Source organism: Actinosynnema sp. NPDC053489 (genome assembly GCF_044544865.1).
GTDB lineage: Bacteria > Actinomycetota > Actinomycetes > Mycobacteriales > Pseudonocardiaceae > Actinosynnema.
Genome location: NZ_JBITXT010000010.1, coordinates 114,786 through 170,644, shown reverse-complemented (window position 1 = coordinate 170,644; position 55,859 = coordinate 114,786). Strand labels below are relative to the sequence as shown.

Sequence of the window (55,859 nt, the reverse complement as noted above, 5' to 3'; positions counted from 1 at the left end):
TGGTGCAGGTGCATCTTGTCGGCGGAGAACGGGCTCTCGCCGCGCCGGGTCCGCCGCACGACCGCCATCAGCAGGTCCAGCATCGGCACGAACAGCACCGCGGCCACCACGACCAGCGGCGACAGCAGGCCGAGGACGTCGGGGGCGCGCACCGACTCGTAGTTGATCTTGCCGGAGGCCGAGATCGTGGCCGCCGCGAGCATCAGGCCGATGAGCATCGACCCGGAGTCGCCCATGAAGATCCGGGCGGGGTTGAAGTTGTGCGGCAGGAAGCCGAGGCAGGCGCCCGCCAGCGTGGCCGCGATGAGGGCCGGCGGGTACGCGCCGACGTCGCCGCCGTTGTTGGCGAGCAGCCCGATGGAGAACACGCACGTGGCCGCCGCGGCGATGAGCCCGATGCCCGCGGCCAGGCCGTCCAGGCCGTCCACGAAGTTCATCGCGTTGACCATCGTCACGGCCAGCAGCACGCTGAGGATCGCGCCCTGGTTCTGGTCCAGCGACAGCAGCGAGCCGGTGCCCTCGCCGCCGTCGCCCCACGGCACCCAGAACGACATCCACTGCAGGCCGAACAGCACCAGGACGCCCGCCGACGTCACCTGGCCCGCGAGCTTCGTCAGCGAGTCCAGCTCGAAGCGGTCGTCGAGGACGCCGACGAGCACGATGATGCCGCCCGCCACGATCACCGCGTGCGGGTCGTAGGAGAAGTCGAAGGCCGAGCGCAGCACCGGGAGCTGGTGCGCCAGGAGCATGCCGCCGAGCACCCCGCCGTACATGGCGAGGCCGCCCATCCGCGGCATGGGTTGGACGTGCACGTCCCGCTGGCGCGGGTAGGCGACGGCCCCGATCCGGAACGCGAGGGCCCGCACGAGACCGACGAGCAGGAACGTCACGACCGCGGCGGTCAGGGCGACGAGCAGGTACTCCCGGACGGGGAGGACGTTGGACACGGCAGGCAACGGGCCCACAGCAGGCTAGCCCCTCGGCAATGGGGTATCGGGGGAAGGAACCACCACGCTACTCCGATCGGGAAGATCCACTAGCGGGCGACCTCGACTTCGACCCCGAGCACCTCGGACACCTCCGCCACCGCCACCGCGCCCTCCCGCAGCACCACGGGCTCGGGCCCGGTCAGGTCCACGATGGTGGAGCCGGTGCTGTCGGTCGCCGGACCGCCGTCGAGGTAGACGCCGACCTCCTCGCCGAGCTGGTCCCACGCCTCCTGGGCCGTGCTCGCCGGGGCGAAGCCCGCCTTGTTCGCGCTGGACACCGCCATCGGGCCGACGTCGCGCAGCAGCTCCAGCGCCACGGGGTGCAGCGGCATGCGCAGCATGACCGTGCCGCGGGTGTGACCGAGATCCCACGCCAGCGAGGGCGCGTGCGACAGCACGAGGGACAACCCACCGGGCCAGAACGCCTCGATCAACGCGCGAGCCTGCCGGGGAACCCCGAGGACGAGCCCGTCGACCGTCGTCCAGGACCCGACGAGCACGGGCACGGGCAGGTCGGGGCCACGCCCCTTGGCCGCCAGCAGCGCCCGCACCGCGGCCGCGTCGAACGCGTCGCATCCGATGCCGTAGAGCGTGTCGGTGGGCAGGACGACCAACCGCCCGGACCGCACCGCACCGGCGGCGGCCGCGAGCCCCGCCGCCCGATCGGCCGGAACACCACAATCGTAGATTGTGCTCACCCCGCTGATCCAAGCACAGCACCGGAATCCCCAGCGGCCCAGGTCACAACCACGCACCGCAACCTCGCCAGATCACGCAGAGCCACCACACCGGTCACCGCACGACCCGCCGATCACCAATGCCCGCGTGAATACGAAGCACTCGTAAACCAATGACCCACAACGGGCTCGCAATCGGCCCACGAGGCTCGATTTGAGATGGGTTCGGCCGGCCTGGGGCGCCGGTAAGGGCCCGGTGTCAAATCGAGCCGGACTCGACCACCGAACCCGCCTCCTGCACCCACTGCCGCTTGCGGTGCGCCATCACGAACCCGAACACCAACCCGGCCCCGACCACCACCCCGCCGGCCGCGACCACCGCGCTCCCGATCACCCCGCCCACGAACGGCAGGACGAGGACCGCCAACGCGACCACCCCGGTCGTCCACGGGTCGGGCTGGACCCACCGCCACCGCCGGGCCTCGTCCGCCCTCCGGCGGAGGTCCCCGGCGAACGCGATCATCGCGGGATCCGGGCTCAACGCCGCGATCTCGTCCGCCAGCGCCCGGCACTCGGCCCACTGGCGGGCGTTCGCCACGACCAGCGCCCCGTCGGACCTGAGCGCCCGCACCCCACCGCTCCGGGCCGCCAGCACGACCGCCAGGTGCGCCCGCAACACGTCATCCGCCCGCGCCGACCCGCCGCCCTCGAACCCACCGCCCTCAGACCCACCGCCCTCGGACCCCTTGGGCTCCAACTCCCCTCGCACGACCTCTGCCGCACTCGCGGCAGCCGCCGCGTCACCGTCCAATCCCGACAGCACCGCGGTCAGCGCACGCGCCAACCGCCCCCGGTCCCGGTCGTCGAAATCGGCGAGGTCCGCGTGGACGACCCGAGTCCTGAGCCATTCCACGAGTTCGCTCCACTCGTTCGGCCCAGTGACAGCCATCGCGAGTTCTCCGATTCGCTCGGCTTTGCTCGGCGGAGCGCCGGCGGCCAGAATATCCCGATGGCGAGGCGTCCAGCGGCCGCGAAGAACCAGATCGGCGCTCTCCCCCTGGCGCTGACCTCCGCCGCCGCCTACCTCCTCCTGGCAGGCGCAGCCGCCTACCTGTCCTACACCGCCAACGAACCGACCCTCGCCGCCGCAACCACCCCGGGGCCGACCACCCCAGGCCCGACCACCCCAGGTCCGACCACCCCGGGCGTCACCGCGCCCCCACCCACCTCACCGACCTCAGCCACACCACCCTCGGCACCCCCGCCCCCCGACACCCGGCGGATCACCGCCCCGGGCGGCCTCACCACCACCATCCCGGCCGACTGGACCGTCACCCCGGGCACCGTCGCCACCACCCTCGTCGCCACCGACCCGACCGCACCGGCCCGCGAACTGCGCCTGGGCGGAGCCCCCGTCACCGACCCGGCGACACCGCTGCTGGACCGCATCACCGCGGCCGCCACCGACCGGGAACGCGAACCGGGCCACCGCCGCCTCACCCTCACGGGCACGACGATCCGCGACCACCCGGCCGTCACCTGGGAGTTCGAGGAGAACGCGGGAGCACCCGACGCGAAGCGGGTCGCCACCGCCTTCTGGGAGGCGAACGGGGTCGAGTACGTCCTCTACTCCGCCGGCCCGCCGCGGGAGTGGGACCTGACGAAGGCGCGCCTCACCAGGATGGTCGACACCGCCACCCCCTGAAAGGGCTCCCCACCCGTCAGGGCACCCGGCTCAGGGCACCCGGCGCGCCGTCGCGAACCGCGGCCTCCACGCCAGGTCCCGGTGGTCCTCGATGTCGGTCAGCACCCGCCGCGTCCCCAGCAGCGCGGGCACGATGTTCCCGTGGCTGTCGTCGTGCTCGATCGCCACGTACCCGCCGGGCTTGAGCAACCGCGCCGCCACCGCCACGACGTGCCGGATCACCTCCAGCCCGTCCGGTCCGCCGAACACCGCCTCGCGCGGGTCGTGCTCGGCGACCTCCGGCTGCACCTCGGTCCCCTCCGGCACGTAGGGCGGGTTGCACAGCACCAGGTCGACCTGACCGTCCAGGTCCGCCAGCACGTCCGGCGACGTCACGTCACCGGCGTGCAGCGTGATCGGCGTGTCACCCGCCGCCGCACGGGCCTCCGCGTTGCGCCGCGCCCACGACAGCGCCGAGGGGTGGCGCTCCACCGCGTGCACGGACGCGTGCGGCAGCCGGTGCGCCGCCGCCAACGCCAACGCGCCCGACCCGGTGCACAGGTCCACCACCACCGGGGCGTCCGACTCCACAGTGGACAGCCCCCACTCCAGCATCAGCTCGGTCTCCGGGCGCGGGATGAACACGCCCGGACCGACCTCCACGTCGATCCCGCCCAGGTGCGCCCACCCGGTGATGTGCTGCAGCGGCACGCGCGTCGTGCGCCGCCGGACGGCCTGGTGCAGCGCCTCCACGACGGGCGGGTCGACCATCGGGATCAGCGCCAGCCGCGACCGCTCGACGCCGAGCACGTGCGCGGCCAGCAGCTCCGCGTCCGCGCGCGGACTGTCCACACCCGCCGCGGCCAGCATGCGTTCCGCTTCCATGATCGCCAGCCGCAGCGGGTGTCTGGTCATGCGCCAAGGGTAGGGGGATCAGAAGTTGATCATGTGGCCGGCCAGGCCGTGGACCGCTTCCTTGACCGCCTCGCCCAACGTGGGGTGCGCGTGCACGTTGCGCGCCACCTCGTGCACGGTCAGGTCCCACTGCTGGGCCAGCGTCAGCTCCGGAAGCAGCTCGGTGACGTCCGGTCCGATCAGGTGGCCGCCGAGCAGCTCGCCGTACTTGGCGTCGCTGATCAGCTTCACGAACCCGCCGGAGTCGCCGATGCCGTGCGCCTTGCCGTTCGCGGTGAACGGGAACTTCGCCACCTTCACGTCGAACCCGCGCTCGCGCGCCTGCGCCTCGGTCCACCCGAACGACGCGATCTGCGGCTGGCAGTAGGTGGCCCGCGGGATCATCACGAAGTCCAGCTCCATGGTCTCCGCGCCCGCGATCGTCTCCGCGGCGATGATGCCCATCGACTCGGCGGCGTGGGCCAGCATCAGCTTGGCCGTCACGTCGCCGATCGCGAAGATGTTCTCCACCGTGGTGCGCCCGCGGCCGTCGACCGCGATCGCGCCGCGCTCGGTGAGCCCGACGCCGGTGTTCTCCAGCCCGTAGCCCTCGACCCGCGGCTGGAACCCGATGGCCTGGAGCACCTTGTCGGCCTCCAGCACCTCCTCGACGCCGTCCTTGGAGACGGTGACCCGCACGCTCGGCCCGGAGTCGTCGATGGACTCGACCCTCGTGGACGTCCGCACGTCGATCCCGAGCCGCTTGTACCGCTTGGCCAGCTCGGCGGACACCTCGGCGTCCTCCAGCGGGACCACCCGGTCGAGGAACTCGACGATGGTGACCTTCACGCCGTAGTTGTGCAGCACGTAGGCGAACTCGACGCCGATGGCGCCGGCGCCCGCGATGACGATGCTCCCGGGCAGGTCCTGCGACAGGATCTGCTCCTCGTAGGTCACCACCCGGTCGGACAGCTTCGTACCCGGCAGGAGTCGGGTCGTGGCGCCGGCCGCGATGATCGCGTGCGAGAACGTGACGGTCTCGTCACCCACCTGGATGGTGTTGGCGTCGACGAACGTCCCCCGACCGTTGTACTCGGTGATGCCGTTCTTCTTCATCAGGAAGTGCACGCCCTTGACGCGCCCGTCCGCGACCTTCCGGCTGCGCTCGTAGGCGGCGCCGTAGTCGAACTTCACCGAGCCGTCGACCTGGATGCCGTAGGTCTTCTGCTCGTGGGTGAACAGGTGCGCGAGCTCCGCGTTGCGCAGGAGGGCCTTGGACGGGATGCAGCCCACGTTCAGGCACACCCCGCCCCAGTAACGCTCCTCGATGACCGCCGTCTTCAGCCCCAGCTGGGCGGCCCGGATCGCGGCGACGTACCCGCCTGGCCCCGCACCGAGGACCACGACGTCAAAGTGTGCGCTCATGAATCACACATTAGGTGCCCAGTTGGTCCGACAAGAACTCAACGGTCCGGCGCCAGGCGTCGGCGCGCGCGGCGGCCGTGGCGGCGGGTGAGCCGCCCGTCGAGAAGGCCACGCCCGGCCCGGGGACCACCAGTTCGGTCAGCGGCCGGTGCGGCGGGCCCGCGATCAGGTGTCCTGCCTCGGGGTACACCACGTGCTCGTGCCGGTGCCCGTGCCCGGCCGCGGTCAACCGGCGCCACGCGACCTCGCCCAGCTCCTCGGCCGGCCACGACTCGTCCCGACCGGGTGAGAGCAGCAACACACCGCCCTCGATGCGCTCGACCGGGATCTCGGTGTCCTCGGGGATGCCGTCGGACAGGTCGAACGCCGCCCTCAGCGCCACGGGCTCGCCCGCGACCACCTGCCGGCGCAGCTCCCCGGGCACGGAGTACGGCAGGTACGGCAGCGGCCTGCCCTGCCACGTCCACGACGCGCCCTCGTGCTCCAGCTTCTGCAGCAGCCGCGCGCCCGGTCCGACGCACTGCGTCACGACCCCGCTGCCCGCCACGCTCACCACGGCCTTGACCTGCGGGAACGTCGCACCGATCAGCAACGCCAGCTCACCGCCGCGCGACCCGCCGACCACACCGACCGCCACCGGGCCACCCTCCGCCGAGCCGCCCGGGCGCGAGGCGAGCAGGTCCAGCGCGGTCCCGAAGTACTCCAGCGGGACCTCGACCAGGTCGTCGGGCAGGTCGGGGAGTCCGAAGTAGGCCAGCGCCAGCGCCGCGAACCCGTGCCCGGCCAGCAGCGCCGCGTCCGGCTCGCGCAGGCCGCCCTCCGAGCCGCCCAGCACCAGCACGCCGGGGTGCGCCTCGCCGTCGTCGGGCTCGTACAGCACGCCGACCAGGCCGTTCTCGCGCACCTCGGTCCGCCGCACCCCCTCGGGCACGGTCCGCCGCTCCAGCTCCACCTTGCCGACCCCGACGACCTCGACCAGCGTGGGGCCGGCCGGTTCACCCGTGCGGGTCATCGACCAGAACAGGCCCATCGGGTCGACACCGGAGTAGTCGCCTTCGACCGGCGCGTGCCGCGCGAGGTCCACCACGCCCCGCTCGTCGGCCAGGAACACCGCCGAGGAGGCCCAGTCGCCCGTCGAGGCGCTCACCACGACCCGCTCGTCGGGTGGCAGGTCGACCACGCGGATCCCGAGCACGGCGTCGAGGGGGGCGCTGCGCGGGTTCACCAGGATTTCCGCCATCGCGAGCCCCCTACTCTCCGCCTCACCCGCCGGCGAGGCGCTCCGCGCGGTCCGCCGCCGCCAACGCGTCCAGCACCGCGTCGAGGTCGCCGTCGAGCACTTGGTCCAGGTTATGGGCTTTGTACCCAACGCGGTGATCGGAGATGCGCGATTCCGGGAAGTTGTAGGTCCGGACCCGCTCGGACCGGTCGACCGTGCGGATCTGCGAGCGGCGGGCGTCGGACGCCTCCTGCTGCTGCTTCTCCTCGGCCAACGCGGTCAGCCGCGCCTGGAGCACCTGCATCGCGCGCGCCTTGTTCTGGAGCTGGCTGCGCTCGTTCTGGCAGGAGACCACGATGCCGGTGGGCAGGTGCGTGATGCGGACCGCCGAGTCGGTCGTGTTGACGCTCTGCCCGCCCTTGCCGGACGAGCGGAACACGTCCACGCGCAGGTCGTTCTCGTCGATCTCGACCTCGACCTCGTCCAGCTCGGGGAACACCAGGACGCCCGCGGCGGAGGTGTGGATGCGGCCCTGCGACTCGGTCACGGGCACCCGCTGCACGCGGTGCACGCCGCCCTCGTACTTCAGCCGCGACCAGACGCCGTCCGGGGTGTCGGCGCGGCTCTTGATGGCCACCGTGACGTCCTTGAAGCCGCCCAGGTCGGAGTCGGTGCCGTCGAGCACTTCGGCCTTCCACCCGTGCCGTTCGGCGTACCGCAGGTACATGCGCAGCAGGTCGCCGGCGAACAGGGCCGACTCCTCGCCGCCCTCACCGGACTTGATCTCCAGCACCACGTCCGCGCCGTCGTGCGGGTCGCGCGGCAGGAGCAGCTCGGTCAGCTTGGACTCCAGCGCGGGGACGGCCCTGGCCAGCTCCTCGGCCTCCTCGGCGAACGACTGGTCCTCGGCGGCCAGCTCCCGCGCGGTCTCCAGGTCGGACTGCGCCTGCTCCAGCTCACGGGCGGCCTTCACGATCGGGGTCAGCTCCGCGTAGCGCTTGCCGAGCTTGCGCGCGCCCGCCTGGTCGGCGTGCACCGAGGGGTCGGCGAGCTTGGCTTCCAGCTCGGCGTGCTCGGCCAGCAGGGCGTCCAGCGTCACGGTCTCGCTCCGGTCTCAACGTCTGGCGGAAAGGGTGTGGAGACGACAACGGCGCCCACCCGCGGATTCGGGGTGGACGCCGTTCTGGCAACTACTTGGCGCGCTTGCCGTAGCGGGCCTCGAAGCGCGCGACCCGGCCACCGGTGTCCATGATCTTCTGCTTGCCCGTGTAGAACGGGTGGCAGTTCGAGCAGATCTCGACGTGGATGGCGCCGGACGACTGGGTGCTGCGCGTGCTGAAGGTGTTGCCGCAGTTGCAGGTGACCTGGGTCGTCACGTACTCGGGGTGAATGCCGGTCTTCAACGTCTTGTCCCTTTCCTAAGTGGCCGCCGGGTCCTCGTCGGGAATCCTCGAGGTGAACCGGAGCCGGACTCGACCCGACAGTGTGCCAGATCGGCTGACACCCGCTGCAACGCCAGGTGGACCGCCGTTGTTCCCGGTGTGCGGCGTCACAACCGCTCGCCGATGGTGGTCGACCATTTGGCGCACGAGGTAACCGCTGAACTACAGAGAGCAGCGCTCGGTGCGGTGTGGACGCCACACTGGCCGCGTGTTCTGCACCGTCGGGCGTCCCCTGCCGCTGACCACGTGGCTCGCCGTGCCGTTCGTGTTCGGCATCGCCGTCCTCGGCCTCACCGGGTTGGGCGGCCTGCTGCTCGGGGCACCCGGCCCCCTGGCGCTGTCCAGCCCGCTGTTCGGCGCGGGCGCCGCCGTCGCCCTGGCCACGTCGGGCGCGGTGCTGTGGAGCGCGCCGTGGCAGCGCCGGTGGCTGCGCCGGCCGTACCCGGCCGCCGTGGTGGTCCTCGGCGTGCTGGTGGACGGCGTGCGGGTGCCCGCGGTGGTCGTGGCGTGCCTCGGCGTGCCCGTCACCGCGCTGCTGGTCGCCCGGTACTTCCACGAGCGCCGCCGCACCGCCGAGCTGGCCGAGGCGGGCCTCGTCTCGCCCGCGCCACCCTGCTGAACGCGCCCGGACGAAGCCTCCCCGACCCCGCGGTCCCCCACCACGCCGAAGGCCCGCCCGGCGAGCACGCCGGACGGGCCTTCGGTGGGTCGAACGCGGTCAGTCGTTGTCCGCGCCCGGGGTGGTCTTCGCCACCTGCATCAGGAACTCGATGTTCGTGCGGCTCTTGCGCAGGCGGTCCAGCAGCAGGTCGATGGCCTGCTGGCTGTCCAGCGCGTGCAGCACCCGGCGCAGCTTGTGCATGACCGCCAGCTCGTCGGGCGAGAGCAGCAGGTCCTCCTTGCGGGTGCCGGACGAGTCCACGTCCACCGCCGGGAAGGTCCGCTTGTCCGCGATCTTGCGGTCGAGCTTGAGCTCGGCGTTGCCGGTGCCCTTGAACTCCTCGAAGATCACGCTGTCACCCGCGGACCCGGTCTCGACCAGGGCCGTCGCGATGACGGTCAGCGAGCCGCCGCCCTCGATGTTGCGGGCCGCGCCCAGGAACCGCTTGGGCGGGTACAGCGCGGTCGAGTCGACACCACCGGACAGGATCCGGCCGCTCGCGGGGGCCGCGAGGTTGTAGGCACGGCCCAGGCGGGTGATCGAGTCCAGCAGCACGACCACGTCGTGACCCATCTCGACGAGGCGCTTCGCCCGCTCGATGGCCAGCTCCGAGATCGTGGTGTGGTCCGACGGCGGGCGGTCGAAGGTGGAGGCGATGACCTCGCCCTTCACCGACCGCTGCATGTCGGTGACCTCTTCCGGGCGCTCGTCCACCAGCACCACCATCAGGTGGCACTCGGGGTTGTTCTTGGTGATCGCGTTGGCGATCGCCTGGAGCACCGAGGTCTTGCCCGCCTTCGGCGGCGACACGACCAGGGCGCGCTGGCCCTTGCCGATCGGCATCACCAGGTCGATGACGCGCGTGGTGAGGATGTGCGGCTCGGTCTCCAGCCGCAGTCGCTCGTTCGGGTACAGCGGGGTCAGCTTGGTGAAGTCCGGCCGGTTGCGGGACTCCTCCGGGTCGAGCCCGTTGATCTTGTCCACCCGGACGAGCGGGTTGAACTTCTGGCGCTGCTGCTCGCCGTCGCGCGGCTGCCGCACGGCGCCGATCAGGGCGTCGCCGCGGCGCAGCCCGTACTTGCGGACCAGCGACAACGACACGTAGACGTCGTTCGGCCCGGCCAGGTAGCCCGAGGTGCGGACGAACGCGTAGTTCTCCAGCACGTCGAGGATGCCCGCCACGGGCAGCAGGACGTCGTCCTCGCGCACCTCGGTGTCGGTGGTGGGGCCGCCGTCGTCACCGCGGCCACCGCGGCGGCGGCGGTCCCGGAAGCGGCGACCGCGACGGCCGCCCTCCTCGTCACCGTCGTCCGGCCCGCTCTGCTGGCGGTTGCGGTTCTGGTCGCGGCCACCCCGGTCGCCCCGGTCGTCCCGACCACCCCGGTCCTGCCGGTCGCCGCGGTCGGACCGGTCGCCCCGGTTGCCGCGCTCGCCCCGGTCCTGGCGCTGCTCGCGCTGCTCGGAGCGGTCCTGGCGGTCACCGCGGTCGGACCGGTCGCCCCGCTCGGGGCGGTCCTGCCGCTCGCCGCGCTCCGGCCGCTCGGACCGCTCGCCCTGGCGGCCGTCGCCCTGGGAGCGGTCGGACTGGGAGCGGTCACCCTGGGAGCGGTCGGACTGGGCGGGCCGGTCCGCCTGCGGCGGGGCCTGCCGGTCGTCCGCGGCCGGCGCCTCGGGGCTGCCCGCGGGCCGGTTGGCGGAACGGCGGCGGCGGTTGCCCCGACGACCGCCCTCCTCCTCCGCGGGCCGCTCGGCCACGTCGAGCTGCTGCTGGGTCGGCTTGTCCACCGCGGGAGCCTCGACGGCCTTCTCCGCGACGGGCGCCTTCTCGACGACCGCCTTGGGCGCCTCGGCCTTCTTCTCGGCCTTGGGCGGCGTCGCGGCACTGCCCCGACCGGAGGTGCCGCCCTGCCGCTCCTTGATGGCGGCGATCAGGTCGCCCTTGCGGAGGCCGGCCGTGCCGGTGATGCCCAGCTGACCCGCGAGTTCACGGAGTTCGGCCAGCACCATCCCGGAGAGGCCCGCGCGCTTGCGCGGCGTGGCGCTGCCGTTCGAAGTGGTGGTCAGAGCGTTCTCCTCGGCTCCGGAACTGGCAGCGGCGGGAGCAGCAGGAGCTTGGCTGCTCAGTACATCGGTGTTGGTCACACATGTCCTTCCTGACCGGGTCGCGCCTCCTACGCGACCCAGCGGACCTGCCGTCCGACGGAATGCGGCCCGGCAGTTTCGCCCCGGTGCAGGCGGACCTCGGACGGCGCGGAACGCGCACGAAAGCGGAGTCCTCCGGTACGGGACTTCGGTCACACGGCGAGCGGGTGCCTTCCAGCGTCGGCCCCGTCCGTACGGCACAGAGCCAAGTCACTGGAGGAATGCGATCCGGAACGAACGTCCGGGCACCACACCGGCGCCCGTGCGCGCGGTGACTGATGGCCCCGAGGGTAGACGCCGGTCCGGCCGGGTGCAACAACCGGGGCACGGCGCGTCGCGTCGCTCAGCCGAGTGGCGCAACCCGGACCCCGCCCAGGTCGACCGGCACCCGGCGGGTCTCGAACCCCGTCGTGTCCACCCGGGGCGGGAGCACCCCGTCCGGTGGCAGGGCCAGGACCGCCGGTCCCGCCCCGGACACCGCGGCGGCCACCCCGGCCTCCCGCAGCGACCGCACCAGGCGCGTCGTCGCAGGCCAGGCCGGTTCCCGGTACGGCTCGTGCAGCCGGTCGTCCAGCGCGTCGAGCAACAGCGACGGGTCCGCGGCCAGCGCGTGCACGGCCAGCGCGGACCGGCCGGCGGCGAACGCCGCGTCCTCGTGCGGCACCTTGGACGGCAGCAGCCCCCGGGTGGCGTGCGTGGAGGACTCCTCCTCCGGCACGAGCACGACCGGCGTCACACCGGGGTGCGGTTCCACACGAACAGCGCGGTAGCGGTCACCGTGCGTCCACGCGATCGCCACCCCGCCGAACATGGCCGCCGCCGCGTTGTCGGCGTGGCCCTCGAACTCCGCTGCGAGTTGCAACGCGCTCGTGTCCGACTCGCGACCGGCCAGGGCGAACCCGGCCGCCACGCCGGCCACCACCGCCGCCGCCGAGGAGCCGAGGCCCCTGGCGTGCGGGATGGCGTTGCGGCACGTCAGCCGCAGCCCCGGCACCTCGACGCCGACCAGCTCGCAGGCCGCGCGGAAGGCCCGCACGACCAGGTGCCGCTCGTCGGTCGGCACGGAGCCGGCGCCCTCACCGGATGCCTCCACCTCCAGGCCGCCGCCGGTCACGGCGAACTCCAGCTCGTCGTGCAGGCCCAGCGCCATGCCCAGCGCGTCGAAGCCGGAGCCGAGGTTCGCCGTGGACGCGGGCACGGTGACGCGGACACCACGCGTCACGCCAGCTCCAGGGCGGTCGCGACGGCCTCGGGGTCCACCGGCACCGGCGCCACCTCGGGCATGCCGAGCAGGGCCGTGTCGGGGTCCTTGAGGCCGTGGCCGGTGACCGTGCAGACGACCGTGGAGCCCCGGGGCAGCCTGCCGTCCGCGGCCGTGGCCAGCAGGCCCGCCACGCTGGTCGCGGACGCGGGCTCGACGAAGATGCCCTCGGTCGAGGCCAGCAGCCGGTACGCCTCCAGGATCTTCTCGTCCGTCACGGCCTCGAACAGGCCGCCGGACTCCTCCTTGGCGGCCACCGCGCCGGTCCACGACGCCGGGCTGCCCACCCGGATCGCGGTCGCGATGGTCTCCGGGTCCGCCACCGGCCTGCCCAGCACCAGCGGCGCGGAGCCCGCGGCCTGGAAGCCGAACATCCGGGGCGTGGACGACGTCACGCCGTCGGCCGCGTAGTCGGAGTAGCCGCGCCAGTACGCCGTGATGTTGCCCGCGTTGCCGACGGGCAGGCAGTGCACGTCGGGCGCGCGGCCCAGCACGTCGCAGATCTCCCACGCGGCGGTCTTCTGCCCGATCAGCCGCACCGGGTTGACCGAGTTGACCAACGTGATCGGGTACTCGGTCGAGGTCTTGGCCGCCAGTTCCAGGCAGTCGTCGAAGTTGCCGTCGATCTGCAGGATCCGGGCGCCGTGCGAGACGGCCTGGGCGAGCTTGCCCAGCGCGATCTTGCCGCGGGGCACGAGCACGGCGGCGGTGAGGCCCGCCTTGGCCGCGTACGCCGCGGCGCTCGCCGAGGTGTTGCCGGTCGACGCGCAGATCACCGCGCGGATGCCGCTGGCCAGGGCGTGCGTCATGGCCACGGTCATGCCGCGGTCCTTGAACGAGCCGGTCGGGTTCGCGCCCTCGACCTTGACGTAGACGTCGCAGCCGGTCAGCTCCGACAGGTGCCCGGCGGCCACCAGGGGCGTGCCGCCCTCGTGGAGGGTGACGACCCGCGCGCCCTCGGGGAGGTGGATCCGGTCCGCGTAGGCGCGGATGATGCCCGGCCACCCCGGCCGCGCGGTCGTCTGGTTGTCGGCTGCGCCGACGGTCGCTCGCGGCGTCAAATCTCTTCGCCTTCCACCCTCATCACGCTGACCACTTCCCGAACCACGGGCAGCCCGCCGATTTTGTCCACGGTCGACCGCAGTGCCGCGTCGGTCGCGGCGTGGGTGACGATCACCAGGCTGGCGTCGTCGACCCGCCCCTCCTGCCGCACCGCCGCGATGCTCACGTCGTGCTCGGCGAACACCGCCGCCACCTGCGACAACACGCCCGCCCGGTCGGCGACGTCGAGGCTGATGTGATAACGCGTGGGCGTCTGGCCCATCGGCCGCACGGGCAGGCCCGCGTAGGCCGACTCACGCGGGCCGCGCCCGCGGTGAACCCGGTTGCGGGCCACGGCGACGAGGTCGCCGAGCACCGCGCTGGCGGTCGGCGCGCCACCCGCGCCCTGACCGTAGAACATCATCTCGCCGGCCGCGTCGGCCTCCACGAACACCGCGTTGAACGCGCCGTGCACGCCCGCCAGCGGGTGGGAGGTCGGGATCATGGCCGGGTGCACCCGCACCGAGATGCCCTCGCCGTCGTCCTGCGCCACGCGCTCGCAGATGGCCAGCAGCTTGACCGTGCGGCCCAGCGCCTTGGCGGCGGCGATGTCGGCCGCGCTGACCGAGGCGATGCCCTCGCGGTGCACGTCGGCGGCCGTGACCCGGCTGTGGAAGGCCAGCGAGGCGAGGATGGCGGCCTTGGACGCGGCGTCGAACCCGTCCACGTCGGCGGTCGGGTCCGCCTCGGCGTACCCGAGCCGGGTCGCCTCCTCCAGGGTCTCGGCGTAGCTCGCGCCCGTCGAGTCCATGCCCGAGAGGATGAAGTTCGTGGTGCCGTTGACGATGCCCATCACCCGGGTGATGCGGTCGCCGGCCAGCGACTCGCGCAGCGGGCGCAGCAGCGGGATCGCGCCCGCCACGGCCGCCTCGAAGTACAGGTCGGCCCCGGAGGCGTCGGCGGCCTCGAACAGCTCGCCCGAGTGCTCGGCCAGCAGCGCCTTGTTCGCCGTCACCACCGACTTGCCCGCGCGCAGCGCGGTCAGCAGCAGCGTGCGGGCGGGCTCGATGCCGCCGATGACCTCGACGACCACGTCCACGTCGGCGGAGGAGACCAGGGCCTCGGCGTCCGTCGTCAGCAGCTCCGCGGGCACCTCGCGGTGCTTGTTCGGCTTGCGCACGGCGATGCCGGCCACCTCGACCGGCGCGCCGACGCGCGCGGTGAGGTCGGCCGCCTGGTCGGTGAGCAGCCGGACCACCTCGGTGCCGACGGTGCCGCACCCCAGCAGCGCGACCCGGATCGGTTGTCCCTCGTGGCTTGCCACTTCTCATACCTCCAGGCGGAACAGGTCTTCCTCGGTCTCCCGGCGCAGCAGCAACCGGGCCTCGCCGTCCTCGACCGCGACCAGCGCGGGCCGGAGCAGCCGGTTGTAGCCGCTGGCCATGGAGTAGCAGTACGCGCCGGTCGCGGCGACCGCGATGAGGTCGCCCGGCGCGAGGTCCTCGGGCAGCCAGCAGTCGCGCACGACCACGTCACCGGACTCGCAGTGCTTGCCCACGACCCGGCACAGCACCGCGCCCGCCGACTCGCCGGCGGGCCGGGAGACCAGCTTGCAGTCGTAGACCGCGTCGTAGAGCGCGGTGCGGATGTTGTCGCTCATCCCGCCGTCCACGCTCACGTACCGGCGGACCGCGCCCGCGTCGAGCTGGACGTCCTTGATGGTGCCCACCTCGTACAGCGTCACCGTGCCGGGGCCGACGATGGCGCGGCCGGGCTCGACCGCGATCGCCGGCACGGGCAGCCCGGCGTGCTCGCACTCCTTGGCCACGATGTTGTGCAGCTGCCTGGCCAGCTCGGCGGGCGGCGGCGGGTCGTCGTCGGGGGTGTAGGCGATGCCGAGGCCGCCGCCGAGGTCCACGGTCGTGACGTGGTCGAGGATGCCGTCGCCGTGCTCGTCGCGCAGCTGCGCGAGCAGCCCCACGACCCGGCGCGCGGCGACCTCGAAGCCGCTGGCGTCGAAGATCTGGGAGCCGATGTGGCTGTGCAGGCCGACCAGCCGCAGCCCCTCGGACTTCAGCACCCGGCGCGCCGCCTCGGCCGCGTCGCCGGAGGACAGCGAGAAGCCGAACTTCTGGTCCTCGTGGGCGGTGGCGATGAACTCGTGCGTGTGCGCCTCGACGCCCACCGTCACCCGGATCATCACCGGCTGCACCCGGCCGTGCTCGCGGGCGACCTGGTCGAGCCGGGCGATCTCGAAGAACGAGTCGAGCACGACCGCGCCGACCCCGGCCTCGACGGCGGCGGTCAGCTCGCCGACGGACTTGTTGTTCCCGTGCAGCGCGATCCGCTCCGGCGGGAACTGGGCGCGCAGCGCGACGGCCAGCTCGCCGCCGCTGGCCACGTCGATGCTCAGGCCCTCCTCGGCGACCCACCGGGCCACCGCCACGGACAGGAACGCCTTGGACGCGTAGTGCACCCGGGTCGGGTCGCCGAACGCCTCGGCGTGCTCGCGGCAGCGCGAGCGGAAGTCGGCCTCGTCCATCACGAACAGCGGGGTGCCGTGCTCCTGGGCGAGCTGCCGCACGTCCACGCCGCCCAGGCGGACCGCGCCGTCGGCGCCGCGCTCGGCGTTGCGCGGCCACACCTGCGGGTGCAGCGCGTCCAGCTCGGCGGTCGTGGCCGGGCGGTTGCCCGCCGTGTTCGAGGGGACGAGGACGTCGGCGTGCCGGGGACCGGCGGGGTGGGCGCGCATCACATCTGCTCCGGAGCGGTCACGCCGAGCAGCCCGAGGCCGTTGGCGAACACCTGGCGGGTGGCGGCGCACAGGCTGAGCCTGGCGCGGTGGAGTTCGGTCGTTTCCTCGTCGCCCCGCGGCAACACGCGGCAGGCCTCGTAGAACCGGTGGTACGTGCCCGCCAGCTCCTCGAGGTAGCGCGCCACGCGGTGCGGTTCGCGCAGCTCGCCTGCGGTGGCGACGACGCGCGGGAACTCGCCGAGGGTGCGGATCAGGTCACCCTCGTGGTCGTGGACGAGCAGGTCGACCGCGTCGCCGGGCGTGACGCCCAGGTCGGCGGCGTTGCGCAGCAGCGACGACAGCCGGGCGTGCGCGTACTGCACGTAGAACACCGGGTTGTCGTTGCTGCGCTTGCGCAGCAGGTCGAGGTCGATGTCCAGGGACGAGTCGACCGACGAGCGGGTCATCGCGTACCGGGCGGCGTCCACGCCGACCGCGTCCACCAGGTCCTGCATGGTGATCACGGTCCCGGCGCGCTTGCTCATCCGGACCGGCTTGCCGTCGCTGACCAGGTTCACGAGCTGGCCGATCAGCACCTCGACCGACGCCGGGTCGTCGCCCAGCGCCGACGCGGCGGCCTTGAGCCTGCCGATGTAGCCGTGGTGGTCCGCGCCGAGCATGTAGATGCACAGGTCGAAGCCGCGCGACCGCTTGTCCACCAGGTACGCGATGTCACCGGCGATGTACGCGGGGTCACCGTCGCTCTTGATGACCACGCGGTCCTTGTCGTCGCCGAACTCGGTGGACCGCAGCCACCAGGCGCCGTTCTCGAAGTACAGCGCACCGGAGCCCTTGAGCTGCTCGACGGCCTTCGCGACGGCACCGGAGCGGTGCAGCGAGTCCTCGTGGAAGAAGACGTCGAAGTCCGTGCCGAAGTCGTGCAGGTCCTTCTTGATCTCCTCGAACATCAGGTTCACGCCGATGCGGCGGAACACCTCGTGCGAGTCCTCCGAGGTCAGGGCGCTGGGCTCCTGCCGGAGGACCTCGGCGGCGATGTCGCTGATGTAGCCGCCCGCGTAGCCGTCCTCCGGCGCGGGCTCGCCCTTCGCGGCGGCGACCAGGGACCGGACGAACCGGTCGATCTGCGCGCCCGCGTCGTTGAAGTAGTACTCGCGGGTGACCTCGCCGCCGTTGGCGGTCAGGACGCGGCCCAGCGCGTCGCCGACCGCCGCCCAGCGGGTGCCGCCCAGGTGGATGGGGCCGGTGGGGTTCGCCGAGACGAACTCCAGGTTGATCCGGGTGCCGGCGAGCTGGTCACCGCGGCCGTAGGCCTCGCCGGCCTTCAGCACGTCGCGCACGATCGCGCCCTGGGCGTCCGCGGCCAGCCGCAGGTTCAGGAAGCCGGGGCCCGCGACCTCGACCGAGGAGATGGCGTCGGTGCCGGTCAGCGCGTCGGCGAGCCAGCCGGCCAGGTCGCGGGACGTCACGCCGACCTTCTTGGCGGTCTGCAGGGCCAGGTTCGTGGCGTAGTCGCCGTGCTCGGGGTTGCGGGGACGCTCGATGGTGACCGCCGTGGGCAGGGCGGCGGGGTCGAGGCCGCGGGAGGACAGCACGTCCACGGCCGTCGCACGGACCAGTTCAGCGAGCGCAGCGGGAGTCACCCGACAAGTCTAGGGAAGCGTTCCCGCTGGTCTCGACCGGGATGGGCGTCCCGCGAAGTGGGAATGCCCACCCTGGGTGACCACCGCGCGTGACAGCCAGTTGACGGTGACCAGACACGGAGTCCCTACACTGGCCCGCGGCATGGGCGTATGACGAGACTGAGGCGGACATGACCAGCGGCAAGAAGACGAAGGCCGCGCGCTCCAGCGTTGCGGCGGCGCGCTCCTCGGTGGTGGCCAAGAAGCCGAAGCCCTGGGGCACCATCATCGCGGTGGTGGCCGTGCTGGCCCTGGCCGGCACCGTGTTCGGCTACGCGTACGCGCAGATCTCCGAGCAGAGCGCGAAGGAAGAGGCGCTCGCCCAGTGGACGCCGTCCGAGGAGAACAAGGACCCCTCGGACAAGATCGCGGGCGTGGTGAAGACGGAGTACAAGGAGGGCAAGCACGTCGACGCGACCCAGCGGGTCGCCTACGACCAGTCGCCCCCCTTCGGCGGTCCGCACGACAACGTGTGGGCCGACTGCACCGGCACGGTGTACGAGAAGGCCGTCCGCAACGAGAACATGGTGCACCCGCTCGAGCACGGCGCCGTCTGGATCGCGTACAACCCGGACCAGGTCAGCGGCGAGGCGCTGGACAAGCTGAAGACCCGCGCCGAGGGGCAGCCGTTCACGATGCTGTCGCCCTACCCCGGCCTGGACAAGCCGATCTCGCTCCAGGCGTGGGGCCACCAGCTGAAGCTGGACAACGCCGACGACGAGCGCATCGACCAGTTCATCCAGTCGCTGCGGCGCAACCAGTACACCTACCCCGAGGTCGGCGCGTCCTGCGAGTCCCCGACCTTCGACGTGGCCAACCCGCCCGCGTTCGTCGCGGAGGCCCCGGGCGCCGACGCCGTCCCGATGGACGGCGGCAAGGACGCCACCGCCGAGGAGAGCGGCATGCCGCCCGCCTCGGACGCACCGGCCGCCAGCTCCACGCCGGGCAGCTGACCGTGGCCGACGCCGAGCAGGAGGAGGTCGCCCCCGCCCGCGGGGTGACCGCGACCAGGGTGGCCGTCGTGTCGGTCGCCGTGGTCGCCGTCCTCCTGCTCGGCGCCGCCATCGGGCTGCTGGTCAAGCTGCCGGGCGCGGACCACAGCTCCACGCCCGCGCGCGACTCCGTGGACGTCGGGTTCACGCAGGACATGTCGGCGCACCACCTCCAGGGCGTGCAGATGGCCAACATCGCCCGCGACCGGACCGCCGACCCGGCCATCGAGCAGCTCGCGTTCGACATCTCCTCCACCCAGCTGGAGCAGGCCGGCCGGATGAAGGGCTGGCTGTTCCTCTGGGGCTACCCCGAGCAGTCGCCCGACGGCAGGCACATGTGGTGGATGACGTCCTCCACGCACGGCCACTCCGGGGCGGGATCGGCCGACTCGGCGCCGATGCCGGGCATGGCCTCGCCGGAGGAGCTGGCGAAGCTGCGGACGATGAGCGGCGTCGAGTTCGACGTCTACTTCCTCCAGCTGATGCTGCGCCACCACAAGGGCGGCGCGCCGATGGCCGAGTACGCGGCCACGCACGCGGGCCAGTCGGTCGTGCGCACGCTGGCGGACAACATGCTCAAGTCGCAGACCGCCGAGAGCACGTACATGCAGCAGCTGATCACCGAGCGGGGCGCGGCTCCCCTGCCGAGCTGACCGCCGCGGCGCGCCCGTGCCCATCGCGCCCGGGGACCCCCGTTGCGTACCCGGGGCAGGTGTTGGCGGGCGCGGCACCTGCCCCGTGGCACGGTCGGTAGGAGACCACGTCCCCCGTACTCCCCTACCGACTCCCCTTCTACAACGGAAGGAACAACACCACCCTCCAGGAGGAGGCAACCGTGACGCTACGTCATTACCGGTGAGTTGGAACTTACGACGTTCGAGTGAATCACCAGGTGACGGCCACTCGACTACCCAGAGCCAGTCACGCTGCCGCGCCGGTCGAACACCAACTCCCGCGCCAACCGCAACCCCATCGCGATCGCGCCGCTGAGCACCGCGGCGTCGCCCAGCTCGCCCGCCACGATCCGCGGCACCAGCGGCGTCACCCGTCGCAGCGCGGCCTCCAGCGGCTCCTGGAGCAGGTCGGTGTTGCTGCCCACGCCACCGCCGAGGACCACCAGCTCCGGGTCGACCACCGCCACCACCGACGCCACCACGAAGGCCAGCCGCTCGGCCTCGTCGCGCACCGCCGCCAGCGCCCGCTCGTCTCCGGCCTTCGCCGCGGCGAACACCTCGCGCGCCGACCGCGCCGGGAACCCGCGCCGCTTCGCCAGCGCCACCACCGACCCCGCCGCCGCGGCCGCCTCCGCCTGGCCGCGCTGCCGCCCGTCCTCCTCGGACTGGCCGGGGTGGGGCAGGTAGCCGACCTCGCCCGCCGCGCCGTGCGCGCCGCGGAACAGCCGGCCGTCCACCACGATCCCCATGCCGATGCCCGTGCCGACGGTCAGGCACACGAACACGTCCGCGCCCCGCGCCGCGCCGTGCTCCCGCTCGCCCACCGCGGCCAGGTTGGCGTCGTTCTCCACCACCAGGCCCGCGCCCAGCCCGGCCTCCAGGTCGTCCAGCAGGCCCGGTCGCTCCCAGCCGGGCAGGTTCGGCGCGTGGTGCAGCGCCCGGTCGCGCGGGTCGGGCACGCCGGGCGTGCCGACGACCTTCACCACCAGGTCGGCGAGCGACAGGCCGGCCTCGGCCGCCGTGCGCGCGGCCAGCTCGCGCACCGTGCGGACCAGCGCGGTCGCCGAGCGGCACCGGTTGCGCTCGTCCACCCGCGCGATGACCGAACCGGCCAGGTCCGCCACGGCCAGCCGGATGCGCTGCCTGCCGATGTCCACGCCGAGCACGTGGCCCGCCGCCGGGTTCGGCTCGAAGAGCACCGCCGACCGGCCCGGCCCCGTCGAGGTGCGGCCGATGGGGCGCACCAGGCCGTGCTGCTCCAGGTCGAGCAGCGCCTGGCCCACGGTGGGCTTGGACAGCCCGGTGTCCTTGGCGATCTGCGGCCTGGTCGCCGGACCGCCGGCGCGCAGCCGGTCGAGCACCGCGCGCTGGTTCAGCACGCGCATGCCCGCGGGCGTGCCCACCGGGGGCGGGATCCGGGCCGTCACAGCGAGTGAGTGTAGATCGGGTGGAGCAGCGCCCGGACAGGCTTGCGGACAAGATGCCGCCGTCCACTTGACAACGATGTCACCTGCCCTTTTGCTCGCTGAAGATCGGGTCGGATCGGGCGAGAGGCGTGCAATGGGGCACAAGCGGGGCAGGAGATCGCTGGTGGTCGTCTCGACCATCGCCTTGGCGGTCGGGAGCGTGGGAGGCTGGTCCTCCGCGACCGCCGCACCGGGGGAGCCAGCCGTGAGCGAGACGCTCTTCGCCACCTCGTTCGAGGACGGGCAGCCGCAGCCCACCTGGGCGAGCACCGTGGAGACGGGACCGGACGGCACGCCGAAGACCTCGGGCGTCGACGGCTCCGACACCACCGGCCTGCCCGGCGACGTCACCGACCGCGTGGTCGACGTGGCGGCCAACTCGGAGAACTCCGGCGCCGGCGAGGTCAAGGAGAACCTGGTCGACGGCAGCGCGGCGTCCAAGTGGCTGACCTTCACGCCCACCGGCTGGGTGCGGTTCACCTTCGCCGAGCCGGTCGCGGTCAGGCGCTACGCCCTGACCTCCGCCAACGACGCGCCCGAGCGCGACCCGAAGGACTGGTCGCTGCGCGGCTCCAACGACGGCACGACGTGGACGCCGATCGACGCCCGCGCCGGCGAGGCGTTCACCGAGCGGTTCCAGACCAAGGTCCACGACGTGGCCAACACCGCGGCGTTCAAGCACTACCAGCTCGACATCACCGCGACCGCGGGCGGCGTGAACCTGGTGCAGCTCGCCGAGGTCCGGTTCTCCGACGGCTCGACCACCCCGCCGGCGAAGAACATGCGCACCACCGTCGGCAAGGGCGCGAGCGGCGGGTACAACGCCAAGGCCGGCGCGGGCTTCACCGGTCTGAAGGCGCTGCGCTACCAGGGGACGCACGTCGCCGAGGGGCGCGGCTACTCCTACAACAAGGTCTTCGACGTCGACATCCCGGTCACGCCGACCACCGAGCTGTCCTACCTGATCTTCCCGTCGTTCACCGCGGACGACCTGAACTACCCGGCCACCCACGTCTCGCTGGACCTCGCGTTCGCCGACGGCACCTACCTCAGCGACCTGGGAGCGCGCGACCAGCACGGGTTCGAGCTGTCGCCGCGCGGCCAGGGCGCGGCGAAGTCGCTCTACACCAACCAGTGGAACCGGGTCGCCTCCGCGATCGGCGCGGTCGCCGCGGGCAAGACGATCAAGCGCGTCCTGCTCGCCTACGACAACCCGCGGGGGCCGGCGGCGTTCAACGGCTGGGTGGACGACATCGCGGTGAGGTCCGCGCCGGTGGCGGTCGACCGGCCGCGCCCGTCCGACTGGGTGCTCACCACCCGCGGCACCAACTCCAGCGGCTCCTTCTCGCGGGGCAACAACTTCCCGGCCACCGCCGTGCCGCACGGCTTCAACTTCTGGTCGCCCATGACCAACGCGGGCTCGATCAGCTGGCTCTACGAGTACGCCAAGAGCAACAACCGGGACAACCTGCCGACGGTGCAGGCGTTCACCGCGAGCCACGAGCCCAGCCCGTGGATGGGCGACCGGCAGACGTTCCAGGTGATGCCGTCGGCCGGCGCACCGACGGCCGACCGGGCGGCGCGCGCCCTGCCGTTCAGGCACGAGAACGAGGTCGCCAAGGCCCACTACTACGGCGTGCGGTTCGAGAACGGGATGCGCACCGAGATCGCGCCGACCGACCACGCCGCGCTGTTCCGCTTCACGTTCGTGGACGACACCTCCAACCTGGTGTTCGACAACGTCAACAACAGCGGCGGGCTGACGCTGGACCCCGCCTCCGGCGTGGTGACGGGCTTCTCCGACGTCAAGAGCGGGCTGTCGGTCGGCGCGACGCGGCTGTTCGTCTACGGCGTCGTGGACAAGCCGGTGAAGAGCAGCGGCCGGCTGACCGGCGCGGGCCGCGACGCCGTGGCCGGCTACTTCCAGTTCGACACCTCCGCCGACAAGGCGGTGACGATGCGGATCGCCACCTCGCTGCTCGGCGTCGACCAGGCGCGGCGCAACCTGGAGCTGGAGGTGTCCGCTTCGGACACGTTCGAGTCGGTGCGCGACCGGGCGCAGCAGGCGTGGGACCGCGTGCTGGGCATGGTCGAGGTGGAGGGCGCGTCGGAGGACCAGCTCACCACCCTGTACTCGAACCTCTACCGGCTCTACCTGTACCCGAACTCGGGCTTCGAGAACACCGGCACCGCCGACGCGCCCCGGTACCGGTACGCCTCGCCCGTGCAGGACGCCGGCCCCGCCACGCCGACGCTGACCGGCGCGAAGGTCGTGGACGGCAAGGTCTACGTCAACAACGGGTTCTGGGACACCTACCGGACCACCTGGCCCGCGTACAGCCTGCTGACGCCCCGGCGCGCGGCCGAGCTGGCGGACGGGTTCGTGCAGCAGTACCGCGACGGCGGCTGGATCTCGCGCTGGTCCTCCCCCGGCTACGCGAACCTGATGACCGGCACCAGCTCGGACGTGGCGTTCGCCGACGCGTTCGTCAAGGGCGTCGACCTGCCCGACGCCGAGGCGGCCTTCGAGGCGGCGGTGAAGAACGCGACGGTCGCGCCGCCGAACGCGGGCGTCGGCCGCAAGGGCCTGGACACGTCGATCTTCACCGGTTACACGTCCACCGCCACCGGCGAGGGCATGTCGTGGGCGATCGAGGGCTACGTCAACGACTACGGCATCGCGAACATGGCGAAGGCGCTGCACGAGAGGACCGGGGAGGCGCGGTACCTGGCGGCCCACGAGTACTTCGCCAACCGCGCGCTGAACTACGTCCACATGTTCGACCCGTCGACCGGCTTCTTCCAGGGCCGCAACCCCGACGGCACGTGGCGCGTGCCCGCCGCGGAGTACGACCCGCGGGAGTGGGGCCACGACTACACCGAGACCGACGGCTGGAACATGGCGTTCTCGGTGCCGCACGACGGGCAGGGCCTGGCCAACCTCTACGGCGGGCGCGACGGGCTGGCGAAGAAGCTGGACGACTTCTTCGCCACGCCGGAGACGGCGAAGTTCCCCGGCTCGTACGGCGGCGTGATCCACGAGATGACCGAGGCGCGCGACGTGCGGATGGGGCAGCTGGGCCACTCCAACCAGGTGTCGCACCACATCGCCTACATGTATGACTACGCGGGTCAGCCGTGGAAGACCCAGGAGAAGGTCCGCGAGATCCTCTCCCGGCTGTACCTGGGCAGCGAGATCGGCCAGGGCTACCCCGGCGACGAGGACAACGGCGAGCAGTCGGCGTGGTGGCTGTTCAGCGCGATGGGCTTCTACCCGCTGCAGATGGGCAACGCGACGTACGCGATCGGGTCGCCGCTGTTCAAGAAGCTGACCGTGCACCTGGAGAACGGGCGCACGCTGGTCGTGAACGCGCCGGCGAACTCGGCGAAGAACATCTACGTGCAGTCGCTGAAGGTCAACGGCGAGAAGTGGGACAAGTCGTACCTGCCGCACTCCGAGATCGCCGGCGGCGGCGTGCTGGACTTCGAGATGGGGTCCTCGCCGTCGCGGTGGGCCACCGGCGCGGACGCCGCGCCGCCGTCGTTGACCACGGGTTCCGCGGTGCCCAGCCCGTTGCGGGACGTGACGCTGCTCGGGACCGTGACCGGTGCGCCGGCGGCCGTCGTGGACAACACCTCGCAGACCTCCGGCGTGCTGTCGTGGTTGCGGGTGGACCTGCCGTCGGACAAGGAGAGCGCCACCTTCTACACGCTCACGTCGGGCAAGGGGGCGGGCGACCCGGCGTCGTGGGTGCTGAAGGGCTCCTACGACGGGACGACGTGGGCGACCGCGGACGAGCGGTCGGGCGAGGCGTTCCCGTGGCGGCAGCAGACCCGGGCGTTCAAGATCGCCAAGTCGGGGCACTACCGGTACTACCGGCTGGAGTTCCCGGGCGAGGCGACGGTGGCCGAGTTCGAGCTGCTGGCCAAGCCGTTCGTCGCGTGCACGGCGACGGTGACCGGTGAGCACGCCGGGCCGTTGCGCGTGCAGTCGGGCGTGACGTGCCTGGACGGTGCCACGGTGACCGGTCCGGTGACGGTGGCGGCGGGCGCGTCGCTGTACGCGTTCGGCGGGGAGCTGCGGGGCCCGGTGACCGCCACCGGCGCGGCGGCGGTCGTGCTGGTGGGGACGACGGTCGGCGGGCCGGTCAACGTGACCGGGACGTCCGGCGAGGTTTCACTGGAGCGGGTGAACGTCGGCGGGCCCGTGCGGCTGGCGGACAACAAGGGCGGCACGCTCGTCGCCGGCAACACCGTCAGCGGGCCGCTGTCGTGCACGGGCAGCGCGCCGGCACCCGTGGACAACGGGTGGGCGAACCGGGTGAGCGGGCCCAAGACGGGTCAGTGCGCCCGGTTCTAGCGGCGAGGTGGGTCACCAGGAGATCTCGCGGCACCTCTGCGCGGAGTCTCCTGGTTCGACCTGCAGCGTGGCGTGCTCGATGTGGTAGCGCTCGGCCAGCAGCGCCTGGGCCGCCCGCAGCACCTCGGCCGGGTCCACCCGGTCGCGCGTGGTGAGGTGGGCGGAGGCGACCTCCATGCCCGAGGTCAGGGTCCAGATGTGCAGGTCGTGCGCCTCGGCCACGCCGGGCAGCCGGCCCAGCGCGGCCTGCACCTCGGCGATGTCCAGGCGTTCGGGGGCGTGCTGGAAGAGGATCCGCAGCGCGCTCGCGGCCAGCTTGTAGGTGCGCGGGAGGACGAAGAGGCCGATCGCGACACCCATCACGGGGTCGGCGTAGCGCCAGCCGAAGAGCAGCGTGACGGCGCCGCTGACGAGCACGCCGACCGACCCGATGAGGTCGGCGAGGACCTCCAGGTACGCGCCGCGGACGTTGAGGCTGTCCTTCGCGCCCTCCCGCAGCAGGGAGAACGAGACGACGTTGGCCACCAACCCCGCGGCCGCGGCCAGGACGACCGGGAGCCCGGGCACCTCGGGCGGGTTCCCGAACCGCCCGACGGCCTCGTACACGACGTAACCGGCCACGCCGAACAGCAGGACGGCGTTGGCGAGCGCCGCCAACACCTCCGCGCGGTACAGCCCGAACGTCCGGCTGCCGCCCGTGCGCGCGCGGCGGGCCAGCACGATCGCCGTGAGCGCCATGCCGATGCCCAGGACGTCGGTGAGCATGTGGGCGGCGTCGGAGATCAGGGCGAGCGAGCCGGTCGTGACGCCGACGACGAACTCCAGGGCCATGAAGGCCGCACCGATGCCGAAGGCGGCCCAAAGCCGGCCGAGGTGCTTCGCGCTCCCCGACGGCACCCCGTGGCCGTGTCCGTGACCCATGAGCGGGAACGTATAGTCACATGCGCATGAGTGCAACTCGTGGTGGCCCACCCCACCCCCACTGTGACAGGTACCACCGGAACGCGGTGCGCACCACCGTCACCCCCGAACCCGATCAAGTGAACCGGTGACTCGGCCGCCCACCCACCCGAAACCGCAGGTCAAGCCGCTTCGCCTCACCGTTGATCGCCGAAGTGGGTAGGGGGTGAAACCGATCCCCGCACGTGCGCTAAGCTTCCTCCCGTAGCTGCGGCCCCCGTAGCTCAGGGGATAGAGCACCGCCCTCCGGAGGCGGGTGCGCAGGTTCGAATCCTGCCGGGGGCACCACCACGAAAAGGCCCTTGACCAGCGGATACGCCGGTCAAGGGCCTTCGTCGTCTGTCCGGCCGTGTCCGGCTGGGACCGGCCGTCTACGGGTGTCTCGGTCAAATACGGGTCAAAGTTTTGGGCTACCTCTGACGGTGTCCCAAGGCAGCCTCTACGCGCTGCCGGACCGTCACCGCTTCCCCGTCCAAGCACTTGGCGTAGATCTTGAGCAGCACCTCCACCGAGTGCCCCGCCCACTCGGCGACGGTCACCGCGGGCACTCCCCCGTTGAGCCACGTCGACACGGCCGCGTGCCGCAGGTCGTAGGGCGTACCCGCCAGGGGCGTGGCGGCCACCTCTGGGGTGAAGACCTCGGCGCGGGTGCGCTGCCAGGCCCGGACGATGGTCAGCTTCGGCAGCTCCTGGCCGTTGCGCTCGCCGGTGAACAACCGTCCGTCCGCCGCCGTGCCGAACTGCCGGATGTGGGAGTGCAGCAGCGCAGTCAACTCCGGCGGGCACGGCACCGTGCGCGTCTCCCCTCGCGCCCGCTGCTTGAGCTGCCTCCGGTCCCGGTTCGCGCCGCTGTCGGTCCACTCCTTGCCCGCATGCGGCTCGGCCGTGTCGATGGTCAGTTCTCCCCACCCCTCAGCCGGTAGGGACAGGTTGTGCTTGGCCAGCGCCACGGCTTCCTCCGGCCGCATGGCGGCGAAGTACAGGCACCCGAAGAACGCCACCAAGCGCGGCCCGCTGCGCTGCTGCGTACCGACAGCGGCCAGCAGGGTTCGGGCCTGCACCGGATTGGCCACCGACCGCCGGTCCACCGCGTGCACCGTCTTGGGCGCCGTCCACTTCAACGCGGGCACCGGGTTCTTCGGCAGGAGCTTCCGCTCCACGGCGTACTCCATCGCGGTGGACAGGATCTTCCGGCGGCGGTTGACCACGCTGGGCGCGTAGGGCTGCCCGTCCAGGCGGACCGTGAGCCCGTCGAGTACGGGCCGCAGGACTTCGGGCTTGGCCAGTGCCGATATCGGCTGCGTGTGCCGCTCGATCCACCGCAGCGCCGCCGCGACTTCCTCCGGCTGGTTCGGGTCGTTGCGACGGTTGGTGTTGAACGCCCACCGGCACAGCGCCGACCGGATCAGCTTGTCGTCCGGCTTGCCCCGTTCGGTGGTCAGCAGAGCGGCTGAAACAGCCGTAAGCGCCTCAGCGTTCGTACGGCGGGTGGTGGCTGCCGCACGTGGCCACTTCATGTCCACGAACGCACACGCGAACTCGTACCAGGACATGCCCCGCTGTTCGCGCCGCATCGAGACCGGCAAGCCGCTGTCCACGTCGAATGCCTCACCACGTCGAGCCGCGGTGACCAACTCGGCCCGGAAGCTCTCGGCGAGGGCCTTCACTCGGAACCCCTCGCGCAGACGCTTCTGCGCCACCGTCCACCGCACGTAGTAGGTGGTCGTGCGCTTGCCCTTGTAAACACCGGTCTGGTGAATCCGCACGTCATAGGTGGTGCTCATCAGGCCGCGACCTCCAAGGCGTCGTACCAGGTCTCGATGTCGGCGCGGTCGATGCGCAGTTCGCCGTTCGGCAGCTTTCGGCAGCGCGGAGCGCGGCCCTTGGCCTTCCACTCGTAGAAGGTGGATCGGGAGATGCCCATCTCCTCGCAGAACTGGGCGACGGTGAGCCGTTCACGTGGTGCCCGCATCGGCGATGGCCCTTTCGTGCGTGGTGCGGGACAGGCGGGACAGGGCGCGCGACACCTGTCCCACCTGCTTTGTGCTGGTCAGGTGGGGTGGCGAGACAGGTGGGACAGGTGGGACAGCTTCCGGCCAACGGGCTGTCCCACCCGGTTACAGCAGGGGCGCGAAGTAGCGGCTGGTGGCGTCCTTGGTGAGCTGCCCGGCGTCATGCATCCGGGCGCACGTCTTCCGCACGTTCCCGGCGTCCAGGCCGGTCCCGGTGGCGATCTGCGCGGGCGTGCTGCCGCTGTTCTCGCGCAGGTAGCGCAGGATCGCGACGCGGGTATCCCCGGCGGTGTGGTCGATGGCGGGGCCGTCGAGCATAATCCACGAGCCGTTGTCGGGGTTGAAGCTGAGCGCGTGGTCGGCTTCCTCCACGTCGCGGCCGGTGATGTGCAGAACGCCATCGGCGTTGTTGCGCCCACGTTCGAGCACGAGCACGGCGTCTGCCGCACCGGCGATGCCGTTGGTTCCGGAGACGGTGGCCAGGAAGTCTTCGTGCGTGGCTTTGCGGACGTGGTGGACGAGCACGACCGACACCCCGAAGTGGTCGGCGATGCGCTTCGCGCGACCGACGGCCAGGTAGTCCGCGTCGTACTGCTGGACGTTGCCGGGTTCGGTGCCGCGGACCTTGGCGAAGACGTCGATGACCACCAGGCGCGCGGCCGGGTTCCCGCGCAGCCATCCGGCGATGGCTGTGTCACCGCCTTGCGGCAGCGGCGGGCAGTGGGTGGCCAGGGTGAGCAGGTGCGGTGCGGGTTGGTCACCGAGCATCTTGCCCATGCGGGTCTTGAGCCGCCGTGCGGTGTCCTCCAACGCGAGGTACAGCACCGGGGCGGCAGGGCCGGTGTCGATCGTGCCGAACGCGGGCTGCCCGGCCGCGATGGACAGGCCCAACCCGAGCGACATCCACGACTTGCCGACCTTGGGCGGTCCGGCCAGCAACGTCACGCCCTCACAGAGCACACCGGGCACGGCCCACTTCGGGTCCGGGAAGTCGGCGGCCATGAGCTTGTCGGCGGTCCAGGCGTCGGCGAACGGGTCGGGTTCGACCGGCGGTGCAGTGGTCATGGCGGTGGTCGCTCCCTCGTGGTCGGGCATGTGGTTCACGCGGCCAGTCGGCGTGGTCGACGGGCACCGTCACGGAGACCGCTGGTGATGGTCTGCTCGGCGGTGTGGTGGGTGTAGGCGTTGACGGCGATGTGGCCAGCGGCGGCGTGCATAAGCACATCTCGGACTTCGGCGTCGGTGAGTGCTCCCCCGGCGACGAGCTGTCCGAGGGCTTGAGCGGCGCAGTAGAGGGCGAAGTTGCGTTGTCCCGACGTCGCCCCCTCCACACGGGCAACTTCGGCGTCGATGGCGGCTCGCAGGTACCGGCCGCGCCGGTCGGCGGCCGGCACTCGCAACCGGATCGGCTCGGCCGGTGGCGGCGGCAGCGGCGCGGGCCGCAGCAGTTCGCCGAGCCACGTCGGCAAGGGCGCCGGTGGTGCGTCGTGCACCAGTTGGTAGCCGCGGCCGTCCACGGTCGAGCCGGGCGCGACGACGTAGCCGCCGTGGGCGCGACTGTCGATGAGTCGCCCGGCTTTTCCGGCGGTGTTGCGGTACTCCACCCCGGCGGGGGCGGTGAAGTACAGGTGCCGGCCACCCGAAGCGGTGGACACCGCGCGGGTGTCGTCGGGCAGCTCCTGGTCGGTGTCGTCGGCCAGGAGCGCCAACACCTCCAGGCCGTGCCGGAAGCCGTCCGGGTCGGGCTTGTCGGGCTTGGCCACGTCCAGGTCCACCACGACCAGTCCGGCCGGGCCGGTGGCAAGGCCGATGTTGTAGGTGGGGCCGTGGTTCCAGCAGCGGCGGATGCGGTCGGGGTCGGTGGTGGCGCGCTGCTCCCAGTCGCGCACGGCGGGCCGCTTGCCGCCGGGCACGAGAGGGAAGACCGGCCAGCCACGGGCGGCGGTGTCCAGCGCGGCCGACAACAACGGGTTGCGAGGTGACACGTTCGTCTCCTTCGGACGGTCGTTCGGTCAGCGGCGCTTGTCGTGGGTCCATCCGGCGTGGCGCATGCACGTGGGGCACATGGGCGCGTTGCGGGGTGCGCCGGTGCCGACGTGCGTGCCGCACAGGGCGCGGGGGTTGTCGCTGAGTCCGAGTTGGTGGGCAAGGGTGCGCAGATCGCCGACGATGTGCATGACCGTGCTCATGACGACACCTTTCGGTCACTTTCAGTAACGAGATGTGGGCGTGTGGGATCGGCACGTGGACCGGTGGACAGGCCGCGCGCTGTCGTGCCGAGGGGATGAGGGGACGGACCACGCGGGGGAACCATGAGTGCGGTTCCGGGGCGTTCCCACTGGTCCGCGCGTCGTTTAGACGATCTTCCCCTTGCTGGGTCTTGGCTGTTGAGGCCAGGGGAAGCGGTCAGGGGACGGAGTTGGGGATACTTCCCCCGGTTCGACGTGCTTCCCCTGCCGCTTCCCCTGGCTCACCACGGGGGTTCGGCCGTCGTCGCCGAGGACTTCGCGCTACTCGGCGGTGTCGTCGTCCGCCGCGTCGTTGTCACGGCGAGTGATGGCGTCGGTGATGTCGTCGGCACGGACGACGCTGTCGCCCTGGTACTTGCGCGGGGGCACGTCGTGGCGGTCCAGCACGGCGCGCAGGTCCTTGAACGACCAGTCGCCGTAGTGGTCGGGGTCGTGCTCGATGAGCCGCGACAGCACCACCGCCGAGCGGAGCCGCGGTTCGCTGCCCAGTACGCGGGCGATGTCGGCCAGCGTGTCCACCGTCGGGGCGTCGTCCTCGGCCGGGGCGGAAACGTGACCGGCGCGCAGGGCGGCGGCGCGTTCCATCACCGCGGTGACCTCGTCGGTGGTCAGGTAGTGGCTGCGCAGCAGGCCGGGCTTGGCCATGATGCCGCGCACCATCGCGGTGCCGATGTCGCCGGGGCCTTCGGTTGTCTTGGGCTCCAACGACACGGCGGAGATGCCCTGCTTGTAGCTGCCGGTGCCGAGCACGGCGTCGTTGGACTGCTGGTCGCCGATAGCGAAGCACGCCTTGCAGGACACCACGGCCATGACCTTGCGGGGCAGCGACGCGGTGGACGGCTCCGGGGTGGCGAAGACGAGCACGATGCCGTACTTGCGGGCGGCACTGATCAGCTTCACGGTCACGTCGGCTGCCTCCTCCCCGTACTCGTTGTCCATGAACAGCGCCTGGCACTCGTCGATCACCACGACGCGCGGACGCAGTCGGGCGTCCTTCTCCGCGAGCTTGCGCGTCACCGCCCGCGCCCCGTGCTGCTGCAACGCCTTGCCCCTGGTCTCCAGGTCCCGGTACAGCTCGCGCAGGGTGTCCATGCACGCGGTGACGGTCTCGCGGTCCGCGCCGGTGCGCAGGGTCCGCAAGCGGTTGCGCATGGGGTCGTAGTCGGCGTTGGTGGCCAGCACAAACACGTCGGCGTCCACCAGCGGGTCCAGCAGCGCGCCAGTGAGCATGGTGATGATCAGCGTGGACTTGCCGCTGCCCATCATCCCGGCGATGGCGTAGTTCTTCTCCGAGAGCTGCCCGGTGACGCGCTCCCCTCGGATGTTGACCCCGAGCGGCACCCCGGCGAAGAAGTCCACGGTGCCGGACTCCAGCAGCGGCCAGGGCTCCACCGGCCCGGACAGCGCGCCCTGGTCGGCCACCCACAGGTCCAGCACGCCCGGCCGCTCCTTCGGTTCGGACGGCCACACCTCCACCGGCAGGCGCACCAGGTTGTGGGCGAAGACGGTCTTGCGCTTGACGATCTCCTCCACCGGCACGCCCTTGGGCATGACCAACTGCATCCGCCAACCCTTACCGTCCCGGTGCGGCGGCTGCACCCACGTCGGGGTGATGTTGCGCCCCCACCCCTCCTTGAACGCCTGCTTGAGCGCAGGCAGACCGGACAGGTGCCGCAGCGCGGAGAGCACCGCGGACTCGTCGGGGATGATGTCGCGCCCGTCCGCCGGACGCGCCTCGTCAGCCGCAGCCCACACCGGCAGCGTGCCGCGCGAACGGCCCACCGGGATGGTGCGCGCCGCCCACACCGCCGCGCCGGAAGCGGCCCACGCCCACCAGTACGACCCCACCGGGGACACCTCAACCACGGTGGCCCAGAAACCGACGATCTCGTGCCACCGGTCGGTCAGCGAACCCGCGCCGACGACGGCCTGAGCGGCGGCGTAGCCCAACAGCAGCACGTGCCCCGACGCCAGCAGCACCACCGCGCCACCGGACCAGCGCAGCACCTCCAACCGGCGCTCACGGCCACGCTGCGCCTGCCCGGAGCGGCGCTGCTCCAACGCCTGCTCCAGCTCCCGCAGCACGCGGAAGTCGTCGGCGTTCTTGGCGTTCACGCGCAGGGTGGTGATGGCCTGCTCAAGGTCGGTGTGGTGGCGGCGGGCGCGACGCTCGGCGCGCAGGGCGCGGGAGCCGGCCACGGCGTAGCCGACGTTGCGCACCACCGCCCGACCGGTGCGGCGGGTGATCTCGTGGGTGGCGCCGGTCTTGACGACTCGCACCACCGCACCGGCCGCCGCCCGTGCCCGCTCGGCCGCCATGCGGCGGTCCAGCTCGGCGGACTCCTGCTCGGTCAGCACCTCACCGACCACGGTCGCGTCCGGCTCCAGCTCGGTCCCCGGCGCGGTCGTGGCGTCGGCGCGGCGTACCGGCAGCGGCAGCACCTTGGCGTGCTCCTGGCCGTCGTTGTCGTGCTCGTGTGCGGTGGTCATGCCGTCACCTCCTGGCGGGTGCCGCCCTCGTCGTCAGGGCCGTCGTTGTGGGTGGGGAACAGGGCGCGGTGCACGGCGGCGGCGTGCTCGGAACGGCAGCGCAGGAACTTGCGCACCTGCGTCTGCGAGGGGTGCTCCGGGAGGGCCTGGCGGTCGATCGCGGCGCGCACGCGGGCGGTGTAGCGCGCGATCTTGTCCGTGTCGGGAGCGGGCACCGTTTCCGCATTTCCCGCCCTGTGTGCCGTCTGCGCGGTGAAGGTTGCGGGTGAGGTCTCCACGGGGTCCGTGGTGATCGAGGCGGCGTCGGTGCGCGGGGCGGGCAGCGCGGCGCGGTAGGCGTCGATCTCGGCCACCAGGTCGGCGGCGGTGTCGTCCCATCCATCGGTGACCGGCAATCCGGCGACCGTGGTGGGCACCAGCCGGACACGGCCGGTCCAACCACGGCGCAGCTCCACCAGGCCGGGCCGGTGCACCAGCGTGGCAGTGCCGTCCGCGGCCAACTCGGCGACGGCGTGGCGCAGGGCGGTGCGGCGCACCATCTCCACCCGGCGAGCGGCCAGGCGGTGCAGCCGGGCGGCGGCGCGCTGCTCACGGGTCGGGCGCGGCTTGGCGGGGGCGGCGGTGACCATCTGGTGCACTACCACGCCACCGACCGCGACCAGCGCCATGACGATGCCGTCCACCACTCCGCCGCCGGAGTGGGTCAGGCCGTGCAGGAACGCCAGCGTCCCCGACACCCCGGCGAACACCCACACCCCGAGCGTGAGCCGCCCGGTCGGGCGACCGGCGCGCAGCGCGGCGGCGCGGGCGAACGCGAACGCCCACATCGCGGCCTCGGAGAACAGCGGCATCGTCCAGCCCGGCGCGCCGTACAGGTCGTGGCCGAACCCGGCGATCGCCGACCAGGCGAGCACCGCCGGCACCAGCACCACCGGCAGGAACAACAGGTCGATGGTGTGCGCGGACACCCACGAGGTCACCGCGGCACGAGCGGCGGCGCGGCGAGCACGGGCGGCGTCGGCGCGCTCCTGGCGCAGCTTCGCGGCGGCGGCCTGGTCGGCGCGCTCCCGCTCGGCGCGAGCCTGCGCGTCGGCGCGACGCTGCTCGAACAGCATGGCCTGGTCGGCCCGGCGCTGCTCGGCCGCAGCCGCCTTGTCGGCACGGCGATTCTCGGCGTACGTGCTCATCGGGACACCTCCTGTCGGCGCAGGTACAGCGGGGAACGGGACGGGCCGCGATCGGTGCGGCGCAGACGGCGCAGCAGCACCGCCAGGACCAGGGCCGGCACTCCGACCACGACCACCACGGCGGTCGGCTCCTCGGCCTGGGTGATGACCAGCCACTGGGCCAGGCCGATCAGCCCGGCGGTGGCCAGCAGCTTCCACAGCACGACCACGGCGACCAGGGCCAGCACGACCAGGAGCAGCAGTAAGGGCGGCGGGATGCTCACCGGCGGTGTCCTTCCCGGTCGTCGCCCTCACGCACCACGCGGGGCAGGTGGACGTGCCGGTGTTCCAGCTCGACCGTCACGCCCTCGGCGTCCAGCAGTCCGGCCAGCACTTCGGCCAGGGCCACCGAGCGGTGTCGCCCGCCAGCACAGCCGAACGCGATGGTCATCGGCTTGCCGGTGACGCGGGCGATGTCGATGGCCTGCGAGACGATGTCCAACAGCGTCGCCGCGCCCGGCGTGGACAGCACCACCTGGCGCACCGCGGCGTCACGGCCGTCCTGGTCGAGCAGACCGGCGCCCTTCATGCGGGCGGGGTCGCGCAGCAGCTGCCGCACGTCGATCACCAGCTCGGCCTCCGGCGGGGCGTCATGCAGGTAGCCGAACGACACGATCCGAATCGGCGGAGTGCTCATCGCGCACCCCCGGCGGGGCGCAGCACGCGACCGGACGCGGTCAGGTCTTCCCAGGTCCGACCACGCTGGGACGACGGGGCCGACCCGTCAGCAGTGGTCACCGGGGTCACCAGGCCGTAGGGGTGGGGCTGGTAGAAGGTGTCACCGGTGCGTTCGTCCACGAGGTCGCGCCGGTGGGCGTTGTTCGACATGCTTGGTTCTCCTCACCCGCCCTCATGGGGGCGGTGTGGATGGGGCCGGACCGGCGGCGGCTTCTTGGCGGGAGTAGGCCGCCGGTCCGGGCGAAGTCAGTACGAGGCGCGCACCGCGCGGTCAGCGTGGTGGCGGTCCGGGTGAAGCAGGCCGGACGCGGTGATGGCCAGGTGCCGCAGGTAGTCCGAGGTGGCGGTCTCGTCGCCGGTCTCCCGGCTCCACGCCAGGTCTGCTGCGGCAAGGGCGGCGGTCAGGTCCTCCGGCGCCGGGAAAGCGGTTCGAACCTCACGGGCGACCAGCTCCCGCACCACGGTGGTCAGCGCGGCGAAGTCCACGCGCAGACGCCCATCACCGACGACCAGGAACCGACCCGCCTGGTGGCCAAGGTCGTTCTGCGTCAACGACATCACGCCACCCGCCCCGCACCCGACGTGACCACGGCGGCCCGGCGGGCGGCGTTGCGACGCGCCTTGCGCCCCTTGACCTTCGAGCGGCCGAACACCGGCGCGGGCAACACGTTCGACACGACCACCGGCCGTGCCGGCTCCTCCAGTTCGGCGGCGGCCTGCTCCACCGTGGCGCCGTACTTCGGAGTGATCCCCTTCAGCGCCCGCTCCACGATGCGCCGGTTACGACGCTCCCGCGCCGACCCGTCCAGCAGGGCCGACGACGGCTCAGCAGCAGCCGCGATCTCCACCGACACCTGCGCGTCCAGCAGCTGCTCCACTGCGGCAGAGGTCAGACCATCCGGGTAGTAGCTCGTGCTGTCCATCTCTAAGCCTCCTCCTGGCTCCCCTGGCTAGTCAGGTGAGCCGATGACGGAAGCTTGGCGGACATGGCTAGTCATGTCAAGCGGAAGCACCCAGAAAGTACGTCTTGGCTAGTCAGGCGGTATGCTGAGGGCATGAGCGAGGGCTTGGAGTACCTGGACGACCTTGATCTGGACGACCCACGTACCGAGTCGCAGCAGATCGCGAACAAGCTGCGGGCCGCAATCCTGACGAAGAAGCTCCAGCCCGGCGACAAGCTGCCCTCACAGCCCGCGTTGGCGAGCCGGTTCGGCGTCGCGCGGGAGACGGTCAAGGCAGCGCTGCGACTGCTGGCGGCCGAACACCTGATCGTGAGCCGTCAGGGCAGCGGCACGTTCGTCCGGGCTCAGACGGAGCGCCCTGTAGGACTCCGCCCGCACGTCGAAGCAGCGTTCGAGCGAACGCACGTCTCGATCGACTTTGCAGGCTTCGGCAGCGAAACCCTTCGCAACACCTTGTCGGAAGTCCTCGACAAGGTACGCGCCGGACGACTCACGCCCGAAAGCGTCGTCATCCGCATCATGGTGTCCGACATGTCTGTACCGATGGCACTCCCGTGCAGGGCGGATACCGCAGCCGATGACCCAGCAGTGCGGATGCGGCAGAAGCGCATCAGCGAACGGTCAATTGACGCGATCGTTGACGACGTACAGGAACTCACCGACCTAGGACTGATCAAGTCCGGTAGCGTCCAGGTTCGGGTTCACGGCATCCCGCCAGTCCTCAAGCTCTACATCCTCAACAACGAGGATGCGTTTTTCGGCTTCTACCCTGTCGTAGAGCACGACGTGACGATTAAGGGTGAGTCGATCCCCATCTATGATCCCATGGGCAAGGATGCCACTCTCTTCCAGTACTCCGTCAGCGAGAGCGACGACACCTCGACTGCGGCCGAGTACGTTCGTCAGGCACGCGCATGGTTCGACTCGATCTGGACCACGATCGCCCGGGAGTACACCCATGACTGAGCCACATAGCACGGTGCTCGATCAGGCGAAGGCCGTCTTCTTTGACTTCGACGGACCGATTTGCAGTGTTTTCGCAGGCTACCCGGCTGATCAGATTGCGTTCGACCTGATCGACCTTCTACAGCGGCAAAGTGCAATCTTTACACCCCCCATAGGTGACAAGACGGACCCAATGGACGTCCTTCGCTGGACCGGCATTCACAAGCGCGACAGCCTAGTCGCCGTCGAAGAATATCTTGTAGCAGCAGAGGGTAAGGCAGTCGAATCGGCAGAACCGACCCCATTCGCCATTCAGGCCATGCGTCGAATCATTGATAGCGGCCGGCCTGTAGCAGTGGTAAGCAATAATTCAGCGCTAGCCATCCGCAAGTACCTGGTCACACATGGCATAGATAGTATCATCTCTTTCATATCCGGCCGCGTACACGCCCAGCCCGCCTTGATGAAACCGAACCCGTTCTCATTGACCCTTGCTGCAAATCGGCTCGGCATAAGTAGTACAGATGCAGTCCTCATCGGCGACACCGTCACAGACATCGAGGCAAGTCATGCAGCAGGGGTAAAGTCGATTGGCTACGCAAATAAACCCGGCAAGCGTGAGTCCCTGTCGCGAGCTGGAGCAGACGCAGTAATCGACAGTATGGCCGTTCTGCTTTGACCGACCACAGCGTCGCTCTCCCAAATGTGCCCTGTCCCGGGCCTTCCCACGAGGCGCATAACTATCGCCATACTCATTCGAGCTGCAGAGTCAGGGTTGGAACAGTAGAATACCGAACACCCTTAGTGAAGTAGACGGAGACTCCACACACCGTATCAACTGAGCCGAACCTGGATGATCAGTGAGTCGATATTTCACAACGTCGAAAGAGTACTGGCAGTACCTAAGGAGATTGAGATCCGCTCCACCACCATCCGCTAATGCGAACCAAGCTAGAAGGGGCACATTTAGCGCCGCCTTGGAGCAGTCTGAACAGCTGTTTAGTGCCGCTTCATCCGTTGGAGCTGAAGCTACACCAATATTGCTCTACTACGGCACTTATCAGGCTGGTCGCGCCATCGCCGCAGCCAATCCTGACACAAGAATGCCTTGGCAACTACAGGGACATGGGCTGAAGGCACCCAATTTGAGCGATCGGGATCGCGTAGCCCCCACTCAACGACAGAACCTCATGAATATGACCGTACGCAGCACCGGCAGAACCCCGGAGGCATATCCCACAATATCGAGCATCCTCAACAGCGCACCACTGACCGAAGCAGTCGAACTAGGCGACCTTGTATCGTTGCTCGATGAGACCGGAACCCGAACGGCAACGGGCGGAAGTTCACTCTTTCCATCTCTCAGCAACAAACCAAGACCACTTGCCGTAGACATTGAAGTGCTAGCCACGCGAAATGGCGTCGATATAGTTACCCTTAAAGGGGCTCCGCCAGACTTGCTCAGCGCAGAAGAGCCCGATACATCCGTCGAAGAGTTTATCAGAAAATTTTTCCCTCAGTTTGATCAGCAATGGGAGATCGATGCACGTGCCGGGAAAAAGAGCCCCCGTTACAAGAACTCGATTCACCTATCGCGACGCGGCGAAATAGACACTACTCGAGAACCTTTTGACGAACGCGACGACGATCGACTTGCGCTTGAGCGAGCACTGAATATTCGGAGACCATACTATGGGTTCAGCGACGTCATTGACCCGACACTGCCCAGCCAAAAGACCGGTATCCATCGCCTATGCCTGTGGTGGGCGGTGCTTTACCATCTATCTATGGTCGCCCGATATACGCCAAACGCGTGGACTGCGGACCTTGATGTCGACAATAGCAGTCTTGCCGTGGGCCTTGAACAGCTTCTCGAACTCGCTTTTGAAGAAGTTCCCCAGATTGTAGGTGAAGTCATCTCAGATTTTCACGCCTAGAGTGTCAACCGCAGACTGAACGGTCAATGTCGTCTGCGCTTCCCTTGACGCTATGGACGAGCACCCAGAGAGGACTCCAGCAGATGTCTGTGCCGAGTGCGTAACAAGTGGCTGTACCGAAGACTATGCTGTCCACCCTCCCACCTGTCTCGCCATAGCCGCTGACCAGCGCCGGTTAGGGGGACAGCCTGCGGGACCGCTGTCCCACCTGTCTCACCTGTCCCAACATAGGGGTTAACCAGCAGTTTTACGATGGGACAGGTCATGAGACACCTGTCCCACCTGTCTCACCCACCGCGCGGTGCCATCGTCCGGAGCGGGTGCTGTCATCGGGAGCAGCTGGAGATCTGTCGTCTGAGCTAGGTAGTTGGGTCTGCGGTCAAGATAGAACCGGCGATCACAAGGACGTGAGAGGGCGTTAGCCGAATCCCACAAGCACCTCGACTGTGGGGTCGGCACAACGCTGATGCTTGACTGCTCAGGGGGTGGGGACGACTGAGACGTTGGAGCCCTCAGGTTGATGATGTTATCGGCGTCGTGCTCTCCGGACGAGTCTGGATCGTCCGCGGCTCTCCCTTGACGCAGCTATCAATAAAGTAGTCCAGCGATAACTGTTCCCACTCTTTCGTGGTGTAACCCCCCTCATTAGGCGCACCATCGGGCACGAAGACCTTGTAATGCTGTTCACAAACCTCCCGGCTGGTCTCCTTGTTCTCGTTGACCAACACGAAGTGTGCATCAGCCCCCTTATTCGCGACGTCACGAAGGTGTTCGTACTTCTGCTCTGTCGACAATTTCGAACAGCCTGTGGCTAGCAAGAACGTAGTTGCCACAACAGTTGGAATAACCGAGAGCATGCGCATAAGTGTGAAGAGTAGCCGAGACGTCAGCTGTTCCATACCGCTGCGATGCGGCCTGCTAGTTATGTAGCTCACGTCGAATCGGCCGGAAGGGGCATATGACCCGCTAGCGGCCGGGAAGGGCTATATAGGTCGCCTCGGTTGCCCATGGCGAGGGATCCTCGGACATTGCCAACTTATTGGCGGGGCTGTGCTGAGGGTGTGCCGAAGCGGCTGTACGGAGAGCTGTAAGTACTGGTCAGAGTCGGTCTACGCGAGATCCTTGTAGATCCCTCGTGCTTCTTGCTTGTCCGACGGAGTGGCAGCAGCTGCCTTCCAAGGTGGACGCTGTCCTACCTGTCCCAGCTGTCTCGCTATACCCCTCAACCAGCGGTTCTGGGGTGGGACAGCCCGCAGAACCACTGTCCCACCTGTCCCACTTCACCGTGCGGACCTCGGAACGCTGCAACAGTTGGGCGTGTTGATACTCCTCTTGGCTCCACACGCTTACCTGCGCTCGCCCCCGGCGTTCACAGCGGTGGGCAGACGATCTCCGCACAGAGCCCTACACGTAGCGTTGAGACGGCCGCAGAGCGGTGCACGAGCTGCGGCTGATGGGTTGGGGATACCCGTCGGAGCGCCGCAAGCGATGGTCACCACGTCGCCCTGCTCCCCGACTGTTCCAGCCGCTTGCGCTTGGCTGACTGTCGCCCAACAGTCGGTACGACGCCATCCCGTGCCAAATACGGGCCAAAGTAGCCCTTAAGACCAAGATCAATTCACTGTTTATGCTGGTAGAGCGCTCGGCGCAACGGGTAGTCGCACCGCCCTCCGGAGGCGGGTGCGCAGGTTCGAATCCTGCCGGGGGCACCACCACGAGAAGGCCCTTGACCGGCGGATGCGCCGGTCAAGGGCCTTCGTCGTCCGTCCGTCCGGGTCCGGCCACCGCACCGATCAGTTCACCGGTAGTGCCATCCGCAATGAGCCCTTCATGGTGACCGCGCGGGTCACGGTGCGGGCTGAACACGGGGAACGTAATGGGCGAGGCTCCCGCTCAGACAGCAGTCGACCGAGGATTCGATGTCCGACCGGGAGTCTCGCCGCGCTGTCTTGCCTGCCGCGATTCCGTCGCAGGCGTCCATGGGACGGTCCGACCCACCCGGGCGGAGAGGTGCCGTTCGTCCGGCGCGGCCGCCGGGGTAAGGCGGCCGCACCGGGTTAGTCGACCTCGATGAACCCGGGTGGGATCGGGGGGTCGAGGTGGGCGAGGTTCTCCGGGGTCGGTGGCAGCCAGGTCACGTCGAACGGTGTCGAGTGGTCCTGGTTCCATTGCCACCTCAGCGGCACGTAGGTGGAGGCGTCCACCCACACGTCCAGTGGCACGTCGGCCTTGAGCGGGTTCACGTGGAGCTTCACGGTCGGCTTGCCGTCGACCGGGTCGCCCGGGCCGATCACCTCGACCCGCCCGTCGGCGATGGCCCGCCGCAGGTCGTCGGGCGTCCAGACCGCCTCACCCCACGGATCACCGGAGAGCCGCCGGTACGTGCGGGCCCGGTAGTCCACGAAGACGGTGAAGCTCAGGTCGACGATCGGCTCGCCGGCGACACCGGCCCGGTAGCGGAACGCCCGGTTGTCCGGCGTGCGCCAGCGCTCGTTGAGCCCCCGCTCACCGGGGGCGAAGTACTTGTCGCCCTCGACCGACTCGGCGCGCTCGTAGGCGATGTCGTCGCGCAGGTCGGTCAACGCGGCGTCGGTGCGTTCCACGACGTAGGCGGCGTTCTCGACCGCCGGTCGAGGGGGCGTGGCGTTCGGGACCACCACGACGGCGGCCACCGCGGCCGTCGCGGTGACGGCCGCGAGGCCCACCCCGATCCGCGTCCACCGCCGCCGGGCGTGCCGCCGCCGCACGCCGGCCAGCAGCGCGGGTGACGCCGTCACGTCCGCGACCTCGGCCCGCAGCGCGGCGCGGACCTCGTCCAGCAGTTCGTTGTCAGCGATCATGGCTGTCCTCCGTGATCCGCGCGCCGAGCGCCTGCCGGAGCCGGGTGACCGCCCGGCTGGTGTGCGCCTTGACCGTGCCCTCCGAGGTGCGCAGCGCCGCCGCCGTCTCGGTCACCGACAGCTCGGCGAAGAACCGCAGCACGACGACCTCCCGCTGTCGCCGCGGCAGTTCGGCCAACGCCCGGCGCAGCGCGTCGCGGTCGACCACGGTGTCCGCCGGGTCACGCCCGCCGGGCACGTGCGCGGCGTGGTCGAGGTCCTCCTCGGACACCCGCCGGGACGTGTGGCGCCACCGGTCGCGGGCGAGGTTGACCAGGATGCGGCGGGTGTACGCCTCGGGGTGGTCGCGAGCGGACCGCCACCGGACGGACAGGCGGTACAGGGCCGTCTGCAGGATGTCCTCCGCGTGGCCGCGGTCGCGCACGAGCAGCACGGCGAGCCGCAGCAGTGCGGTGGACCGCTCGAGCACGAACCGCTCGAAGTCGGGATCGGGTTTTCGCTGCACGGTGGGGTGAACGCCCGCTTCCCGGCTCCGGTTGACGTCTCGACGTGGCCGGGTGGTCAGCCACCCGCGGTCAGCGCAGGCCCGCTCGGTCCAGTTCTTGGCGCAGCGCCCACTTGGTGCGGTGGTCGTGGCGCAGGGTTGTCAGGTGCCGGTGGAAGTCCTCGTGGAGGCCGCACCGGGTGGACAGGCGTTTCGCCTCGGCCAGGAGGTGGACGGCCGAGCGGTAGGCGTCGCGGCTGCGTTGTTCGATCACGCGGTCGGCGTTGTCCAGCAGCACGGGGATGGCGTCGGCCGGGTGGGTGGCCGCACGGGCGCGGGCCGCGCGCAGGTGGAGGTCCGCCTGGCAGCCTCCCCGCTGGACCGCCTGCCAGGCGGCGTCCGCGTCACCCTCGTCGAGGAGGATCTCGACCAGGGTCGAGTTCGCCCCGGGCTCCGGCGTGGTGGTCAGCAGGGCGAGGGCACGGTCGCGCCACGGGCGGAAGCCGGTGGCCGCGGCCTCGCGCAGGGCTCGGTAGGCGGCGAGGGTGGGGTGCTCGGCGAAGGCGGCGTAGCGCAGCTCCGCCGCCTCCTCGTGGCGACCGGCGCGGAGGTGGAGGTCGGCGGCCAGGGCGCGCAGCCGGGGAGCGGGGCCGTACTCGGTCAGGCCGCGCTCCAGCCACGTCAGCGCCTCGTCGTCACGGCCGTCCGCGTGCAGCCGTTCGGCGATGCGCAGCGCGTCGTAGGCGCTGGTCACGTCCCGGGCCATCACTTCGACCAGCGCGTCGGCCCCACCGGTGGACTCGGCCAGGCGCTCCACCAGGTGCTTGACGGTCGACGCCCGGTTGCCGCGCTCGCGCGACCGCTCCGGCGGCAACGCGTGCCACGCCGCCTCGACCAGCTCGCGGTACCGGGCCAGGCCGGCCGGGCCCAGGACCCGCTCGTAGTCGGGCACGACGTCGTGGAACACCTCGAACTCGCTGTCCAGAGCCCTGGTCAGCAGGCGTTCCGCGAGGGCGAGCGGGTCGGGGGAACCGGCTTCGCAGGCGGCCAGGTGGATCTCCTGCACGCGCGTCAGGGCCTCCCACACGCCACCGTCGGAGTCGTCCACCCGCTCGGCCGCGTCCTCCAGCAGCTCCAGCGCGTATTCGGACAGCGTGATCGCGACGTCGGGGAACCCGCCGTCGACCAGCTCCGCCACCGCGTCCAGCACCTCGTTGACGTACTCGAAGTAGCCGTACGCCGCGCCGTGGTCCACGTAGTCCGCGATCTCGATCGCCCGTTCCAGGCGATCGCGGATCTCCCGGTCGTCGAAGGCGTGGTCCACCGGGTCACCCGCGGCGACGGCGAGGCGCGCCCGCAGCACGCGGTCGGTCTTCGTGGCGGCCATCACCTGGTCGACCAGCCACCCGTGGTCGGCGGCGAGCAGGAACGACCGCAGCTCCCGGTCCGACAGCGGCCCGGGGCGGGGCGGCGCGGGGCGCGGCGGTGTGGCCCGACCGCCCTGGCCCAGCCACACCAGCGCCGTCGCCACGCAGTGCTTGCAGAAGAAGCCCTCCTGGCCCCACGGGCACGAGCACCGACCGTCCAGGCCGCGTCGGGTGACCTCCAGGCGGACGCGGTAGGTGCGCGAGCCGTCGACGGTGCCGGTCACGGTGGTCCCGTCCACGCCGATCCGCCGCACCCGCCCTTCGGCGAAGTACTCCCTGCCGCGCTCGAACGACTTCGGGTCGGCCAACTCGCGCAGGGTCCGCTCACTCACCTCGACCGCGACCATGGCGCGTCATCCTTCCAGCGCGGCCGTCACCGCCCGCAACCGTCCCCGCGGCACGAGCTCGCCGGCCCGACATGCCCCCATGAGGTGGAATGCGTGTGGACACCCGCGAGGACGACCGAGGAGTGCGCGTGCCGATCCTGGACGAGAAGCTGGGCGACATCTACGACGAGGTGCTGCGGCGCAACCCCGGCGAGGACGAGTTCCACCAGGCGGTGCGCGAGGTCCTCGACAGCCTCGGGCCCGTGGTCGCCAAGCACCCCGAGTACACCGACGCGGCGGTGATCCGGCGGTTGTGCGAGCCGGAGCGGCAGATCATCTTCCGGGTGCCCTGGGTCGACGATTCCGGGACCGTGCGGATCAACCGCGGGTTCCGGGTCGAGTTCAACTCGGCGCTCGGCCCGTACAAGGGCGGCCTGCGGTTTCACCCGACCGTGTACCTCGGGATCGTGAAGTTCCTCGGCTTCGAGCAGATCTTCAAGAACTCGCTCACCGGGATGCCCATCGGCGGCGGCAAGGGCGGGTCCGACTTCGACCCGAAGGGCCGTTCCGACGGCGAGGTCATGCGTTTCTGCCAGGCGTTCATGACCGAGCTGTACCGGCACATCGGCGAGCACACCGACGTGCCCGCCGGCGACATCGGCGTGGGCGGCCGGGAGATCGGCTACCTGTTCGGCCAGTACAAGCGCATCACGAACCGCTACGAGTCCGGTGTGCTGACCGGCAAGGGGCTGACCTGGGGCGGTTCGCAGGTGCGCACCGAGGCCACGGGCTACGGCACCGCGTTCTTCGTGGAGGAGATGCTCAAGACCCGCGGTGATTCGTTCGACGGCAAGAAGGTCGTCGTCTCCGGTTCCGGCAACGTCGCGATCTACGCGGCGGAGAAGGTGCGGCGGCTGGGCGGCACGGTGATCGCCTGCTCCGACTCGAACGGCTACGTGGTCGACGAGCAGGGCATCGACGTCGACCTGCTCAAGGACGTCAAGGAGAAGCGCCGGGCGCGCGTCGCGGACTACGCCGAGGCCCGGCCCGGTGCCCGGTACGTCGAGGGCGGGTCGGTGTGGGACGTCCCCTGCGACGTCGCGCTCCCCTGCGCCACGCAGAACGAGCTGAACGGGCGCGACGCGGCCACCCTGGTCGGCAACGGGTGCGCCATCGTCGCCGAGGGCGCCAACATGCCGTGCACCCCCGACGCCGTGCGGCTGTTCGCCGACGCGGGCGTGCTGTTCGCCCCGGGCAAGGCGGCCAACGCCGGCGGTGTCGCCACGAGTGCCCTGGAGATGCAGCAGAACGCGTCCCGGGACTCGTGGACCTTCGACCACACCGAACGGAGGCTGGCGGACATCATGCACGGCATCCACGACCGTTGCCTGGAGGCGGCCGACCTCTACGGCAAGCCGGGGAACTACCTGGCCGGCGCGAACATCGCCGGTTTCATCCAGGTCGCCGACGCGATGCTCGCCCTGGGCGTGATCTGAACCGGCGTCGGGACCGCGGGTACCGGGCACCGGAGCGGGAACCGCTCGACCGCGGCGACCACGTGGCCGGGCGGTGGCCCGGCCACGTGGTCGTCGGCGACTAGAGCAGGTTGGTGTTCGGCTCCAGGCCGCACAGCACGCGGCCGTAGGTCTCCAGGTTCGAGTTCGGGTGCAGCACGCCGTTGAGGTTCAGCGCCTGGATGTCCCGCTCGATGCGCTGCATCGACTGGTCGGAGTAGATCGACGAACCGCCGCTCGCGGTGTTGAGGATGTCCACCGCCTCCTTCGAGCGCAGGCACGCCGCCGCCGCGTCCATCTTGCCCAGGGCGCGCTCCTCCACCGACCACTGCTCGCCGGCCAGCGCCTTGGTGTCCAGGCGCTCCGCCGCGCGGCGCACGTGGAACTCGGCCTCGTCCAGCTTCACCGCCGCCTCGGCCACCTGCAGGTGGGTGATGGGGGCGTCGGCCTGGCGCTCGTAGTTGGTGTAGGTGATCTTCCGGCTGGGCAGCCGCTCGAAGAACGCTTCCTTGGCCGCCTTCGCCATGCCCAGCGCCGAGGAGCTGGTCACCGCGACGGCGTGCGGCACGAACGGCAGCTTCCACGTCAGGGAGTCCGCGTTCAGCTTCGACTGGTGCTGACCGTGCATGAACACCGGCAGCATCTCCAGCACCCGCGCCGAGGGCACGAAGACGTTGTCCGCGATCGTCGTGACGCTGCCCGTGGCCCGCAGGCCGGCGGTGTGCCAGTCGTCCACGATGGTCAGGTCCGACAGCGGCACCGCGACCGTGGCCGGGACGAAGCCACCGTCCTCAGTGGCCAGCAGCACGGAGTGGGTGTCCCACTGGGCGTGCGGGGCGCCGGAGTTGAAGTGCCACCGACCGTTGAGGATCACGCCGCCGTCGACCGGGGTCGCCACGCCGCTGGCGTTCACGCCGCCCGCGATCCGGACGTCCGGGTCGGCGAAGATCTCGTCCTGCACCTCGTCGGGGAACAGGCCGGCCAGCCAGGAGCCCATCGTCAACGTGCTGATGGTCCACCCGACCGAGCCGTCGCCCCGCGCCAGCTCGCTGATCACGGCGGACACGGTCCGCACGTCGGACTCGTAGCCGCCGTAGCGCACCGGGACCCGCATCCGCATGATCCCGGCGTCCGTGATCGCCTGGATCACCTCTTCGTGGATGACCCGGTTCTCATCTTGCCACGCGACGTGCTTGCGGATCACCTCGACCAGGTCCGTTGCCCGGCCGACGAGGTCAGCCTGCGGCGGCGCCTCACTGATCGTCATCTCTGCTCCTCGATACGGTGACAGGGTCAGGAAAGTGGAGTGGAACTTCCGCCGGACGTTGGCGGTATCCGCGGGACCGTGCAGCAGGTCTGGCCCCTGCTGTTCGACTGGGCAACGATTCACCGTCGGTTGTGGACAACTCTGGCACGGTGCCGCAATCGGGACTTCTTCCACGTTGCGGTGTTCCGGCGACAATGATCTGCAATCGATTCGTCCGGTTCGGTCCCGGTACAGTCTTTCCATGGACAAACCGAAACCGGAGATCGTGTCGTCGGCGGAGTGGCAGCGGGCCCGGGACGAGCTGCGCGCCGCGGAGAAGGAAGTGACGCGGGCGGCCGACGCACTCGCCGCGCGTCGCCGCCGGTTACCCATGGTGAAGTTCGACAGCGCTTACACGTTCGCCACGCCGACGGGCGGGAAGTCGCTCCTCGACCTGTTCGACGGTCGTGACGAGTTGATCGTCTACCAATTCATGGACAACGGCCCGGACCGCTACTGCCCCGGCTGCACGTGGTTCACCGACAACATCCCCGGGAGCGCGCCCCGGCTGCTGGCCGAGAAGGGCGTGACCTGGGTGGTCGCGTCGGACATGCCGCTGGAGCAGATCGAGCGGTACAAAGCGAGGATGGGGTGGACGATGCCTTTCGTCTCGTCCCGGGGCACGTCGTTCGCCGCGGATTGCGACGCCGGTGGCGGCTTCATGCTCACCGCTTTCCTGCGCGACGGCGACGAGGTCTACCGCACGTACAGCACCACCGCCCGCGGAATCGAGAGGCTCGTTTTCACGACCGGTGTCCTGGACCTCACCCCGTACGGCCGGCGCGAGGACTGGGAGGATTCGCCGGCCGGGTGGCCGCAGAACCCCACCTACGTCATTCCCGTCCCGATGGCGTGGGACCACGTGTCCACCGGGTTCGGCACCCACCGGTAGGGAACGGGACGCCGCCGGGGCGTGGCCGGCGGCGTTCCACCGCGTGGAGGAAAAGCGGTCGGACCGCGGTTCGGGAAAAAGCGGTCCGGTTCCGGGGGCGTTCGGTCGGCGGTGTTCGGTCGGCGGTGTTCCGGTTCAGAGGCCGGACAGGAACTTCAGCAGTTCCGCGTTGACCTCTTCGGGCCGTTCCTGCTGCGTCCAGTGCCCGACGCCGGGCAGCACGACCGTGCGGGTCAGGTTGGGGACGAGGTACTGGAGGTTGGCGATCAGCTGGTCGAAGCCGGGGAGCTGGACGCTGCCGTCCCGCTCGCCGTGCACGTACAGCGCCGGGGTGGTCATCGGCGCGGTCTGCCACGGCGCCGTCAGCTCCCAGGACAGGTCCATCGTCCGCCACCAGTTGAGGCCGCCGGTGAACCCGGTGCGGGCGAAGTCCTCCGCGTAGGCGTCGAGGTCGGCCTCGGTCAGCCAGTCGGGCAACTCGCCCGGCTCCGGCAGGAGGTCGGAGAGCGTGCCGCCCTCGGGCACGATCGGCAGGGTGGGCGCGTCGGCCTGCGGCGAGTCGCCGAAGCCCCACTGGAAGAAGCGCAGCACGCTGCCGCGCGGGTCGCGCGCCAGCTCGGCGTCCGCCACGCCGGGCTGCTGGATGTAGTTCATGTAGAAGCCGGGGCCGAGCGCCTGGGTCAAGCCGGTCAGGGCGCTCACCGGGCCGCGCGGCAGGTACGGCAGGCTCAGGGCGACGACGCCGCTGACGCGGTCGGGCCGCAGCAGCGCGGTGTTCCAGGCGACCGGCGAGCCCCAGTCGTGGCCCACCAGCACGGCCTTCTCCGCGCCGAGCGCGTCGATCAGGCCGACGACGTCGCCGACGAGGTGCAGCTGGGAGTACTGCTCGACCGCCTCGGGGCGGTCGGTCCGGCCGTAGCCGCGCTGGTCGGGCGCGACCACGTGGTAGCCGGCCGCCGCGAGGGCGTCGAACTGGTGCCGCCAGGAGTACCACGTCTCGGGGAAGCCGTGCAGCAGCACGACCAGCGGCCCCTCGCCCTTCTCGGCGATGTGCACGCGGATTCCGTTGACCTCGATGAACCGGTGACCGACCTCGGTTGCCGCGCCCTGGCCCGGTGTTACCTGCGGGTCATTCATGGCACACCTTTCCTGTGTGTGCGAAATGGGGGGTTCCTGGAAACCCTCTCACCGCGGTCGGTCTCGCGACCACTTCCTCGTTGCCATATCCGCCGGTTAATACCTCGCATTCCGCAAGATCGGCCGCCATGGTCAATGGCGGCCGAGCGGTATTGCGAAAACCGATGGCACGGTGGTGACGGGGATCGGGCCGCCACCACCGTGCCACCCGAGGGGTGCGACAGGTGGTCCGAGGGGTGGCGTTACGCCGGTTCCGTCGCGGTCTGGGTCGTCGTGGACGGCTCCTCGACGACCGGCGCCTTCAGGTAGCTGGTGCCCCAGGCGACCGCGATGGTCACCAGGGCGAAGATGAAGCCCGCGATGACGGGGGCGGAAGCGGTGTAGTTGTCGATCGCGACACCGCCCGCGAACGCGCCGAACGCGATGCCGACGTTGGCCGCGGACACCGGCAGCGACTGCGCGAGCTGGCCGCCGGGGCCGGCCAGGGTGATCACCCGGACCTGCAGCGACGGGACGATGCTGTAGAACGACAGGCCCCACGCGATCAGGGCGAGCGCCACGAGCCACGCGATCGTGCCGACGAAGTAGAGCACCAGCAGCGACGCGGCCAGGCCGATGGACCCGATGATCAGCGTGCGGCTCGCGTTCCAGTCGGCGAACTTGCCGCCGCGGAACGAGCCGATCGCCGTGGCCGCGCCGTACGCCAGCAGGAACACGCTGAGCATGCCGCCGGAGATGCCGGTGACGCCCTGCAGGAACGGCACCAGGTACGTCAGCGCCGCGAACGTCGCCGAGAACACGATGAAGTTCAGGAACAGCACGGCGAGCACCTTGGGCGCGAACGCGTACTTCGCCTGGTGCGCGGCGCCCGCGCCGGCGGGCGGCACCGACGGGATGAGCGTCAGCAGGCCGACCAGGGTGATGACCGCGCCGACCACGATCGCCACGAACGAGCCGCGCCAGCCGAGGGTCTGGCCGACCAGGGTGCCCAGCGGCACGCCCAGCGCGCCGGACAGCGCGACGCCGGAGATGACGATGCCGATCGCGGCGCCCATGCGCTCCGGCGTCACGACCGCCATGGCGGCGATGAACGCGCCGGCGATGAACAGGCCCTGCGACGCGCCGATGAGGAAGCGCAGCACGAGGAACAGGCCGTACTGGGCGGTCAGGACCGCGATCACGTTGCACGCGATGAACAGCACGACCGAGCCGATGAGGACCAGCTTGCGGTCCACCTTGATCGTCAGCGCGGTCAGGATCGGACCGCCGATGGCCAGGCCCAGCGCGTACACGGTCACCAGGGTGCCCGCCGCGGGGATGGTCACCTGGAGGTCGGCGGCGATCCGGTCAAGGACGCCGACCACGAGCAGCTCGCCACTGCCCAGAACGAACATTCCCAGGAACAGCGTGGCCAGGGCGAGGTTCGCCCTCCCCGGGCTCACTGCCGCTTGCTGCGTACTCATCTGCACTCTTCCTTGTCCTGTTGCGTGGAGCCGTCTCAACTAACGGGGTCGACCGACCTGTCCGCGCCGGCCCGGCGACCGGGGGCGCACCGGGGCGGTGGGGTGCCGTGCCCGGTCGACGGGAGACGCCAACCGGGCACGCGAGGACGTCCGGACCGAGGGCTCGCTATTTCCACTGGATGATCTGGAGGTAGTTGCCGTCCGGGTCGGCGAACGTGCCGAACTTGCCCTTCTCCCGGTCCTCGATGGAGATCCACTCCACGCCGGCCGCGTTGAGCTGGGCCTCCATGGCGTCGAAGTCCTCGACGTGGAAGTTGATGATCGTGCGGCCCGGCTCGCTGTTCTTGACGTCGACGTCGTCGCGGCCGTCGATGACCAGCAGGAAGCCGCCGAGGTCGATCGCGCCCTCGCCGGTGAACTCCGGCGCCAGCGCCTTGACGTACCACTCCCGCATCTCGGCGGGGCGGGTGGTGCCGAGCAGCATGCTCCCGGGCTTGAGCGTCGTCATGTCGGAATCTCCTCGTTCGTGTGGTCACGGGTCGCGGCGGCGGTCGTGCCCACGCCGCGCGCCCGGTGCTAGTTGAAGTCGCGTTCGGCCGCCTCGGCGGCGCGCTTGATGGCCGCCAGCCGGCGGTCCCAGTCGGCCGCGAGCGAGGACATCCACCTGGTGGTGGTGTCGAGCCCCGCGGGCCGCAGCGAGTACCTCACCTCGCGCCCCACCCGGCTGCCGACGACGAGGCCGGCGGCGTCCAGGACGGCGAGGTGCTTGACGATCGCCTGCCGGGAGACGGGCAGCCGCTCGGCGAGCGTCGTCGCGGTGACCGCGCCCTGGGCGGCGAGGATGTCGAGCAGTCGGCGACGGGTGGGGTCGGCGAGCGCGACGAGAACGCTGCCGACCTCCTCGACCGCGTCGTCGGGTTCCGCCCTCACACAGTCGACTCTTCGACGCGCTGCTTGGCATCGGCGAGCACGTGCGGCCAGCCGGCGGTGAGGTTCTTGACCGTCTGCTCGCGCACGTCGTCGGGCACGGCCAGCGCGGCGAAGCCGCTCTCGACCACCGTGAGGCGGGTCTTGCCGTCCTCGGCGGACAGCGTGAACTCCACCAGGGTGCTGTTGTCCTCGGTCAGCTCCTCGCCCGGGGTGGCCGGAGCCCAGCGGTAGGCCACGTAGGACTGCGGCTCCACCTTGACCACGCGCACCGGGAAGTCGCCGTTGTCGGGGTTCTTGGCGACCATCGACTCACCCTCGACGGCGGTCGTGCCCTTGATGCTCTCGGCGTCGGCCACCCAGAAGCCGGGTGCGGACACCAGCGACCAGACGCGCTCGACCGAGGCGTCGATCAGGGTGTCACGCTCGATCCGGTCTTCGCTCATGGGGATAACTCCTTGCGGTTCCGGCGTTCAGTGCAACCAGATGATTGCACGTCGGGCTCGCGTCGTGCAACCTTCTAGTTGCAGGACGAACCGGGCGCCGGCGGACCGGCCGACCGGGCCCGCACCCCCTCCCCGAGACCCCTCCCCCAGACCCCGGAAAGGTTCAGACCACCTCGCGCGGATCGCCGGTCCGATCCGCGACTTCGTGGCGCCCCGTGACGTCGCCGGTACGCCGCGTAACTCCCGGATGCCCTTTTCGTGACCTCTTCACCGGAATATTCTCCTTCGCGCGAGCTGACGACATAGCGACGTTTCGCTGTTTTGCGATCCAGCCCGGGGACATGCAGCAAGGCACGCTGGAAGAAGTAATGCGGCCACCCCCGGAGAGATGCTGGCTGCACCGTTGGCCCAGCCATCCCAGCCTTTCCCCCCAATGAACCGGCCGAACGGTCGACAGTGAGGCGCGCCCCCTCGCCTGCAATAAGAAAGGCCTATACATGATCACGCTGGCAACCGTGAACCTGGAGATCGACGGCCCCACCGCCACGATCCACTTGAACAGGCCGGACAAGAAGAACGCGATGAACCCCCAGATGCACCGGGACATGAACGCCGCCCTGGACGCCATCGAGGAAGCCGGGGACGTCAAGGCCGTGGTGATCACCGGCACCGGTGACAGCTTCAGCGCCGGCATGGACCTGGAGGAGTGCTTCCTGCAGCCGTTCGACGACCCGCAGCTGTTCTACAAGACCAACCTGGTCGCGCTCCGGTGGTTCCAGCGCCTCAAGGCGTTCCCCGCCGTCACGATCGCGAAGGTCAACGGGTTCGCCTTCGGCGGCGGCTTCCTGGTGGCCGGGCTGTGCGACCTGGCCGTCACGGACGAGGAGGTGCTGTTCGGCCTGTCGGAGATCAACTTCGGCATCTTCCCGGCGGGCGGCGCGACGTGGGCGGCCACGCACAACCTGCCGCGCAAGAAGGCGCTGTACTACATCCTCACCGGCGACACGATGACCGGCGCCCAGGCCGCCGAGTACGGCCTGGTCAACCTCGCCGTGCCCGCCGGCGAGCTGGACGCGGCCACCGACCGGATCGTCCGCAAGATCGTGAAGAAGAACCCGGTCACCCTGGCGCTGGCCAAGCAGGTCTACGAGCGCACCACCCAGCTCGACCTGCCCGCCGCCATCGACTACGACCAGGCGAAGCTGTGGGAGCTGTCCCGGCTCAGCGGCAACGAGTGGATCAACGTGGCGCTCAAGCAGTTCGAGAAGCGCGCGTACCAGCCGGGGCTGTCCACGTACAACCGACCCGCGGACGTGAAAGCATGACGGTCGCCGGTCCCGACGTCGAGCTGCCCCGGACATCGCTCACCTCGTGGGTCCTGCGGCACGCGGAGGAGCACGGCTCCGCGGTCGCGACGACCGACGTCTCCGGGAACGCCTCCTACACCTTCGCGGAACTGGCCGCGAACGTCCGGCGGGCCGCCCAGGGCCTGCGGGAGCTGGGGCTGCGCAAGGGCGACGTGCTCGCCATCCTCGCCCCGAACGTGCCGGAGTACCCCATCGCCTACCACGCCGCCGCGCTGGCGGGCGGCATCGTCGTCGCGCTCAACCCGCTCGACACCTCCGACGACCTGGTCGACCGGATGGAGGAGGCGGGCACGCGCTTCCTGGTGACCGTGCCGCACGAGATGCCCAAGGTCACCGGCTTCCTCGACCGCACCGACGTCGAGCACGTGATCGTGCTCGGCGGGGCGGAGGGCGCCACGCCGTTCTCCTCGCTGCTCACGCACGGCGAGATCGTCGAGACGGCGCTGGACCCGTCCGAGGACGTGGTCACCGTGCTGCACTCCAGCGGCAGCACGGGCCTGCCCAAGGGCGTACTGCTGACGCACCGCAACATGATCGCCAAGGCGTTGCTGACGAGCCTCGTCGCGCCGACCGGGCCCGGCGAGCGGGCGCTGGCCATGCCGCCGTTCCACCACGCCTTCGGGCTGTCCATGATGATGAACGCGAGCCTGCACCAGGGCACGACGCTGGTCACCATGGAGCGCTTCGAGCCGGAGGCGTTCCTCCGGGCGATCGAGGAGCACCGGATCACCCGCCTGTACATCGTGCCGACGATCGCCGTGCTGCTGGCGAAGAGCCCGCTGGTCGACCGGTTCGACCTGTCGTCGCTGCGCTCGATCGTCTCCGGCGGCGCGGCGCTCGACCCGGAGGTCGCCCGGCTGGTGCGCGAGCGGATCGGCTGCGAGATCGGCCAGGGCTACGGCATGACCGAGGCGATGTGCTCGTTCATGCAGTCGCCGGACCTCACCACGGGGTCGGTCGGCCGCACCGCGCCCGGCGTCGAGTGCAAGATCGTGGACGTGGACACCGGCGAGGAGCTGGGTCCCCACGAGAACGGCGAGGTCCTCATCCGCGGGCCGCACGTCATGAAGGGCTACCTGAACGCGCCCGAGGCGACGCGGGCCGTGCTGGAGCCGGACGGGTTCCTGCACACCGGGGACCTCGGCCACCTGGACGAGGGCGGCGAGCTGTACCTGGTCGACCGCATCAAAGAGCTGATCAAGTACAAGGGCCAGCAGGTGTCGCCGGTCGAGCTGGAGGCGATCCTCATGCGGCACCCCAAGATCGCCGACGCGGCCGTCATCGGCGTCCCCGACGAGGAGTCCAGCGAGATCCCGAAGGGCTTCATCGTCACCCGCGAGGTCATCACCGCGCAGGAGATCATGGACTGGGTGGCCGAGCGCGTCGCGCCCTACAAGAAGATCCGGCAGATCGAGTTCATCGACAAGATCCCGCGCACGCCGGTCGGCAAGATCGAGAGGCGCACGCTCAGCACCCGCGCGACCGCACCGGCGCGCTGAGCGGCACGTGCGGTGACCGGGGGGTCATCGCAGGTACCACCGGCGCGCTGCGCCGCTCCGCAAGGGGGTGTCACCGCGCCCGCCTCCGGGCGCGGTGACGACGGGACCGGTGCCCGCGCCGGCCCGACGACCCGCGTCCGGTGCCGGGCGCGGGTGGGACGACGCGCGTCCGGTGACGAGGGCGTGGGACCAGGGCCGAGGTTCGGCGGCCCGCGGTCCGACAAGGTGTGGTGCGGCCGGAGCGATCCGGCCGCCCCGCCACGGTGATCGCGAGCCTGACGGGCACGACATCGCGACACCCGCGAGGGAGCGCCCCGAAAGTCCACTGTGGAGCGTCAAGGGCGTCGATCCCGCAGCGCCGCAACGACTCCGCCCCCGTTGGCCGGGCGTTCAGGACCGCCGCACGCGCACCGGGCGACCGCGCAGGACCGCGGCCGGCGGGTGCGCCAGTCGGTCCAGGTCGGTTCGCGGGTCCTCCTCGTAGACGACGGCGTCGGCCGGGGCGTTCGGGAGCAGGCCCGGCAGGCCCAGGTACGAGCGGGCGCTCCAGGAGGCGGCGGCCAGGGCGTCGTGGTGGCTCAGGCCGGCGGCGGCCAGGGCGCGGACCTCGTCGACGATCCGGCCGTGCGGCAGGGAGTCCGTCCCCGCCAGGATGCGCACGCCCGCCTCGGCGGCGGCCGCGACCAGCGGGGCGTGGGCCCGCGCGCCCCGGAGGTACCACCGCCGCCCCGGGCTGTCGGGGCGGTCGCGCACCTCCGGCACGGTCCGTTGCAGGACCGACGACGTCGGGGTCAGCGCGGTGCCCTGGGCGGCCATCCGGGACAGCAGGTCGGGGTCCGGCAGCATCCCGCGCTCCGGCCGGCGACGGAGGCCCCTCGGCTACCGTGGAGGTCGAACCAGGCATCCGGGGGGTGTGGCGTGCGGATCGGGGAGCTGGCCCGGCGCACCGGGGTGAGCGTGCGCTCCTTGCGGTACTACGAGCAGCAGGGGTTGCTGCCGGCCGACCGCACCGCCGGCGGCCACCGCGACTACCCCGACCGCGCGGTGGACCGGGTCATCCGCATCCAGGAGCTGTTCGCCGCCGGGCTGAGCAGCAGGAAGATCGCCCTGATGCTGCCGTGCATGCGGGACGCGGACGGCGGCCCCTCCGAGATCGCCACCCCGAGGCTGGTGGACGACCTGACCGCCGAACGCGCCCGCATCGACCGGTTGATCACGGACCTGGTGCGGTCCCGGGAGGTGCTGGACGAGGTGATCGAGGCGGCCTCGGACCGGCGCTGATCAGTCGTTGACGCGCCGCCGGTACAGGGCGGTGGCCACGGCGACCGACGCGGCCAGCAGGCCGACGCACCACAGCACCGCCACCCACCCCCGGTCCCCGATCGGCGTGCCGGTGAGCAGGCCGCGCACG

At 70.7% G+C, this 55,859-nt stretch carries 53 protein-coding genes and 2 tRNA genes (2 of these 55 cut by a window edge); 15 read left to right on the top strand and 40 right to left on the bottom strand.

From position 1 onward, the window contains the following. The 3 genes from ACIGNX_RS23385 to ACIGNX_RS23375 form a co-directional block, all read right to left on the bottom strand. Positions 1-965: the 5' portion of a glycosyltransferase family 4 protein gene (locus ACIGNX_RS23385; protein ID WP_396542806.1), read on the bottom strand. Its footprint begins 196 nt before the window's first position; 965 of the gene's 1,161 nt are visible here — the first part of the coding sequence; it begins with the start codon at positions 963-965; the stop codon falls past the left edge of the window. Between the two features lie 71 nt (positions 966-1,036). Further along, positions 1,037-1,687 (bottom strand): L-threonylcarbamoyladenylate synthase, encoded by a 651-nt coding sequence (locus ACIGNX_RS23380; protein ID WP_396542805.1) that lies wholly within the window; start codon positions 1,685-1,687, stop codon positions 1,037-1,039. Between the two features lie 238 nt (positions 1,688-1,925). Then, a complete protein-coding gene (locus tag ACIGNX_RS23375) occupies positions 1,926-2,615 on the bottom strand; it encodes a hypothetical protein (protein ID WP_396542804.1) in 690 nt (229 codons plus the stop codon). Between the two features lie 60 nt (positions 2,616-2,675). On the opposite strand from ACIGNX_RS23375, the gene ACIGNX_RS23370 reads away from it, so the two are divergent. After that, positions 2,676-3,371 (top strand): hypothetical protein, encoded by a 696-nt coding sequence (locus tag ACIGNX_RS23370; RefSeq protein WP_396542803.1) that lies wholly within the window; start codon positions 2,676-2,678, stop codon positions 3,369-3,371. Between the two features lie 30 nt (positions 3,372-3,401). On the opposite strand, the gene prmC is transcribed toward ACIGNX_RS23370, so the two are convergent. From prmC to rpmE, 5 genes are all read right to left on the bottom strand, one after another. Continuing rightward, a complete protein-coding gene (prmC, locus tag ACIGNX_RS23365) occupies positions 3,402-4,265 on the bottom strand; it encodes a peptide chain release factor N(5)-glutamine methyltransferase (protein ID WP_396542802.1) in 864 nt (287 codons plus the stop codon). An 18-nt stretch (positions 4,266-4,283) separates the two neighbouring features. Beyond that, entirely contained in the window at positions 4,284-5,669 is a 1,386-nt protein-coding gene (gene lpdA, locus ACIGNX_RS23360; RefSeq protein ID WP_396542801.1) for a dihydrolipoyl dehydrogenase, read from the bottom strand. 10 nt (positions 5,670-5,679) lie between these two features. Further along, positions 5,680-6,909: an acyl-CoA thioester hydrolase/BAAT C-terminal domain-containing protein gene (locus ACIGNX_RS23355; RefSeq protein WP_396542800.1), complete on the bottom strand. Its 1,230-nt coding sequence runs from the start codon at positions 6,907-6,909 to the stop codon at positions 5,680-5,682. Positions 6,910-6,931: 22 nt separating this feature from the next. Further along, a complete protein-coding gene (gene prfA, locus ACIGNX_RS23350) occupies positions 6,932-7,987 on the bottom strand; it encodes a peptide chain release factor 1 (protein WP_396542799.1) in 1,056 nt (351 codons plus the stop codon). Between the two features lie 91 nt (positions 7,988-8,078). Then, positions 8,079-8,291, bottom strand: a complete 213-nt coding sequence (gene rpmE / locus ACIGNX_RS23345; RefSeq protein ID WP_396542798.1) for a 50S ribosomal protein L31 — start codon at positions 8,289-8,291, stop codon at positions 8,079-8,081. Between the two features lie 247 nt (positions 8,292-8,538). Here rpmE and ACIGNX_RS23340 point away from each other — a divergent pair, with 247 nt between their 5' ends. Continuing rightward, a complete protein-coding gene (locus ACIGNX_RS23340; RefSeq protein WP_396542797.1) occupies positions 8,539-8,949 on the top strand; it encodes a hypothetical protein in 411 nt (136 codons plus the stop codon). A 99-nt stretch (positions 8,950-9,048) separates the two neighbouring features. On the opposite strand, the gene rho is transcribed toward ACIGNX_RS23340, so the two are convergent. The 6 genes from rho to argS all read right to left on the bottom strand — a co-directional run bounded on the left by rho (position 9,049) and on the right by argS (position 17,830). Then, the gene (gene rho, locus ACIGNX_RS23335; RefSeq protein ID WP_396542796.1) at positions 9,049-11,133 is read right to left on the bottom strand and encodes a transcription termination factor Rho; all 2,085 of its coding nucleotides are present in this window, start codon (positions 11,131-11,133) and stop codon (positions 9,049-9,051) included. Between the two features lie 343 nt (positions 11,134-11,476). Next, complete coding sequence (gene thrB / locus ACIGNX_RS23330; protein WP_396542795.1) at positions 11,477-12,355, bottom strand: homoserine kinase; 879 nt, start codon at positions 12,353-12,355, stop codon at positions 11,477-11,479. Further along, on the bottom strand, positions 12,352-13,455 hold the full coding sequence (gene thrC, locus ACIGNX_RS23325; RefSeq protein ID WP_396542794.1) for a threonine synthase: 1,104 nt from the start codon (positions 13,453-13,455) through the stop codon (positions 12,352-12,354). Before thrC ends, thrB begins: the two co-directional genes overlap by 4 nt. Continuing rightward, the gene (locus tag ACIGNX_RS23320; RefSeq protein WP_396542793.1) at positions 13,452-14,759 is read right to left on the bottom strand and encodes a homoserine dehydrogenase; all 1,308 of its coding nucleotides are present in this window, start codon (positions 14,757-14,759) and stop codon (positions 13,452-13,454) included. Before ACIGNX_RS23320 ends, thrC begins: the two co-directional genes overlap by 4 nt. A gap of 3 nt (positions 14,760-14,762) precedes the next feature. Continuing rightward, positions 14,763-16,187: a diaminopimelate decarboxylase gene (gene lysA / locus ACIGNX_RS23315; RefSeq protein WP_396542792.1), complete on the bottom strand. Its 1,425-nt coding sequence runs from the start codon at positions 16,185-16,187 to the stop codon at positions 14,763-14,765. Further along, positions 16,187-17,830 carry an arginine--tRNA ligase gene (argS, locus tag ACIGNX_RS23310; RefSeq protein WP_396542791.1) on the bottom strand — a complete coding sequence of 548 codons (1,644 nt, stop codon included), beginning with the start codon at positions 17,828-17,830 and terminating at the stop codon, positions 16,187-16,189. Before argS ends, lysA begins: the two co-directional genes overlap by 1 nt. A gap of 170 nt (positions 17,831-18,000) precedes the next feature. Here argS and ACIGNX_RS23305 point away from each other — a divergent pair, with 170 nt between their 5' ends. Together ACIGNX_RS23305 and ACIGNX_RS23300 are read left to right on the top strand one after the other, a co-directional pair. Then, positions 18,001-18,822: a DUF3105 domain-containing protein gene (locus ACIGNX_RS23305; RefSeq protein WP_396542790.1), complete on the top strand. Its 822-nt coding sequence runs from the start codon at positions 18,001-18,003 to the stop codon at positions 18,820-18,822. Positions 18,823-18,824: 2 nt separating this feature from the next. Continuing rightward, complete coding sequence (locus ACIGNX_RS23300; protein WP_396542789.1) at positions 18,825-19,514, top strand: DUF305 domain-containing protein; 690 nt, start codon at positions 18,825-18,827, stop codon at positions 19,512-19,514. 254 nt (positions 19,515-19,768) lie between these two features. Here ACIGNX_RS23300 and ACIGNX_RS23295 read toward each other — a convergent pair whose 3' ends face one another. Further along, complete coding sequence (locus tag ACIGNX_RS23295; protein ID WP_396542936.1) at positions 19,769-20,920, bottom strand: ROK family protein; 1,152 nt, start codon at positions 20,918-20,920, stop codon at positions 19,769-19,771. Positions 20,921-21,095: 175 nt separating this feature from the next. On the opposite strand from ACIGNX_RS23295, the gene ACIGNX_RS23290 reads away from it, so the two are divergent. Beyond that, positions 21,096-25,361 (top strand): GH92 family glycosyl hydrolase, encoded by a 4,266-nt coding sequence (locus ACIGNX_RS23290; RefSeq protein WP_396542788.1) that lies wholly within the window; start codon positions 21,096-21,098, stop codon positions 25,359-25,361. A gap of 12 nt (positions 25,362-25,373) precedes the next feature. Here the strand turns inward: ACIGNX_RS23290 and ACIGNX_RS23285 are convergent, their stop codons facing one another. Further along, a complete protein-coding gene (locus tag ACIGNX_RS23285; protein ID WP_396542787.1) occupies positions 25,374-26,282 on the bottom strand; it encodes a cation diffusion facilitator family transporter in 909 nt (302 codons plus the stop codon). A 252-nt stretch (positions 26,283-26,534) separates the two neighbouring features. Here ACIGNX_RS23285 and ACIGNX_RS23280 point away from each other — a divergent pair. Then, positions 26,535-26,609 (top strand) — tRNA-Arg (locus ACIGNX_RS23280). Between the two features lie 122 nt (positions 26,610-26,731). Here the strand turns inward: ACIGNX_RS23280 and ACIGNX_RS23275 are convergent. The 12 genes from ACIGNX_RS23275 to ACIGNX_RS23220 all read right to left on the bottom strand — a co-directional run bounded on the left by ACIGNX_RS23275 (position 26,732) and on the right by ACIGNX_RS23220 (position 35,899). Continuing rightward, positions 26,732-28,105, bottom strand: a complete 1,374-nt coding sequence (locus ACIGNX_RS23275; protein ID WP_396542786.1) for a tyrosine-type recombinase/integrase — start codon at positions 28,103-28,105, stop codon at positions 26,732-26,734. Continuing rightward, entirely contained in the window at positions 28,105-28,293 is a 189-nt protein-coding gene (locus ACIGNX_RS23270; RefSeq protein WP_396542785.1) for a helix-turn-helix transcriptional regulator, read from the bottom strand. The genes ACIGNX_RS23275 and ACIGNX_RS23270 overlap by 1 nt, the downstream gene beginning before the upstream one ends. 145 nt (positions 28,294-28,438) lie before the next feature. Next, on the bottom strand, positions 28,439-29,398 hold the full coding sequence (locus tag ACIGNX_RS23265) for an AAA family ATPase (RefSeq protein ID WP_396542784.1): 960 nt from the start codon (positions 29,396-29,398) through the stop codon (positions 28,439-28,441). 35 nt (positions 29,399-29,433) lie between these two features. Continuing rightward, positions 29,434-30,318, bottom strand: a complete 885-nt coding sequence (locus ACIGNX_RS23260) for a bifunctional DNA primase/polymerase (RefSeq protein WP_396542783.1) — start codon at positions 30,316-30,318, stop codon at positions 29,434-29,436. Positions 30,319-30,345: 27 nt separating this feature from the next. Further along, on the bottom strand, positions 30,346-30,522 hold the full coding sequence (locus ACIGNX_RS23255) for a hypothetical protein (protein ID WP_396542782.1): 177 nt from the start codon (positions 30,520-30,522) through the stop codon (positions 30,346-30,348). A gap of 321 nt (positions 30,523-30,843) precedes the next feature. Next, on the bottom strand, positions 30,844-33,072 hold the full coding sequence (locus tag ACIGNX_RS23250; protein WP_396542781.1) for an FtsK/SpoIIIE domain-containing protein: 2,229 nt from the start codon (positions 33,070-33,072) through the stop codon (positions 30,844-30,846). After that, positions 33,069-34,259, bottom strand: a complete 1,191-nt coding sequence (locus tag ACIGNX_RS23245; protein ID WP_396542780.1) for a hypothetical protein — start codon at positions 34,257-34,259, stop codon at positions 33,069-33,071. The genes ACIGNX_RS23250 and ACIGNX_RS23245 overlap by 4 nt, the downstream gene beginning before the upstream one ends. Beyond that, a complete protein-coding gene (locus ACIGNX_RS23240; RefSeq protein WP_396542779.1) occupies positions 34,256-34,522 on the bottom strand; it encodes a hypothetical protein in 267 nt (88 codons plus the stop codon). The genes ACIGNX_RS23245 and ACIGNX_RS23240 overlap by 4 nt, the downstream gene beginning before the upstream one ends. Continuing rightward, a complete protein-coding gene (locus tag ACIGNX_RS23235) occupies positions 34,519-34,935 on the bottom strand; it encodes an ATPase (RefSeq protein WP_396542778.1) in 417 nt (138 codons plus the stop codon). The genes ACIGNX_RS23240 and ACIGNX_RS23235 overlap by 4 nt, the downstream gene beginning before the upstream one ends. Further along, a complete protein-coding gene (locus ACIGNX_RS23230; RefSeq protein ID WP_396542777.1) occupies positions 34,932-35,126 on the bottom strand; it encodes a hypothetical protein in 195 nt (64 codons plus the stop codon). The genes ACIGNX_RS23235 and ACIGNX_RS23230 overlap by 4 nt, the downstream gene beginning before the upstream one ends. Before the next feature lie 96 nt (positions 35,127-35,222). Further along, positions 35,223-35,534, bottom strand: a complete 312-nt coding sequence (locus tag ACIGNX_RS23225; protein ID WP_396542776.1) for a hypothetical protein — start codon at positions 35,532-35,534, stop codon at positions 35,223-35,225. Continuing rightward, the gene (locus ACIGNX_RS23220; RefSeq protein WP_396542775.1) at positions 35,534-35,899 is read right to left on the bottom strand and encodes a hypothetical protein; all 366 of its coding nucleotides are present in this window, start codon (positions 35,897-35,899) and stop codon (positions 35,534-35,536) included. The genes ACIGNX_RS23225 and ACIGNX_RS23220 overlap by 1 nt, the downstream gene beginning before the upstream one ends. Positions 35,900-36,031: 132 nt before the next feature. Between ACIGNX_RS23220 and ACIGNX_RS23215 the strand changes: the two genes are divergently transcribed. From ACIGNX_RS23215 to ACIGNX_RS23205, 3 genes are all read left to right on the top strand, one after another. Then, entirely contained in the window at positions 36,032-36,904 is an 873-nt protein-coding gene (locus ACIGNX_RS23215; RefSeq protein ID WP_396542774.1) for a GntR family transcriptional regulator, read from the top strand. After that, the gene (locus ACIGNX_RS23210; RefSeq protein WP_396542773.1) at positions 36,897-37,562 is read left to right on the top strand and encodes an HAD family hydrolase; all 666 of its coding nucleotides are present in this window, start codon (positions 36,897-36,899) and stop codon (positions 37,560-37,562) included. The genes ACIGNX_RS23215 and ACIGNX_RS23210 overlap by 8 nt, the downstream gene beginning before the upstream one ends. A gap of 181 nt (positions 37,563-37,743) precedes the next feature. Next, positions 37,744-38,820 carry a YaaC family protein gene (locus ACIGNX_RS23205; RefSeq protein ID WP_396542772.1) on the top strand — a complete coding sequence of 359 codons (1,077 nt, stop codon included), beginning with the start codon at positions 37,744-37,746 and terminating at the stop codon, positions 38,818-38,820. A 512-nt stretch (positions 38,821-39,332) separates the two neighbouring features. On the opposite strand, the gene ACIGNX_RS23200 is transcribed toward ACIGNX_RS23205, so the two are convergent. After that, positions 39,333-39,683 (bottom strand): hypothetical protein, encoded by a 351-nt coding sequence (locus ACIGNX_RS23200; RefSeq protein WP_396542771.1) that lies wholly within the window; start codon positions 39,681-39,683, stop codon positions 39,333-39,335. Between the two features lie 781 nt (positions 39,684-40,464). On the opposite strand from ACIGNX_RS23200, the gene ACIGNX_RS23195 reads away from it, so the two are divergent. Then, a tRNA-Arg gene (locus ACIGNX_RS23195) sits at positions 40,465-40,532 on the top strand. Between the two features lie 345 nt (positions 40,533-40,877). Here ACIGNX_RS23195 and ACIGNX_RS23190 read toward each other — a convergent pair. The 3 genes from ACIGNX_RS23190 to ACIGNX_RS23180 all read right to left on the bottom strand — a co-directional run bounded on the left by ACIGNX_RS23190 (position 40,878) and on the right by ACIGNX_RS23180 (position 43,918). Beyond that, positions 40,878-41,660, bottom strand: a complete 783-nt coding sequence (locus ACIGNX_RS23190) for a hypothetical protein (RefSeq protein ID WP_396542770.1) — start codon at positions 41,658-41,660, stop codon at positions 40,878-40,880. Then, complete coding sequence (locus tag ACIGNX_RS23185; RefSeq protein WP_396542769.1) at positions 41,650-42,165, bottom strand: SigE family RNA polymerase sigma factor; 516 nt, start codon at positions 42,163-42,165, stop codon at positions 41,650-41,652. The genes ACIGNX_RS23190 and ACIGNX_RS23185 overlap by 11 nt, the downstream gene beginning before the upstream one ends. 70 nt (positions 42,166-42,235) lie before the next feature. Further along, positions 42,236-43,918, bottom strand: a complete 1,683-nt coding sequence (locus ACIGNX_RS23180; protein WP_396542768.1) for an SWIM zinc finger domain-containing protein — start codon at positions 43,916-43,918, stop codon at positions 42,236-42,238. Between the two features lie 128 nt (positions 43,919-44,046). Between ACIGNX_RS23180 and gdhA the strand changes: the two genes are divergently transcribed. Next, the gene (gdhA, locus tag ACIGNX_RS23175) at positions 44,047-45,393 is read left to right on the top strand and encodes an NADP-specific glutamate dehydrogenase (RefSeq protein WP_396542767.1); all 1,347 of its coding nucleotides are present in this window, start codon (positions 44,047-44,049) and stop codon (positions 45,391-45,393) included. Between the two features lie 100 nt (positions 45,394-45,493). On the opposite strand, the gene ACIGNX_RS23170 is transcribed toward gdhA, so the two are convergent. Next, the gene (locus tag ACIGNX_RS23170) at positions 45,494-46,678 is read right to left on the bottom strand and encodes an acyl-CoA dehydrogenase family protein (RefSeq protein WP_396542766.1); all 1,185 of its coding nucleotides are present in this window, start codon (positions 46,676-46,678) and stop codon (positions 45,494-45,496) included. A gap of 241 nt (positions 46,679-46,919) precedes the next feature. Between ACIGNX_RS23170 and ACIGNX_RS23165 the strand changes: the two genes are divergently transcribed. Further along, on the top strand, positions 46,920-47,609 hold the full coding sequence (locus tag ACIGNX_RS23165; protein ID WP_396542765.1) for a DUF899 family protein: 690 nt from the start codon (positions 46,920-46,922) through the stop codon (positions 47,607-47,609). Between the two features lie 135 nt (positions 47,610-47,744). Here the strand turns inward: ACIGNX_RS23165 and ACIGNX_RS23160 are convergent, their stop codons facing one another. The 5 genes from ACIGNX_RS23160 to ACIGNX_RS23140 all read right to left on the bottom strand — a co-directional run bounded on the left by ACIGNX_RS23160 (position 47,745) and on the right by ACIGNX_RS23140 (position 51,582). Next, complete coding sequence (locus ACIGNX_RS23160; protein WP_396542764.1) at positions 47,745-48,746, bottom strand: alpha/beta fold hydrolase; 1,002 nt, start codon at positions 48,744-48,746, stop codon at positions 47,745-47,747. A 242-nt stretch (positions 48,747-48,988) separates the two neighbouring features. Continuing rightward, the gene (locus tag ACIGNX_RS23155) at positions 48,989-50,209 is read right to left on the bottom strand and encodes an MFS transporter (protein ID WP_396542763.1); all 1,221 of its coding nucleotides are present in this window, start codon (positions 50,207-50,209) and stop codon (positions 48,989-48,991) included. A gap of 166 nt (positions 50,210-50,375) precedes the next feature. Continuing rightward, positions 50,376-50,717 carry a VOC family protein gene (locus ACIGNX_RS23150; RefSeq protein WP_396542762.1) on the bottom strand — a complete coding sequence of 114 codons (342 nt, stop codon included), beginning with the start codon at positions 50,715-50,717 and terminating at the stop codon, positions 50,376-50,378. 68 nt (positions 50,718-50,785) lie between these two features. Next, positions 50,786-51,139: an ArsR/SmtB family transcription factor gene (locus ACIGNX_RS23145; protein WP_396542761.1), complete on the bottom strand. Its 354-nt coding sequence runs from the start codon at positions 51,137-51,139 to the stop codon at positions 50,786-50,788. Next, positions 51,136-51,582, bottom strand: coding sequence for an SRPBCC domain-containing protein (locus ACIGNX_RS23140; protein WP_396542760.1), 447 nt, complete (start codon positions 51,580-51,582; stop codon positions 51,136-51,138). The genes ACIGNX_RS23145 and ACIGNX_RS23140 overlap by 4 nt, the downstream gene beginning before the upstream one ends. A gap of 497 nt (positions 51,583-52,079) precedes the next feature. Here ACIGNX_RS23140 and ACIGNX_RS23135 point away from each other — a divergent pair, with 497 nt between their 5' ends. After that, the gene (locus ACIGNX_RS23135; RefSeq protein WP_396542759.1) at positions 52,080-52,907 is read left to right on the top strand and encodes a p-hydroxycinnamoyl CoA hydratase/lyase; all 828 of its coding nucleotides are present in this window, start codon (positions 52,080-52,082) and stop codon (positions 52,905-52,907) included. Then, a complete protein-coding gene (locus tag ACIGNX_RS23130) occupies positions 52,904-54,448 on the top strand; it encodes an AMP-binding protein (RefSeq protein WP_396542758.1) in 1,545 nt (514 codons plus the stop codon). Before ACIGNX_RS23135 ends, ACIGNX_RS23130 begins: the two co-directional genes overlap by 4 nt. Positions 54,449-54,838: 390 nt before the next feature. Here ACIGNX_RS23130 and ACIGNX_RS23125 read toward each other — a convergent pair whose 3' ends face one another. Continuing rightward, positions 54,839-55,294 (bottom strand): amidohydrolase family protein, encoded by a 456-nt coding sequence (locus ACIGNX_RS23125; RefSeq protein WP_396542757.1) that lies wholly within the window; start codon positions 55,292-55,294, stop codon positions 54,839-54,841. A gap of 72 nt (positions 55,295-55,366) precedes the next feature. Here ACIGNX_RS23125 and ACIGNX_RS23120 point away from each other — a divergent pair, with 72 nt between their 5' ends. Then, positions 55,367-55,729, top strand: a complete 363-nt coding sequence (locus ACIGNX_RS23120) for a MerR family transcriptional regulator (protein ID WP_396542756.1) — start codon at positions 55,367-55,369, stop codon at positions 55,727-55,729. On the opposite strand, the gene ACIGNX_RS23115 is transcribed toward ACIGNX_RS23120, so the two are convergent. Next, positions 55,730-55,859, bottom strand: partial view of an ABC transporter permease gene (locus ACIGNX_RS23115; protein WP_396542755.1) — the final stretch only. It continues 629 nt past the right edge of the window; 130 of the gene's 759 nt are visible here — the last part of the coding sequence; its start codon lies off the right edge, out of view — the gene reads right to left on this strand; its stop codon occupies positions 55,730-55,732.

Excerpts from the sequence above, each read along its gene's own strand:
- ACIGNX_RS23375 (WP_396542804.1), bottom strand. The coding sequence starts at position 2,615 with ATGGCTGTCACTGGGCCGAACGAGTGGAGCGAACTCGTGGAATGGCTC.
- ACIGNX_RS23370 (WP_396542803.1), top strand. The coding sequence starts at position 2,676 with ATGGCGAGGCGTCCAGCGGCCGCGAAGAACCAGATCGGCGCTCTCCCC.
- prmC (WP_396542802.1), bottom strand. The coding sequence starts at position 4,265 with ATGACCAGACACCCGCTGCGGCTGGCGATCATGGAAGCGGAACGCATG.
- lpdA (WP_396542801.1), bottom strand. The coding sequence starts at position 5,669 with ATGAGCGCACACTTTGACGTCGTGGTCCTCGGTGCGGGGCCAGGCGGG.
- ACIGNX_RS23355 (WP_396542800.1), bottom strand. The coding sequence starts at position 6,909 with ATGGCGGAAATCCTGGTGAACCCGCGCAGCGCCCCCCTCGACGCCGTG.
- lysA (WP_396542792.1), bottom strand. The coding sequence starts at position 16,187 with ATGCGCGCCCACCCCGCCGGTCCCCGGCACGCCGACGTCCTCGTCCCC.
- ACIGNX_RS23305 (WP_396542790.1), top strand. The coding sequence starts at position 18,001 with ATGACCAGCGGCAAGAAGACGAAGGCCGCGCGCTCCAGCGTTGCGGCG.
- ACIGNX_RS23295 (WP_396542936.1), bottom strand. The coding sequence starts at position 20,920 with ATGCGCGTGCTGAACCAGCGCGCGGTGCTCGACCGGCTGCGCGCCGGC.
- ACIGNX_RS23290 (WP_396542788.1), top strand. The coding sequence starts at position 21,096 with ATGGGGCACAAGCGGGGCAGGAGATCGCTGGTGGTCGTCTCGACCATC.
- ACIGNX_RS23285 (WP_396542787.1), bottom strand. The coding sequence starts at position 26,282 with ATGGGTCACGGACACGGCCACGGGGTGCCGTCGGGGAGCGCGAAGCAC.
- ACIGNX_RS23275 (WP_396542786.1), bottom strand. The coding sequence starts at position 28,105 with ATGAGCACCACCTATGACGTGCGGATTCACCAGACCGGTGTTTACAAG.
- ACIGNX_RS23270 (WP_396542785.1), bottom strand. The coding sequence starts at position 28,293 with ATGCGGGCACCACGTGAACGGCTCACCGTCGCCCAGTTCTGCGAGGAG.
- ACIGNX_RS23265 (WP_396542784.1), bottom strand. The coding sequence starts at position 29,398 with ATGACCACTGCACCGCCGGTCGAACCCGACCCGTTCGCCGACGCCTGG.
- ACIGNX_RS23255 (WP_396542782.1), bottom strand. The coding sequence starts at position 30,522 with ATGAGCACGGTCATGCACATCGTCGGCGATCTGCGCACCCTTGCCCAC.
- ACIGNX_RS23250 (WP_396542781.1), bottom strand. The coding sequence starts at position 33,072 with ATGACCACCGCACACGAGCACGACAACGACGGCCAGGAGCACGCCAAG.
- ACIGNX_RS23245 (WP_396542780.1), bottom strand. The coding sequence starts at position 34,259 with ATGAGCACGTACGCCGAGAATCGCCGTGCCGACAAGGCGGCTGCGGCC.
- ACIGNX_RS23235 (WP_396542778.1), bottom strand. The coding sequence starts at position 34,935 with ATGAGCACTCCGCCGATTCGGATCGTGTCGTTCGGCTACCTGCATGAC.
- ACIGNX_RS23230 (WP_396542777.1), bottom strand. The coding sequence starts at position 35,126 with ATGTCGAACAACGCCCACCGGCGCGACCTCGTGGACGAACGCACCGGT.
- ACIGNX_RS23225 (WP_396542776.1), bottom strand. The coding sequence starts at position 35,534 with ATGTCGTTGACGCAGAACGACCTTGGCCACCAGGCGGGTCGGTTCCTG.
- ACIGNX_RS23220 (WP_396542775.1), bottom strand. The coding sequence starts at position 35,899 with ATGGACAGCACGAGCTACTACCCGGATGGTCTGACCTCTGCCGCAGTG.
- ACIGNX_RS23215 (WP_396542774.1), top strand. The coding sequence starts at position 36,032 with ATGAGCGAGGGCTTGGAGTACCTGGACGACCTTGATCTGGACGACCCA.
- ACIGNX_RS23210 (WP_396542773.1), top strand. The coding sequence starts at position 36,897 with ATGACTGAGCCACATAGCACGGTGCTCGATCAGGCGAAGGCCGTCTTC.
- ACIGNX_RS23200 (WP_396542771.1), bottom strand. The coding sequence starts at position 39,683 with ATGCGCATGCTCTCGGTTATTCCAACTGTTGTGGCAACTACGTTCTTG.
- ACIGNX_RS23190 (WP_396542770.1), bottom strand. The coding sequence starts at position 41,660 with ATGATCGCTGACAACGAACTGCTGGACGAGGTCCGCGCCGCGCTGCGG.
- ACIGNX_RS23180 (WP_396542768.1), bottom strand. The coding sequence starts at position 43,918 with ATGGTCGCGGTCGAGGTGAGTGAGCGGACCCTGCGCGAGTTGGCCGAC.
- ACIGNX_RS23170 (WP_396542766.1), bottom strand. The coding sequence starts at position 46,678 with ATGACGATCAGTGAGGCGCCGCCGCAGGCTGACCTCGTCGGCCGGGCA.
- ACIGNX_RS23165 (WP_396542765.1), top strand. The coding sequence starts at position 46,920 with ATGGACAAACCGAAACCGGAGATCGTGTCGTCGGCGGAGTGGCAGCGG.
- ACIGNX_RS23160 (WP_396542764.1), bottom strand. The coding sequence starts at position 48,746 with ATGAATGACCCGCAGGTAACACCGGGCCAGGGCGCGGCAACCGAGGTC.
- ACIGNX_RS23155 (WP_396542763.1), bottom strand. The coding sequence starts at position 50,209 with ATGAGTACGCAGCAAGCGGCAGTGAGCCCGGGGAGGGCGAACCTCGCC.
- ACIGNX_RS23150 (WP_396542762.1), bottom strand. The coding sequence starts at position 50,717 with ATGACGACGCTCAAGCCCGGGAGCATGCTGCTCGGCACCACCCGCCCC.
- ACIGNX_RS23140 (WP_396542760.1), bottom strand. The coding sequence starts at position 51,582 with ATGAGCGAAGACCGGATCGAGCGTGACACCCTGATCGACGCCTCGGTC.
- ACIGNX_RS23135 (WP_396542759.1), top strand. The coding sequence starts at position 52,080 with ATGATCACGCTGGCAACCGTGAACCTGGAGATCGACGGCCCCACCGCC.
- ACIGNX_RS23130 (WP_396542758.1), top strand. The coding sequence starts at position 52,904 with ATGACGGTCGCCGGTCCCGACGTCGAGCTGCCCCGGACATCGCTCACC.
- ACIGNX_RS23125 (WP_396542757.1), bottom strand. The coding sequence starts at position 55,294 with ATGCTGCCGGACCCCGACCTGCTGTCCCGGATGGCCGCCCAGGGCACC.